Annotated in this window: 46 protein-coding genes, 4 pseudogenes and 2 riboswitches (1 of these 52 running past the window's edge); of the genes and pseudogenes, 15 read left to right on the top strand and 35 right to left on the bottom strand. The window is 44.6% G+C overall.

Annotated elements, in window-relative coordinates; genetic code table 11:
• Positions 1-775, top strand: a 775-nt coding sequence (locus HT574_RS05430; RefSeq protein WP_175243735.1) for an amino acid permease, incomplete at its 5' end; no start/stop codon positions are given.
• A 25-nt stretch (positions 776-800) separates the two neighbouring features.
• Here HT574_RS05430 and HT574_RS05425 read toward each other — a convergent pair.
• The 3 genes from HT574_RS05425 to HT574_RS05415 form a co-directional block, all read right to left on the bottom strand.
• Positions 801-968: a twin-arginine translocase TatA/TatE family subunit gene (locus HT574_RS05425; protein ID WP_017437465.1), complete on the bottom strand. Its 168-nt coding sequence runs from the start codon at positions 966-968 to the stop codon at positions 801-803.
• Positions 969-1,050: 82 nt separating this feature from the next.
• A complete protein-coding gene (locus tag HT574_RS05420) occupies positions 1,051-1,230 on the bottom strand; it encodes an H-type small acid-soluble spore protein (protein ID WP_175243734.1) in 180 nt (59 codons plus the stop codon).
• Positions 1,230-1,421: a hypothetical protein gene (locus HT574_RS05415; protein ID WP_175243733.1), complete on the bottom strand. Its 192-nt coding sequence runs from the start codon at positions 1,419-1,421 to the stop codon at positions 1,230-1,232. The genes HT574_RS05420 and HT574_RS05415 overlap by 1 nt, the downstream gene beginning before the upstream one ends.
• A gap of 100 nt (positions 1,422-1,521) precedes the next feature.
• On the opposite strand from HT574_RS05415, the gene HT574_RS05410 reads away from it, so the two are divergent.
• Positions 1,522-2,517: an acyltransferase family protein gene (locus tag HT574_RS05410; protein ID WP_017437468.1), complete on the top strand. Its 996-nt coding sequence runs from the start codon at positions 1,522-1,524 to the stop codon at positions 2,515-2,517.
• 18 nt (positions 2,518-2,535) lie between these two features.
• Here HT574_RS05410 and thiE read toward each other — a convergent pair whose 3' ends face one another.
• The 7 genes from thiE to HT574_RS05375 form a co-directional block, all read right to left on the bottom strand.
• Entirely contained in the window at positions 2,536-3,210 is a 675-nt protein-coding gene (thiE, locus tag HT574_RS05405; protein ID WP_175243732.1) for a thiamine phosphate synthase, read from the bottom strand.
• Between the two features lie 2 nt (positions 3,211-3,212).
• Positions 3,213-4,025 (bottom strand): bifunctional hydroxymethylpyrimidine kinase/phosphomethylpyrimidine kinase, encoded by an 813-nt coding sequence (gene thiD, locus HT574_RS05400; RefSeq protein WP_175243731.1) that lies wholly within the window; start codon positions 4,023-4,025, stop codon positions 3,213-3,215.
• Between the two features lie 15 nt (positions 4,026-4,040).
• On the bottom strand, positions 4,041-4,853 hold the full coding sequence (gene thiM / locus HT574_RS05395) for a hydroxyethylthiazole kinase (RefSeq protein WP_217499377.1): 813 nt from the start codon (positions 4,851-4,853) through the stop codon (positions 4,041-4,043).
• 61 nt (positions 4,854-4,914) lie between these two features.
• Positions 4,915-5,027: riboswitch (TPP riboswitch) on the bottom strand.
• Positions 5,028-5,079: 52 nt separating this feature from the next.
• Entirely contained in the window at positions 5,080-6,114 is a 1,035-nt protein-coding gene (locus tag HT574_RS05390; protein WP_175243730.1) for a glycosyltransferase family 2 protein, read from the bottom strand.
• A 13-nt stretch (positions 6,115-6,127) separates the two neighbouring features.
• Positions 6,128-7,795: a DUF6044 family protein gene (locus HT574_RS05385; RefSeq protein WP_175243729.1), complete on the bottom strand. Its 1,668-nt coding sequence runs from the start codon at positions 7,793-7,795 to the stop codon at positions 6,128-6,130.
• A gap of 150 nt (positions 7,796-7,945) precedes the next feature.
• Positions 7,946-8,926, bottom strand: coding sequence for a phosphotriesterase family protein (locus HT574_RS05380; RefSeq protein WP_175243728.1), 981 nt, complete (start codon positions 8,924-8,926; stop codon positions 7,946-7,948).
• Entirely contained in the window at positions 8,923-10,605 is a 1,683-nt protein-coding gene (locus tag HT574_RS05375; protein ID WP_175243727.1) for a long-chain fatty acid--CoA ligase, read from the bottom strand. The genes HT574_RS05380 and HT574_RS05375 overlap by 4 nt, the downstream gene beginning before the upstream one ends.
• Before the next feature lie 278 nt (positions 10,606-10,883).
• Between HT574_RS05375 and HT574_RS05370 the strand changes: the two genes are divergently transcribed.
• The gene (locus HT574_RS05370) at positions 10,884-11,636 is read left to right on the top strand and encodes a class I SAM-dependent methyltransferase (protein ID WP_254698574.1); all 753 of its coding nucleotides are present in this window, start codon (positions 10,884-10,886) and stop codon (positions 11,634-11,636) included.
• Positions 11,637-11,657: 21 nt separating this feature from the next.
• On the opposite strand, the gene HT574_RS05365 is transcribed toward HT574_RS05370, so the two are convergent.
• Both HT574_RS05365 and HT574_RS05360 read right to left on the bottom strand, forming a co-directional pair.
• Positions 11,658-12,494, bottom strand: a complete 837-nt coding sequence (locus tag HT574_RS05365) for an HAD family hydrolase (RefSeq protein WP_175243726.1) — start codon at positions 12,492-12,494, stop codon at positions 11,658-11,660.
• 189 nt (positions 12,495-12,683) lie between these two features.
• A complete protein-coding gene (locus HT574_RS05360; RefSeq protein WP_175243725.1) occupies positions 12,684-13,361 on the bottom strand; it encodes an HAD-IA family hydrolase in 678 nt (225 codons plus the stop codon).
• Between the two features lie 168 nt (positions 13,362-13,529).
• Here HT574_RS05360 and HT574_RS20445 point away from each other — a divergent pair.
• Positions 13,530-13,809, top strand: a pseudogene (locus HT574_RS20445) (LysE/ArgO family amino acid transporter); the annotation flags it as partial.
• A gap of 140 nt (positions 13,810-13,949) precedes the next feature.
• Here HT574_RS20445 and HT574_RS05355 read toward each other — a convergent pair.
• From HT574_RS05355 to HT574_RS05335, 5 genes are all read right to left on the bottom strand, one after another.
• Positions 13,950-14,705 (bottom strand): LamB/YcsF family protein, encoded by a 756-nt coding sequence (locus HT574_RS05355; RefSeq protein ID WP_175243724.1) that lies wholly within the window; start codon positions 14,703-14,705, stop codon positions 13,950-13,952.
• Positions 14,695-15,675, bottom strand: coding sequence for a 5-oxoprolinase subunit C family protein (locus tag HT574_RS05350; protein ID WP_175243723.1), 981 nt, complete (start codon positions 15,673-15,675; stop codon positions 14,695-14,697). The genes HT574_RS05355 and HT574_RS05350 overlap by 11 nt, the downstream gene beginning before the upstream one ends.
• Positions 15,668-16,357 carry a 5-oxoprolinase subunit PxpB gene (gene pxpB, locus HT574_RS05345; protein WP_305798063.1) on the bottom strand — a complete coding sequence of 230 codons (690 nt, stop codon included), beginning with the start codon at positions 16,355-16,357 and terminating at the stop codon, positions 15,668-15,670. The genes HT574_RS05350 and pxpB overlap by 8 nt, the downstream gene beginning before the upstream one ends.
• A gap of 2 nt (positions 16,358-16,359) precedes the next feature.
• Positions 16,360-17,109 (bottom strand): IclR family transcriptional regulator, encoded by a 750-nt coding sequence (locus HT574_RS05340; protein ID WP_175243721.1) that lies wholly within the window; start codon positions 17,107-17,109, stop codon positions 16,360-16,362.
• Positions 17,110-17,210: 101 nt separating this feature from the next.
• Positions 17,211-17,759 (bottom strand): pyridoxamine 5'-phosphate oxidase family protein, encoded by a 549-nt coding sequence (locus HT574_RS05335; protein ID WP_175243720.1) that lies wholly within the window; start codon positions 17,757-17,759, stop codon positions 17,211-17,213.
• Between the two features lie 106 nt (positions 17,760-17,865).
• Between HT574_RS05335 and pdxR the strand changes: the two genes are divergently transcribed.
• The gene (gene pdxR / locus HT574_RS05330) at positions 17,866-19,260 is read left to right on the top strand and encodes a MocR-like pyridoxine biosynthesis transcription factor PdxR (protein ID WP_175243719.1); all 1,395 of its coding nucleotides are present in this window, start codon (positions 17,866-17,868) and stop codon (positions 19,258-19,260) included.
• A 1-nt stretch (position 19,261) separates the two neighbouring features.
• Here pdxR and HT574_RS05325 read toward each other — a convergent pair whose 3' ends face one another.
• The gene (locus tag HT574_RS05325; RefSeq protein ID WP_175243718.1) at positions 19,262-19,498 is read right to left on the bottom strand and encodes a hypothetical protein; all 237 of its coding nucleotides are present in this window, start codon (positions 19,496-19,498) and stop codon (positions 19,262-19,264) included.
• A gap of 42 nt (positions 19,499-19,540) precedes the next feature.
• Positions 19,541-21,082 (bottom strand): NAD(P)H-hydrate dehydratase, encoded by a 1,542-nt coding sequence (locus tag HT574_RS05320; protein ID WP_175243717.1) that lies wholly within the window; start codon positions 21,080-21,082, stop codon positions 19,541-19,543.
• A 201-nt stretch (positions 21,083-21,283) separates the two neighbouring features.
• Positions 21,284-21,391, top strand: a riboswitch (SAM riboswitch).
• 150 nt (positions 21,392-21,541) lie between these two features.
• Between HT574_RS05320 and HT574_RS05315 the strand changes: the two are divergent.
• From HT574_RS05315 to HT574_RS05295, 5 genes and pseudogenes are all read left to right on the top strand, one after another.
• Positions 21,542-22,554: pseudogene (locus tag HT574_RS05315) on the top strand (methionine ABC transporter ATP-binding protein).
• A complete protein-coding gene (locus HT574_RS05310) occupies positions 22,544-23,209 on the top strand; it encodes a methionine ABC transporter permease (protein ID WP_175243716.1) in 666 nt (221 codons plus the stop codon). Before HT574_RS05315 ends, HT574_RS05310 begins: the two are co-directional and overlap by 11 nt.
• 37 nt (positions 23,210-23,246) lie before the next feature.
• Complete coding sequence (locus tag HT574_RS05305; protein ID WP_175243715.1) at positions 23,247-24,086, top strand: MetQ/NlpA family ABC transporter substrate-binding protein; 840 nt, start codon at positions 23,247-23,249, stop codon at positions 24,084-24,086.
• Positions 24,087-24,219: 133 nt separating this feature from the next.
• Complete coding sequence (locus HT574_RS05300) at positions 24,220-25,401, top strand: MFS transporter (protein ID WP_175243714.1); 1,182 nt, start codon at positions 24,220-24,222, stop codon at positions 25,399-25,401.
• A gap of 64 nt (positions 25,402-25,465) precedes the next feature.
• Entirely contained in the window at positions 25,466-25,618 is a 153-nt protein-coding gene (locus HT574_RS05295) for a hypothetical protein (RefSeq protein WP_175243713.1), read from the top strand.
• A 191-nt stretch (positions 25,619-25,809) separates the two neighbouring features.
• Here HT574_RS05295 and HT574_RS05290 read toward each other — a convergent pair whose 3' ends face one another.
• The 4 genes from HT574_RS05290 to HT574_RS05275 form a co-directional block, all read right to left on the bottom strand.
• Positions 25,810-26,199 carry a GrpB family protein gene (locus HT574_RS05290; RefSeq protein WP_256410204.1) on the bottom strand — a complete coding sequence of 130 codons (390 nt, stop codon included), beginning with the start codon at positions 26,197-26,199 and terminating at the stop codon, positions 25,810-25,812.
• A gap of 351 nt (positions 26,200-26,550) precedes the next feature.
• Positions 26,551-27,435 carry a diacylglycerol/lipid kinase family protein gene (locus tag HT574_RS05285; protein ID WP_175243712.1) on the bottom strand — a complete coding sequence of 295 codons (885 nt, stop codon included), beginning with the start codon at positions 27,433-27,435 and terminating at the stop codon, positions 26,551-26,553.
• Positions 27,436-27,875: 440 nt separating this feature from the next.
• Positions 27,876-28,580 carry a DUF421 domain-containing protein gene (locus tag HT574_RS05280; protein ID WP_175243711.1) on the bottom strand — a complete coding sequence of 235 codons (705 nt, stop codon included), beginning with the start codon at positions 28,578-28,580 and terminating at the stop codon, positions 27,876-27,878.
• A 399-nt stretch (positions 28,581-28,979) separates the two neighbouring features.
• Positions 28,980-29,549 carry a lysophospholipid acyltransferase family protein gene (locus tag HT574_RS05275; RefSeq protein WP_254698571.1) on the bottom strand — a complete coding sequence of 190 codons (570 nt, stop codon included), beginning with the start codon at positions 29,547-29,549 and terminating at the stop codon, positions 28,980-28,982.
• A 140-nt stretch (positions 29,550-29,689) separates the two neighbouring features.
• Here HT574_RS05275 and HT574_RS05270 point away from each other — a divergent pair, with 140 nt between their 5' ends.
• Both HT574_RS05270 and HT574_RS05265 read left to right on the top strand, forming a co-directional pair.
• Complete coding sequence (locus HT574_RS05270) at positions 29,690-30,916, top strand: zinc-dependent alcohol dehydrogenase (RefSeq protein WP_175243709.1); 1,227 nt, start codon at positions 29,690-29,692, stop codon at positions 30,914-30,916.
• Positions 30,917-30,958: 42 nt separating this feature from the next.
• Positions 30,959-32,050 (top strand): class II aldolase/adducin family protein, encoded by a 1,092-nt coding sequence (locus tag HT574_RS05265; protein ID WP_175243708.1) that lies wholly within the window; start codon positions 30,959-30,961, stop codon positions 32,048-32,050.
• A gap of 608 nt (positions 32,051-32,658) precedes the next feature.
• Here HT574_RS05265 and HT574_RS05255 read toward each other — a convergent pair.
• A complete protein-coding gene (locus HT574_RS05255) occupies positions 32,659-32,904 on the bottom strand; it encodes a hypothetical protein (RefSeq protein ID WP_175243707.1) in 246 nt (81 codons plus the stop codon).
• A gap of 161 nt (positions 32,905-33,065) precedes the next feature.
• Here HT574_RS05255 and HT574_RS05250 point away from each other — a divergent pair.
• Both HT574_RS05250 and HT574_RS05245 read left to right on the top strand, forming a co-directional pair.
• Positions 33,066-33,374 (top strand): annotated as a pseudogene (locus HT574_RS05250) (helix-turn-helix domain-containing protein); the annotation flags it as partial.
• A gap of 421 nt (positions 33,375-33,795) precedes the next feature.
• Positions 33,796-34,425, top strand: a complete 630-nt coding sequence (locus HT574_RS05245) for a DUF2238 domain-containing protein (RefSeq protein WP_175243706.1) — start codon at positions 33,796-33,798, stop codon at positions 34,423-34,425.
• Positions 34,426-34,550: 125 nt separating this feature from the next.
• On the opposite strand, the pseudogene HT574_RS19800 reads toward HT574_RS05245, so the two are convergent.
• A pseudogene (locus HT574_RS19800) lies at positions 34,551-34,688 on the bottom strand (DUF6044 family protein); the annotation flags it as partial.
• On the opposite strand from HT574_RS19800, the gene HT574_RS20440 reads away from it, so the two are divergent.
• Positions 34,665-34,847 carry a helix-turn-helix domain-containing protein gene (locus HT574_RS20440; protein ID WP_254698570.1) on the top strand — a complete coding sequence of 61 codons (183 nt, stop codon included), beginning with the start codon at positions 34,665-34,667 and terminating at the stop codon, positions 34,845-34,847. The pseudogene HT574_RS19800 and the gene HT574_RS20440 overlap by 24 nt on opposite strands.
• Before the next feature lie 243 nt (positions 34,848-35,090).
• Here the strand turns inward: HT574_RS20440 and HT574_RS05235 are convergent, their stop codons facing one another.
• From HT574_RS05235 to HT574_RS05190, 10 genes are all read right to left on the bottom strand, one after another.
• Positions 35,091-35,756 (bottom strand): DUF3862 domain-containing protein, encoded by a 666-nt coding sequence (locus HT574_RS05235; RefSeq protein WP_175243704.1) that lies wholly within the window; start codon positions 35,754-35,756, stop codon positions 35,091-35,093.
• 104 nt (positions 35,757-35,860) lie between these two features.
• A complete protein-coding gene (locus HT574_RS05230; protein ID WP_175243703.1) occupies positions 35,861-36,079 on the bottom strand; it encodes a hypothetical protein in 219 nt (72 codons plus the stop codon).
• Between the two features lie 67 nt (positions 36,080-36,146).
• Positions 36,147-36,323 (bottom strand): S-layer homology domain-containing protein, encoded by a 177-nt coding sequence (locus tag HT574_RS05225; protein ID WP_309138273.1) that lies wholly within the window; start codon positions 36,321-36,323, stop codon positions 36,147-36,149.
• Complete coding sequence (locus tag HT574_RS05220) at positions 36,305-36,880, bottom strand: N-acetylmuramoyl-L-alanine amidase family protein (protein WP_175243702.1); 576 nt, start codon at positions 36,878-36,880, stop codon at positions 36,305-36,307. The genes HT574_RS05225 and HT574_RS05220 overlap by 19 nt, the downstream gene beginning before the upstream one ends.
• Positions 36,880-37,140 carry a hypothetical protein gene (locus HT574_RS05215; protein WP_175243701.1) on the bottom strand — a complete coding sequence of 87 codons (261 nt, stop codon included), beginning with the start codon at positions 37,138-37,140 and terminating at the stop codon, positions 36,880-36,882. The genes HT574_RS05220 and HT574_RS05215 overlap by 1 nt, the downstream gene beginning before the upstream one ends.
• 5 nt (positions 37,141-37,145) lie before the next feature.
• Positions 37,146-37,412, bottom strand: coding sequence for a hypothetical protein (locus HT574_RS05210; protein ID WP_175243700.1), 267 nt, complete (start codon positions 37,410-37,412; stop codon positions 37,146-37,148).
• A gap of 42 nt (positions 37,413-37,454) precedes the next feature.
• Positions 37,455-38,495 carry a tail fiber domain-containing protein gene (locus HT574_RS05205; protein ID WP_175243699.1) on the bottom strand — a complete coding sequence of 347 codons (1,041 nt, stop codon included), beginning with the start codon at positions 38,493-38,495 and terminating at the stop codon, positions 37,455-37,457.
• Entirely contained in the window at positions 38,482-39,165 is a 684-nt protein-coding gene (locus HT574_RS05200) for a hypothetical protein (protein ID WP_175243698.1), read from the bottom strand. Before HT574_RS05200 ends, HT574_RS05205 begins: the two co-directional genes overlap by 14 nt.
• Positions 39,166-39,177: 12 nt before the next feature.
• Positions 39,178-40,101, bottom strand: a complete 924-nt coding sequence (locus tag HT574_RS05195; protein WP_175243697.1) for a hypothetical protein — start codon at positions 40,099-40,101, stop codon at positions 39,178-39,180.
• 23 nt (positions 40,102-40,124) lie between these two features.
• Positions 40,125-40,890: the final stretch of a phage tail spike protein gene (locus tag HT574_RS05190; protein WP_175243696.1), read on the bottom strand. 902 nt of this gene lie beyond the right edge of the window; only the last 766 of its 1,668 coding nucleotides appear in the window; the start codon falls outside the window, past its right edge; it ends in the stop codon at positions 40,125-40,127.

Below are 40,890 nucleotides of genomic sequence, written 5' to 3'. Positions count from 1 at the left end.
CGCCGCCGGAGAAACAGAAAATCCGAAAGAAAGCATTCCCCGTGCCATTCGCCGGGTGTTTTGGCGCATTTTGCTGTTTTACGTGCTGGCGATTTTGGCCATCGGTTTGTTAATCCCTTATACAGATGATAAGCTTGCTAATGACGACGTGTCGGTAAGTCCATTTACGCTTGTGTTTGACAAAGCAGGAATTGCCTTTGCCGCATCCGTCATGAATGCAGTCATTTTAACCGCCGTATTATCCGCAGGCAACTCCGGCATGTACGCATCGACCCGCATGCTTTGGGACTTGGCCCGCGAAGGAAAGGCGCCGAGATTTTTAGCGAAATTGGATAAGCGCGGCGTGCCCGTCAATGCACTTATCGTTACTTCTTCTTTAGGAACGCTTGCGTTTTTAGCTTCATTCTTTGGCGATGGAGTGGTATATACATGGTTGCTGAACGCTTCCGGCATGTCGGGATTTATCGCCTGGCTTGGCATCGCCATCAGCCATTACCGCTTCCGCAAAGCGTATGTGGCGCAAGGGAAAAGTCTTGATGATTTACCGTATAAAGCGAAATGGTTTCCGTTTGGTCCGATCTTTGCCTTTGTTCTTTGCTCCATCGTCATTTTAGGGCAAAACTACCCAGCGTTCATAGGCGGAACGATCGACTGGTACGGAGTGCTTGTTTCCTATATCGGGTTGCCTCTTTTCCTTATCATCTGGCTTGGCTATAAGTTCGTGAAAAAAACAAAAGTCATTCCATTGAATGAGTGCGATTTGGAACAAAAATAAGGACTTGGCATGCAGCACCAAGTCCTTATTTTTGTATTTTTTGTTCCTCGTCGTCAATGATTCCTTTTGTCGCGTTTTTAAATTCCCGCAACGTTTTTCCCGCCGCTTGTCCCAATTCCGGCAATTTTTTCGGTCCAAAAATCAACAACGCGAAGAAAACGATAAGGGCAATTTCGCCAAACCCGATGTTCATTTGATTCACTCCATATGTTGAGTTATTTTTTTTCATTATATCATACAAACAAGAAACGTGCCATCCGCATGTACGACTACGATTATCCTTCTTGCAAAAGGCGAACCGGTACTTCCATTTCTTCCTCCGGTTTGTTCTTGAGATAAATACGCGCCGTTTTCCGTTCTTCATCCACGTGTTGAATCATTACTTGCCGGCCTTCGTATGTGACTGGTACAATTTTTCCTGACTCCGCGATTTGTTTTGCACGCACCATTTCCATTACAAATGTTTCCTCCCTTCCTCATCTGTTTTGTCGCTATCTTCCGCTAACGCGCGCAAACTTTTCCAGAATAACTCGTCGTTGCATACGGGACGGACAATTTGTTCTATCTCCCCTTCGTCCCCTTTCGCGTTGATGACTTGTAAAAGCTGGGTCATATCAGTAGTTTCCCGTTCTTCCCTATCGATCATGCGCTTGCCACACCTTTCCAAATGAATAATCAACTATTGACCCCTTAAAAAAGAAGGAGTATGATTCGAATTGATGTAAATAAGAAGGGAGGAAGACACTATGAGTGAGCGGGATTATTATTTTGACAACGCAAAATGCATATTAATGCTCCTCGTTGTGTTCGGTCACTTTCTCCGCCCATATATCGACAATGTGCTATGGGTGCATAGCTTATACGTTTGGATTTTCTTTTTCCATATGCCAGCGTTCATCTTTATTTCCGGCTATTTCGCAAAGAAGTTTCATCAACAAGGATATTTTAAAAAAATTACGAAAAAGTTGCTTGTTCCCTATCTTATTTTTCAACTGCTCTACTCTATTTATTATTTCTTCTTATATGAAGAAGATTCGCTCGAATTTGATTTGTTAACTCCTCATTGGGGGTTATGGTTTTTGATCAGCTTGTTCAGCTGGAACGTGCTGTTATGGGTATTTGCCAAAATGCCAAAATCGATATCGCTGTCACTTGCCCTTCTTTTAGGGGTCGGAGCCGGAATGCTTGATGCGGAAAAATGGCTGAGCCTATCGCGTACATTTACGTTTTTCCCGTTCTTTTTGCTAGGATTTTTTCTGGAAAAAAGCGAGATTGAGCGCTTATTTACATGGCGCATTCGCTTATTTTCCATTGTTGCACTCATCACCATGTTCGTTCTGATTCATTTTGGTTTTCCGGATTTGCCACAGGAATGGCTGTACGGCTCTAAATCATATGATACACTTGGCGTTCCCGAAAAGGTTGGTGTTGCCGGACGTCTCATGATTTATGGAGCAAGCACACTAATGATGATCAGTTTTCTCGCTCTGATCCCAAACCAGCGTTATTCGTTTTCCGTGTTCGGGCAAAGAACGTTTTATATTTATATATTGCACGGGTTTATTTTAAAATATTTGCACGAGACAAAGTTTCCGAATTTTATCATGAGCGTTCACGGCTATCCGCTGCTGTTAGGATTGTCGTTTCTCGTCGTGTTCCTTCTTGGAAGCAAACCGATCGTACAAATCACACAACCGCTTTTAGAGCTGCGTTTGCCAAAAAGAAAACAAGCCGTTTCTTAGGCAGCAAAAAAAGTGCCCTTACTTTTGGGCACCCTTTTTGCTTAAATGCACTGCTTGGGCCAGCTGTCTGGCAGCCACCTCCGGAGATGGGGCAGAAGCGATGGCGCTGATCACAGAAACACCGTCCGCCCCTGCCGCAATGACCTCGCCGACATTGTCCGCCGTAATGCCCCCAATAGCAACCAGCGGAATGGCGATGCCATGGCGGCGCAGCAAACGGATGATCCCCGGTCCTTGCGCTTTTTTCGCATCTTCCTTCGATTTCGTCGGATAGATGGGACCGACGCCGATATAATCGGCGCCAGCGGCGACTGCCGCTAGCGCTTCTTGCAAATTATGCGCGGAAACGCCAAGAATTTTATCACCAATTTTTTCACGGACGATGCGCGCGTCTCCATCCTCCTGCCCGATATGCACTCCATCTGCGTCGAGAGCGAGGGCTAGTTCGACATCGTCATTGACGATAAACGGAATGCCATGCTCTTGGCAAATGTGCTGCAATTGCTTGGCGAGCTCATACTTTTGTTCGCCAACTAGCGCACCGCTTCCTTTTTCTCGGAATTGAAAAAGCGTAATGCCGCCTGCAATCGCTTCCGCTAATATTTCTGCCGGCGGTTTGGCACAGTTTACGCTTCCCATGATAAAATATACTTCCAATTGTTCCTTCATTGCCTCACTTGCTATTCGCGCCACCTTTACTCACCTACCGCACCGTTTTTTTCCCGGTACGCCCAATGGTTCGTCGGACCGTGACCATGGCCGATGCCTAACGTATGGCTAATAGCGGCTTGAATGAACGATTTCGCCGTCTGCACCGCTTCCTGCACCGTTTTTCCTTTGGCAAGCTCGGCCGTGATCGCCGCGGCAAACGTGCAGCCTGTTCCATGCGTATGCTTCGTCTCAATCCGTTTACCCGTAAAATAGGAAAACTCGCGGCCATTGTATAACAAATCGACCGTTTCCTCTCCATCATCGTCGTGGCCGCCTTTGATCACCACATATCGGGCTCCCATTTCATAAAGGCGGCGTGCCGCTTCCCTACGGTCATCCATCGTGCGGATCATAAGACCGGTTAATGCTTCTGCTTCCGGAATATTTGGCGTGACGACCATCGCAAGCGGCAACAAATAGGTTTTCAGCGCATTTACCGCCTCTTCTTGCAGCAGTGGTGCGCCGCCTTTGGCGATCATAACCGGGTCGACAACGAGGCGATCCCAGTCAAACTGTTTCACTTTCGCAGCGACCACTTCAATAATTTCAGCGCTAAAAAGCATTCCTGTTTTCACCGCGTCTGCTCCTAAATCCGTCGCGACCGATTCGATTTGCTTTGCGACCGCTTCCGGCGACAGCGGGTATACTCCCTGCACGCCAAGCGTATTTTGCGCCGTTACCGCAGTGAGGGCGGACATGCCAAATACGCCTAATTCTTGAAATGTTTTTAAATCGGCCTGAATCCCGGCGCCGCCGCCGCTGTCAGAACCAGCAATTGTCAATGCTTTATATACCATGATTTTCTCCCTTCTTTACCCTTTTTGTTCGATGCGGCCGTATCGGCCAATCTCCTCCGCTCCGATGCGGGAAAGCGCGTTTAAAAAGGCGATTTGGAAGCTTCCAAGCCCCTGTTCTCCCGCTTCGCCCGCCGCGATTTCGGCGGCGACACCATAGCTGACAAGCGCGGCCGCCGCTGCTTTCAGCACATCTTGTTCCACCGCGGCAAAAGCGCCGATCACAGAGGTCAATAAACAGCCCGTTCCTGTTACTTTCGTGAGCAGCGGATGTCCGTTATGGATAACGTACGTTGTCTTGCCGTCTGTGACAACATCGTCTTTTCCTGTGATCGCAACAACCGTTTGCAGCAGCGCCGCCGCTTTTTCCGCCAAAGCGACGACATCGCCGCTTCCTTCTCCGGCGTCGACCCCTTTAATCTTCCACGTTTCCCCAATGACATTGGCGATTTCCGCGGCATTGCCGCGAATAACGGACAGTTTGACCGCAGCGGCAATGTTGCGCGCCGTCTCCGTGCGGTATGGCGTCGCCCCAGCGCCGACCGGATCGAAAACAACCGGAACGCCGGCTTCATTCGCCGCTTTTCCGGCAATCAACATCGCTTCCACTTCTTCTGGATGCAGTGTTCCGATATTTAAGACAAGCGCCCCGGCTATTTTGGCCATATCGGCCACTTCCTCTTTGGCGTATGCCATCACCGGTGAGGCGCCAAGCGCCAGCAAGCCGTTGGCGGCAAAATTCGTGACGACAACATTGGTGATGTTATGTACAAGTGGATTAGCTTGTCTCACCTTTTGCAGCACGCTTGCCGCTTCCTGATTATTCACCATTCCCATCTCTCCTTGTTTTGTGAAAATAAAAAACACTTTGCGCGCAAGCAAAGTGTATAAGCGGCTCCATCCTCACTTTTCCTGCGCTGGCATTACCCAAACAGGTTCAAACGGTCAACGGCGGAATATAGCCGTACTCTCAGCCTGCTTCCGCAAGCTCCCGCATGCTATATCGTTGTTCATCAAACAGTCTACTCTTTCTTTTTTGATATTGCAAGCAAAAATGTTAGGATGGGCGATGAGGCGGAATTTCCTGCACTCCTGCCCCTTCAGGCAGGGAAGAAGACTGGTGCCAACGATGCGGTATTGGCAGATTAAATAAGTCTAAATCGACGATATAGCGGGGCCGCCGTTTTGTTTCTTTGTAAATTTTCCCAATATATTCGCCAATCAATCCAAAGGCGATGAGCTGCAGGCCGCCAAGCAGCCAAATCGAGGTGATCAGCGACGTCCATCCTGTTTGCGTGTGGCCGGTAAATTTTAAAATAAGAAAATAGACGCCGAATAGTAAGCTGACGAAAAAAGAAACAAAGCCGATAAGAGAAATCATGCGGATTGGCGTAATGCTGAACGATGTGATTCCGTCGAGGGCAAACGCGATCATTTTCTTCAGCGGATACTTTGTCGTTCCGGCAACCCGTTCCTTGCGGTCATAGTACACCGTTGTTGAACGGAAGCCAAGCAAAGGAACAATGCCGCGCAAAAACATGTTCACCTCTTCAAACCGCTCGAGCGCCTCGACCGCACGCCGGCTCATTAAACGATAATCAGCATGATTATAAACGAGGTCGACCCCCATCGCTTTCATTAATTTGTAAAAACCTTGCGCCGTATGTCGTTTAAAAAACGTATCGGTATCGCGTCGCTTGCGCACCCCATACACAATTTCATAGCCTTCTTGAAATTTTTGGACAAAATCGCGAATGACCGCAATATCATCCTGCAAGTCGGCATCAATCGAAACGATGCAGTCCGAACGCGTTTTTGCGGCAAACATTCCCGCCAGCAATGCATTTTGATGGCCGGCATTGCGCGCCAGTTTCAGCCCCTTTACTTCCGGATAGCGCAAACTTGCTTTGTAAATGATGTCCCATGTCGCATCACGGCTCCCATCATCAACGAAAAGGAGCGTGCTGTCAGCCGAAATCAGCTTTTCCGCAATGAGCGCCTCCCGCAGCGCGCGGAGCTGGCGGATCGTTTCCGGCAACACTTCCTCTTCATTATAACAAGGCACGACAATCGTAAGCATCGGCTCACCCATTGGATTTCCCTCCTTATGGCATCGCTTTGTACAAATAAATCTTCCATGCCGACTCTTTCGAATGAAACACTTTTTCGAGCGCCAACTTATTTTGTTTGGCGTTTTTAATCGGCAGTGCCGAAAAAATGTAGCGGCCGCCCATTTGATAGAACACATCGGTGTTGAGATCTAAATGTTTAATCGTTCGTTTCGAATTCTTTTTAAACATATAATGTTTTCCCAGTTCATCGACAAAAATATAGCAGCGTCCGCCCCACTCATCGAAGTACTCGCGCAACTTTTTGTTTTTCGCGAGTTCGTTGGCGATGATTTGGCGGAACTGATGCTTATAGGAAAGCGGATAAAAATTGTTATACGTATCGAGCGTATAAAACCCGTTATATTGCGCAATCGCCGGATGAATGCCAATGCTGGCGACGCGGTATGTATGAACAGGACGGCCAATATACTCTTTTATTTCTTGAAACTGCTTTTCCGCATAAAACTCACGAAACGACGGCTTATGGCGATGGGCAATTTCTTCATTAAATGCAGTGAGCACCACCAACTGAGCGGCGATGGCGGCAAAACATAGCCTTTTCCACGCTTGTCCTTGCTGCCACAAAATTTTTAATGAGACAGCAAACAACACGTAAATAACCATCGGCCGCAAAAAGTGATAGCGGGCGAAATTAAATTTATCCAACAAGTCGAAGCGTTCTGTCAGCGGAGCCCAGCCTTTGTAAAACCAAAACGCATACCAGGTGGACAGCGCGAAATTGAGCACGTGCAAAAAGATAAATAATTTTTCCCGCCGCCATATTTTTTTCTTCCAGACGATATATAACGCAACTAGCGTCACCGGCAGAATGACAAGACCATGCACCGTCATCACATGCGTGTGGCCGAGAATATAGTTTTTGAAAATTAAGCGGATCACCCGCCAAAGCGGCAAACGGGCATGGAAGTATTCATCACGGCTCGTCGGTTCATCGGAAAATAACAGCGAATGAACGAGACGGTAATCAATCGCCAAATAAAGCAGCGTCATATAGACGATTGCCAAGAAAAAGCGCCAGTTCCAACCTCTTCCGCGGAGGACATCGACAAGCCACCATATGCCTAGCGCGCTTAAGAAAAAGAAAAAGCCAAGCACAAAGCTCGAATAAAACGGCAATAACGTAAGCACGGCATAATTTATCCATGAGCGCTCGCCGTTGCGGATATTGAGAAACGCCCATAGCGCGAGCGGCATGCCAAGTGTACTCAGCATCCCCGACGGCCAAAACGGCGTCAGCGCAAACGCAAGCGATGCTCCAACGCGGACCCATCCCCACTTTTCTCCAGGCATCACATGCTTTCTCAGTAACAAATACATGCCGATAAACGCAAAGACGCGGGTAATCGCCTGGCTTAAGCCATAGGCGTAAATCGAGGGAAACAGCGCATGAAGCCAAACGATCCCGCTAAACTCTGTACCGAACGCGTTGCGCGGCAGACCGTTAATGATTTGCGGGATGACCGCATGGACCGAGCCAAACAGTTCCCCGCTTCTAGTGACAACTTTGTACCATGCAATGTTCGAATCTAAATTATCGTGGACTCGCATATGCGCATCCTCGCCGAGCAGAAAATACGGCGATACAAACAAAGCAATCGCAAGGAATGAGAAGAATAGGAGTCGCTTTTCTATTGTCGGCACCTCTTCCCCTCCTTTGTCTATCAGTATCTTCCTTTATTTTCTAACAAAAGTGGAAAAATATTCATCTCTTTTGTGCAACAAAAAAAGACCATCCCAAAAAGCAACGGATCGTTGCTTTCTGGAAACGGCCTTTTCCCTTTTCATCGGCGCTTACGCAAACAAAGCGGCAGGATTTTTCAAAAACATTTGCTCTAGCTGTTCCTCTGTCACTCCTTCTTTCGTTAAAATTGGAATAATATGTTCAAATACATGTTCGACATGCCAGTTTTTCGTCATCGTCGCAAATGGCTCTGGCAGCTGCAGCGGACGGCCGAGCCAAATATTGACGGTATCATGAGCGAGCATAATCTTATCAGCAAAGCCTTCGCGAAGCAGCACGAGCAACGTGCGGATCCGTTCTTCATCCGTCGGGGCACCGACCATACCTTGAAGGCCAAAGCGGTCAAAAGCGATGTACACTCCGTATTGCAGCGTCTTTTTATGGTATTCCGGATCGGTGTTTCCGCACATATGGCCGATGACAATCTTTTGCGGAACGGCACCGTGCTCGAGCAAGTATGCGGCCTGTTCCGGCCCCATCGTTCCTTCCTGCGTATGGGTGATAATCACGATTCCTGTTTCTTTTTGCACGCGGGCCGCGGCGCGGAAAAACATTTTTTCATATTCGGTGATCCGGTTTTTGCTTGATGCCAGTTTGATGACGCCTGGTTTAATGCCGGTGCCGGCAATGCCGTTTGTAATTTCCGCCATAAACATGTCATATATTTCTTCTTCCGCCGTACCGAGCAGCCGGCGAAACTTAAAATACGGCGTTGCCCCTTCGCCTTCGTAATAATATCCAGTTGCACAGATAATGTTCAGCCCGGTCGCTTCGGAAATGCGGCGGAGCAGCTCCGGATTGCGGCCGCAGTCATTCGGCGTCGGATCGACAACGGTTTGGATGCCATGGGCCATCATTTTTTGCGCGACGGCAATTCCCGTCTCGAGCGCTTCCTCAAAGCGGAGCGGTCCGAGCGTCACATCACCTTGAAACCCGGGATACCCAAAGACAAAATGCTCATGGATCAGCGTTTTGCCAAGCTCGCTCGCCGGCACAGGGCCGCAAACGGTCTCCACCATTCCTTTTTTCATGCTTTCGCCCCTTTTTCTAATTTTTGATACTCCTCCTCTTGCAATTTCCGCCACAGTAATTTTCCGCTTGATGTCATCGGCAAAGACGAACGAAACTCGACAAGGCGCGGATATTTATAGGCGGCCATTTGCGTTTTTGCCCATTTAATAATTTCCTCCTCTGTTATTTTGCCGACGTATTCGTCCTGAAGCACAATAAACGCCTTCACCGTCTCGCCGCGACGCGGATCAGGGACGCCGACAACGCACGCTTGCTGGACGGCCGGATGTTTATACAGAAGCGATTCAACCTCCGTCGGCCATACTTTATATCCGGACGCGTTGATCATCCGTTTGACACGGTCGACAATGAAGAAATATCCTTCCTCATCCATGCGGCCGATATCGCCAGTGCGGAAAAACCGCTTTCCGTCAAGTTCAATAAACGCTTCTTCCGTTTCTTTTTCGCGGCGGTAATAGCCTTTAAACACTTGCGGACCGTGCACGACGATTTCCCCGACTTCCCCGACGCCAAGCTCTTTTCCGGTCGCCGGGTCAATGATGCGCGCATCGACATCAAAGGACGGCACCCCTAAGCATTGCAGCTTTGGGCGGTCCGGCGGGTTGAAGTGCGTATGGGAAATCGTTTCCGAAAGCCCATATCCTTCGAAATATCGCACCCCTGTCACCTGAAATAATTTTTCGCCAACAGCTTCCGGAAGCGGCGCGCCCCCACCAGAGATGCTCGTCAAAGAAGAAATGTCATATTTTGATAAGGAAGGATTGGATAGAAAATCAATCAGCATCGTGCTGATATTGACCCAGTGGCTGCATCCGTACAATTCGATTAAGCGCGCGGCGCTGTCGCGATTCCAGCGCGTCATCACCACCATGGCCGATCCCGCAAAAATCGGAAGATGCATGCTGTGAACCATTCCCGTCACATGAAAGAGAGGTAAGGTGACAAGGCAAACGGCATCGCTTGTTACGTTCGCCCAATGATAGGCGCTAATAATGCTGGCGTTGACCGTCCGGTGCGGATGAATGCATCCTTTTGGCACTCCCGTTGTTCCCGATGTATATGGAAGCACGGCAATATCGTCAACATGCCCTTGATATGGGTTTGGTGCAAGATTTGCTTCTAAACAATCGGCCCAATAGTAAACATGTTCATGGTCATACGCTTGCCGCGGCAATGCGACTTCATCCGGAAGCGCGACCAGCGAAGATTCGGAAATATAATCCGAATAAGCGGCGACGATGATATGCTCGAGCGGGGTTGTAGATAATAGCGGCTCCGCTTTGGCAAACAGCTCCTGCCCGACAATGCCGACTTTCGTTTCGCAATCTTTGACGTAAAACGAAAGTTCTTCGGACGTGTTCATCGGGTTAATCGGAACAACAATCGCTTCGGCACGCAAAATCGCATAGTAGGAAATGATAAACTGCGGGGAATTTTGCATGTATAAAAGCACTCGGTCTCCTGGCTGAACGGAAAGCTTTTGCTGCAGATAGCCGGCGAGCGTGTTGACTTGCTCCCATAATTGCTTGTAAGAATAAGAGGCGCCGTAATAATAGATAGCGGTTTTCTGAGGATAGCGCTTCGCTGTCGTTTCTAAATGATCGACGATCGTCGTTTCCGGAATGGTCAGCGTTTTGCTCAACCGTTTCGGCCAATACGGAAAATGGCGTTTGTTCATTGAATCCCCTCTCCTCCATCTATAAAATTTCAATAGAAAGCGGTTACAATCTCGTGCATTAGTAAAACAATATGCGCTCGCCTTTTCATCTATTGTCTCTATCATTTGCACTACTTATTAACTAACCAGTCAGTATGTCACGTGTATATATTTTCTTTCATGATACCGTATCTTTTTATAAATTTCAATAATATTTTGAATATTCATTTTATAAAAACTAAAAACTTGATAGAATGAAGATGTCAAAGATGAAATCTACTTTTTTAGGAAGGAACGATATGACATTTCGGTACGGTATTGATGCCCCGTTTTGGGTCGGAGCTTTGATTGTCGCCGGTTTCGTTTTTTCGCTTATTAGCATCACGGGATTGCCGCAGAGCATAGGCGATCTTATCTTTGGTTTATTCCTATTATGTATGGGACTATGGATGTTTTTCTACTCGACCGTCATCAAAATCAAGCATCGCTATGTCATTTTACGGCTTGCAGAAGTTCAAGCAGGGGAAGAAGTGCTCGATGTCGGCACAGAACGGGGACTTCTCGCCATTGCGGCGACCAAACTGGGATGCAATGTCACCGCGATTGACCATTGGTCACAGTGGGATATAAGCAGCAACGGAAGAGAAGCGTTTTTCAAAAACGTCGAAATCGAAAAAGCCCCTCTGATGGAGTTAATCGACGGAGATGCCCGCGAATTGCCATTTGCAGATGAGCGTTTTGACGCGGTGGTTTCCAACTTTGTCATTCACAACATTAAAGGCGCGAAAGGCAGAGAACAAGCTGTAAGGGAGATGTGGCGCGTTTTTCGCCCGAACGGAAGGCTGGTGACCAATATGCAGCGAGTATCGGAATACACCAAGATACTCACGCCTTTAGCCAACCGCATCGAGACGAGAAAAGTGTTTTACACGTTTCCGTTTTCAGAAATCGTGGTTACTTATATAAAAAATAGCACGGCTAAAAAGGACCAAATCGATTTCCCCGTCTGTTCCCCGTGTAAAAGCCCATTCGCTAACCGGGCGACAAAATAAAAGGCCGGCGCAATGCCGGCGTTATAGGAGTCGGCGCAACACTGGGACGCATTCCGACATCGAAGCGACGATGACATCGGCGTCGCCTTGTTTAGCCAGTCCATACGTATCGATAAAAATAGTGCGGCAGCCAAGCCGGCGCGCCGGGAGGATGTCATTTCCCAAATTGTCGCCGATACTGATCATCTCTTCATACTGGATATGATAACGATCCCGGATCGTTTGCAGATGGCTTGCTGTTTTGATCGGCTTGCCCGCTTGAAAAATCTTATAATGAAAAACATCAGCCAGTTTTAGTTTGTGCAAAATCGCTTCGCTGTCCGGTTCCGGGCTGTTTGTCATTAAAATGAGCACGGTACGGTTTTTCAGTTGCTCTAGCGTTTCAGCCAACCCGGGAACTCCGTTCATCGTAAAATCCGGCCCCATCATCCATTCTCTCGTTTCTAAAAACGCCGCATATGTATCTTCATTCGTTAAACCATAATGACGGCCGATCGAGCTTGGCACCCACCAAAAATCGCCGATGCTAAACAAGCGGTCAAGATCAATCGTCACCCGCTCCGGATATATTTTTTTCACCTCCTCCTCGTCCAGCTTTTTCCCATCCCAGCGGTATGCCTCGTTAACGATGCCGTTTTGCAAAAACAGAATAAGATCTTCTCCCGCGTCGTACACACTGCCGATGCGAAGCGGATGGCGGCCGGAAAGAACCGCGCGGTAATCTTCCCAAAAACGGTGTTGGTCTTCTTCGCGCAGCCGCTTGGCGACCTGTTCCGCATAATATTCAAAGTGATGGGTTTCTTCATACAATGTTCCGTCCAAATCAAAGACAATTGCTTTTACGTTTGTCCCGTCCATCTTGTTTCCCCTTTCTTTATCGTTGCGATCGGTTTATCATTTTTTCGGTTGCAGGAGCAACAATGCAATGCCGACGTACATTTTTGGTGCGGCATTTACACAAGCAAAGCAGTCAGTTATTGCGGCATGTTTATGCTGCGCCTTTTTATATTACAGAACGGCATAAGGGGATGCAAATGATGGAAACTATCATTCTCCTGAAACAAGAGACGGCAAGTTGAGACGAGATAGCTCGCCAAACCGCTGAATCACAATATCCGCCTCACGCAGCTCTTCATCGTTGGCAAAGCCAAAGCAGCAGCCAATCGACCAAATCCCATTGTCCTTCGCCGCCTCGATATCGGAACGCCGGTCCCCTACCATCACCGCTCTTTCCATCTCGTAATCATCCAGCAACTGCTTGACTAACGCGGATTTCGACGGCAGGGAAAACCGATCGAGGCTGTAAAAGTCGATAAAATAGCGCCCAAGCTGGAAGGCGGCCCGAATCGCGTCGAGATAACGGGAACGCCCGTTGCTTGCGACAAAAAGCGGTATTCCTTGATCGGCAAGGGCCGCAAGCGTCGGGAGCACGTCTGGGTATAATCGCCCGTTTCCTTGCTTGATTTCAGCAATGATATCATCCAAAAACCATGCGGCTGCTCGGCCGCGCACTGCTTCGTCCGCTTGCGGCATCAATTGGCGCCATACTTCTAAAACCGGAACGCCAAGAATCCGCAAATATTCCTCAACTGGCGTATCCCCTTGCCACAGCCCTTCGCGGCGCAGACGGCCAAACGTTTTATGCAGGGCAGGAACAAGAACGGTTTCCGTTTGAAACAGCGTGCCGTCCATATCAAAAATGACGGCAAACGGAATTTTGCCCATTGGGTTCCCTCCTTTTGAAACAACCGCAAAATCGAATCCATGATTTTGACAAAATGAGCTGGCGCGGATGCGTTTGCAGAAGGACAAACGCCAGCTCGCCATCTTTGTTCACCGTTCCCATATACAACGGCTCCATATTCATGATTACATCTAGCGGCAAATGGTTTTCTCCTTCATGCTGTTATATACGGGATGGGCATGGGATTGGCGGTTTGGAAGAGCAAGCCGTCCTTTGTGAACGAGGAAGGATCGATGCCGCCGAAAAACAAATATGGTTTGCCCTTTCTGTTTCATTACTGACCCCCATGCGATATTGGACGCCATCGGAGTGATTGGTACCAATTCATTGAATAATGATGGATCCGAAAAAGTTACTTTTACCGGCGCCTGTATTTCCGTTTCTTGGCTGTGGTTTTTCTTTCTTGCCATTGCCGGAAAAATGATTGGCTAGATTGTATAGAAAAGGAAAGTGGATGACGCGCATTCATCAGGTTTTCCGCTCTCATTATACGGGCGGTGGCAGCGGATCTGATCGTAATTTTGAAAAATACATTTGGTTGAAGTGGGGGGCTCCTTTGCTTTCTTCCTCTAGTTTATCGAACAGACGCCCACACCTTCTTGTCGCAGCGCTTCATATAACCGCTTCGCAAACAGCACCGCTTTCTTGCCGTCGCCGTGAATGCATACCGTTTCCGCTTCGATTGGAACGTCGATGCCTTGCAAAGAGCGGACGCGTTTTTCTTTCACCATCGTCAGCACTTGCTGGACCGCTTCCTGTTCATCGACAATCAACGCGCGCGGATCGCTGCGCGGTGTAAGCGATCCATCGTTCTGATACGTTCGGTCGGCGAACACCTCGTTTGCCGTGCGCAAGCCAAATTTCTTTCCAGCGCGAATCAGTTCGCTTCCGGCAAGTCCGTATAAGATTAAGGCCGGATCGACATCGTACACCGCTTTGGCGATCGCCTCAGCCAACGCCGCGTCCTTAGCCGCCATGTTGTAAAGCGCGCCGTGCGGCTTAACGTGCGACATCGTTCCTCCTTCCGCTTTTACAAATGCGGCGAGCGCCCCGATTTGATAAACGACATACGCATACGCTTCCCCTGGAGTGACTGCTATATTGCGCCGGCCAAATCCGAGCAAGTCCGGAAACCCCGGGTGAGCGCCGATCGCCACTTTCCGTTCCAACGCCATCTGCACCGTTTTTCGCATCACAAGCGGATCGCCGGCATGAAAGCCGCAAGCGACATTGACCGAAGTGACATATTGCAAAATCTCTTTTTCTTCGCCAAGACGATAAATGCCAAAACTTTCGCCGAAATCGCAATTTAAATCAATGCGCATAACCCATTTCCCTCCATTTTTGCTGAATGATGATTTTCCATCTTTTTAGTTGCCGCTCCCGTTCAACATATAACCGCTGTGCTTCTTGCCACGATACTTTTTGAAATTGAATGAGATCACCTGGCCGCGCCTGCGCTAAGACCGGCAAATCCGCCGCAATGACTTGGGCAATCCGTGGATACCCGCCTGTCGTTTGGCAATCGGCCATCAATACAATCGGCTGGCCGGATGCGGGCACTTGCACTGTTCCAAACGCAACCGCTTCCGAAATCATCTCGGTATTATCTTTTCGCTTAAGCACTTGTCCTTGCAGACGGTAGCCCATGCGGTCCGACTGGGGCGTTACTTCATAAGCGTGAGAAAAAAATTGTGCGCGGCTTTCGGCAGTAAACATGCTGTACTCCGGTCCTGCTGCGGCACGAATTACTTTTTTCTTTCCATCTATGTAATTTCTGGCGGAAAAGGCGGTGCCCCAGCGGATTGGAATGTTTGGCACAGCCATCGCCCGCGAACGCAGCGATAATATATCGCCTTTTTGCAACGGTTTTCCATGTAAGCCGCCAATTGCTGCTTGCACATATGTCGAACGGCTGTTCATCACGAGCGGAAGGTCCAATCCGCCGGCAAACGCGATATAGCCGCGATATCCCTTTTGACACGCTCCGATAGCCAGCACATCGCCGCGCCGCACGGTGAGCGGCCTCCACATCGATACAGGCCGTTCGTTTAACGTACAGACAAATTCCCCTCCGCAAATGGCGATGACGGCGTCTGTTGCAAAACGCAGCGTTGGGCCGTTCATCGTTATTTCCAACACCGCTTCGTTCTCATCATTGCCAACGAGAAGATTGGCAAGGCGGCTGGCCAGCGAATCCATCGCTCCGCCGGCCGGCACCCCGGCTTTGCGGTAGCCGACGCGTCCTTGATCTTGCACGGTTGTAAAAAATCCGCTATGGATGATTTCAATCATGCTGATCGCTCCACATTCGATATTCGTCTTCGGTAATCGGACGGAATTGCACTATATCCCCCGCTCTAAGCAGACTCGGCTCGTCATGCTCCGGGCGGAATAAAGCAAGCGGCGTTCTTCCGATGATTTGCCATCCGCCCGGCGTCGCCAACGGATACACCCCGGTCTGGCTGCCAGCAATCCCGACAGACCCGGCAGGAACGCGTGTCCTTGGTGTGGCGCGGCGCGGTGTCGCAATTTTAGGCGACAGTCCGCCTAAATAGGCAAAACCGGGAGAAAAGCCAATCATATAAACGCGATAGCGACCTTGCGCATGAATGGCAATGACTTCTTCTTCCGTCATCCCGTGAAAACGAGCTACTTCTTCTAAATCAGGACCAAACTCTCCACCGTAACAAACGGGAATGACAACGATTCGTGATGGCGGCGCTTCCACCTGTTCGACACGCTCGAGCTCTGTTCGAAGCCACTCGCACATTTCCTCGTAGTTTCCAACGACAGGCGGATCGTAATACACCGTCACCGAGGAAAATGTTGGGACAATATCAAAAATCCCATCCTTTTTCTGTTGTTCTAAAAAAACGGCGACACGATGAACGTAGTCATTCACTGCTTCATCTACTTTCGTGGAAAAACGAATCGTCACCGCATATTCACTTAACGGAAACATTGTATAATCCATTGTCATCCCTTCCTTGAAAAACCGAGCTGGGTGGAAATTTGCTGGGCAGCCTGCTTTAGCATTGGAACCATTCGTTCGATCGCTTCCGGTGAAAACCGATGTTCCGGGCCAGCGACACTTAATCCTGCCACCACTTTTCCTTCATGATTAAAAATCGGCACCGCAATCGCGGCTGAATAATCTTCTAATTCCGAATAACTGACCGTATATTGCCGCTTTCGGTCTTGTTCAAGCCTATCCCGCAATGTGTCCCGCTGGACAATCGTATTTTTTGCAATCTTCACCAACTGAACACGGTCGATGTAGCGCTGTTGTTCATCTCGTTCCATAAACGTAAGCAAGATGCGAGGACACGCCCCGGCGTATAACGGAGCACGCCGTCCCACTTTCGTATACACGCGCACCGGTTCCGATGTATCGACTTTCTCAATATAAATTGCTTCATCGCCGTCACGAATGACTAAATTGACTGCTTCCTTCGTGTCTTCTTTCAGCTGCTGCATAATCGGAAGCGCGATTTGCCGGAGATCTAGCCGCTCCGCAACAAGCATGCCAAACGACAAAAATGCTAAACCGAGCTGATAATAATCATTAGTTTTGTGTAAAAAACCGAGTTCTACTAACGATTGCGCCATCCTATAGACTGACGTTTTTGGCATTTGCAATAATTCGACCATTTCCTGCAGCGTAAGCCGCTCATGGTCAATGAACAGTTTTAATATTTCCATCGTTTTAACGACTGTTTTATTCATCTTGCTCTCCCTTTGTTCCATATAATGAAACATATATTCCATAAAATGAATCGTATATTCATTATAATAAAAATAAACAAAATTTTCTATCTATCATTTCATCAAAAAATCCTGCCGATATCATCCCGTACGGTTCTTCCTTTATAAAACCGGCGATCTTCCTCTAACGGTTTTTCTTTCGCTGTAATAAGGTCAGGAATGATTTTGATGACAACGGCGACGCTGCCCATGGATGAACGGTATGACGCCACATGTTGCTGTGACAATGGACGGTGAAAATAGCCGGGCACATATTTGCCAAGCAGCTGCCTAAGTGCATCGGTCGCTTCGTCTAAATCGGAAACAATCTCGGCTTTGCCAAACAACATAACGCTCATATAAGCGGTGCTTGTTTTGGCTGGCACTGGATGCACCATTGTCCCTATATGTTCACTAACGGTAAAGCAAACGCGCGGATTGCGCTGGATGATATCGATTTTTCTCCCTTCTTCTGCTCCATGGACATATACACAACCGTTCCACCATACGAAATTCAGCGGCACGACATACGGCTCACCACCATCTGCCAGACCTAAAAAGCCGGTCAACGCTTCCTGTAAAAACCGGTTGATTTTTTGCTCGTCTTGGCACTCCAACATGTCTCTTCTCATCCATTTCTCCTCCTTCATGGTGATATAATTGAATCATAGAGAAAAACTGACCTGATGAACAGGGACAGAATGCAAGAAAAAAGAAGGGTCAGAGGAGGAAAATGTAGTGGAATTGCAGCCCATTCTCGATCCAACAAACCGTACACCGCTTTACATGCAGGTGTATACGTATATAAAAGAGGAAATTGCAAACGGTCATCTCCAAAAAGGAAGCAAACTTCCATCGATTCGCGCGCTTTCCCAACATTTAGCCATCAGCAAAAATACCGTCGAAGCCGCATACCAGCAGCTTCTTGCCGAAGGATATATCGAAAGCAAACCGCGCGTAGGGTTTATTGTCAAAGAACTGGAAGAGCCTCTCCAATCATTTGTTTTCCAACCAGATGTACTCGTGAAGGCTCCGAAAAGCAAGCAAATTCGCTATAACTTTCGCTACGGTCATATTGACCTTGCCCATTTTCCAATGAAAACATGGCGGAAATGTCTTCTTGCAGCGATGGATTCGGAGCAAAGTGAATTACTATGGTATGGCGATCGTCAAGGAGATATCGGCTTGCGCAAGGAAATTCAACACTATTTGTACTACGCACGTGGTATTCGCTGTTCGGCTGAGCAAATCGTTATTGGCTCTGGCACGCCACAACTGATTGGCGTCTTATGCCAGCTGTTCGATTTTCGTCACGATGCGGTCGCTTTAGAAAATCCTTGTTATGATGTCATTCGCACCGTGTTTCAAAATCACCATTTTTCTATTCTCCCAATTGAATTAGAAGAAGATGGGCTGAACATCGACCAGCTGCAAGCAACAAATGCCAAACTTGTCTATGTCACCCCCTCCCACCAATTGCCGCTTGGGATGGTGCTGCCGATCGGCAAGCGGCAAAAGCTGCTGAAATGGACGCAACAGTCTAACGGATTGATAATTGAAGACGATTACGATAGCGAATTCCGCTACGGGAGCAAACCAGTCCCTGCGTTAAAAGCGCTCGATACGGAAGATCGCGTCATTTACGTCGGCACGTTTTCGAAAGTATTTACTCCTGCCATCCGCACAAGCTTTGTGGTGTTGCCGCAACGTTTGCTGGCGCGGTTTCATGAACGCTGTGCCAACTATCATCAAACCGTCCCTATTGTCATTCAAAAAGCGCTCGCCCGATTTATGCGTGAAGGCCATTTTGAACGCCATATCCGCCGCATGCGCACCATCTACGCAAAAAAACGGCAAGCGCTCATCGAAGCGATCCGCGAATACTTCGGTGATCAAGCAACGATCATCGGTGACAAAGCGGGACTCCATCTTCTTGTAAAAATAAAAGACAAAAACGCCAACGAACTAGTGCAAAAAGCAGAAAAAGCGGGCATTTTCGTCTATTCGGCAGCGAAATATTGGTTTGGAAACGTTGGAACGCCGCCTTCTTATATTTTGCTAGGCTTTGGAGGGATGAGCGAGGAGGGCATCCGCGCCGGAATTCGCGAACTAAAACGGGTATGGGAGATTTGAGCTACTCCCTACGATAAAAAGAAAAGCGATGCGCTAGAGTATAGAAGCGCATCGCTTCTTTACGCAGAAACCATATCCCAATGGCGAATAAAATTGTCCCTGCCGAGCGATACATACGAATCTCTTCAGATAAGATAATATGATAAGTATCCGCATCTGCATGTCCCCCGCTTTCGCGAAGCCAATGATTGGCGTATGCTTCGCCAAGGTCAACACTCCCCCCAAAGCAAAAAAGCACCGATTCCCATCATTACCATGTCCCACCACCATCTCCCATTTTTCACCCCATATCCCCCCTTTGTTTTTCCTGCACATACGAAAGCACCGCCGGAATTGCTTCGATCAAATCGCCAGCGAGCACGTCCCATTGCGAATGGCCGCGTTCTACAAGCATATCGGCGGTTTTTCCATGAGCCCAGACAGCATTGCTAATGGCTTCTTGTACAGAATAATGCTGCATAAGAAACGCGGAAACCATACCCGTCAGCACATCGCCGCTTCCGCCTTTCGCCAAGGCTGGATTTCCGGTCGTGTTAACGTATTGCGAACCGTCTGGTGTTGTCACAATCGTATAAGGTCCTTTCAGCACGACGTAGATACCGTACTCCATCGCTAGACGCTTCGATGTGCCAAACCGATCACCTTCGATGTCACGGATCGATAGATTGAGCATGCGCGCCATTTCTCCGGGATGCGGGGTGACCACCGTTGCTGCTTTTCGTTCATGGATCAGCGCGGCGTACTCGTTCCAGAAAAACAGCGCATCCGCGTCAATAACAAGCGGCACTGGCTGCTGCACGATGTTGGAAACAAGTTCGCGGACACCATCCGTACGGCCAAGCCCCGGACCGATGGCGATCGCATCGATATCAAGCGCCGATACATCCATGGCGCCGGAAAACGCCCCGTCCCGCGCCGAGCAAGGATAGTACATCGCTTCCGGAACACGGTTGGCGACAACGGAATAAACGTCATCCGGCACCGCCATCGTCAATAATCCCGCTCCGCTTCGCAGCGCCGCTTTGGCTGTTAACGTAATCGCTCCTGTCATCGCGCGAGAACCGCCAACAACCAACAATTTTCCATGTGTTCCTTTATGAGACGATCGTTTTCGTTTTGGCAGCGTCCGCACAACATCGTCCTCTTTCCATACAAAGCGGGGCGCGGCATTCCGCTTGACGGCAAGCGGCGGAATGCCAATGTCAACAACAAGAAGCTCCCCGTAATAATCGGCCGTCGGGAACGTGTACGCCCCAAGTTTCGGACATTGAATGGTGATGGTCACATCGGCACGAATCGCGGTTTCTGCCTCTCCCCCATCCGCTTGGGTTCCGCTTGGGATATCGATCGCATAGACAATAGCGCGGGAGCGGTTGACAAGCCCAATGATCTCTTTATACGGCGGACGCACCTCCCCTTTGATGCCAATGCCAAGCAAGGCGTCAATAATGACATCGTATTGTAAAATGTGCGTGGCAAACGCTTGTTCATTTCCCGCATATGGTTTCCAGTCATATCCGGAACGCTCATACACCTCAAGCGCCGTTTTCGCCGCCCCTTTTATCTTTTCTTTCGGCGGAATAAGCCATAAATCAGCATCATATCCGTAGCTTTTCAACATTCTTGCGACGACAAATCCGTCACCACCGTTATTCCCTGTTCCCGCTAGCACCGCTACCTGGGCCGAACGAGGAATGCGTTCGCGCAGCACATGAAACAGCGACTGCCCAGCGTTTTCCATTAAGGAATCGGCGCTAATGCCGATTTGTTCAATTGTATCGCGGTCGATTTCATACATTTCTGCGGCTGTAACGATATGCATTCTGCTCACCTCATCTATTAAATATGTATTTTGTCTCGTTTCATTAATTTGTTCTCCATGAAAGAGGAAAACACCTGCGAAAAAATTTTTTTGCGGTATAACAATGATGTAAGCGTTGTCTTATCCCCTCATCGCCAAAACCAATATTGACAACCGGCTTTCTTGGAATTATGATGAATGTAAAAATTGCATACAACAAACCGCTTATCAAGAGTGACCGAGGGAACAGGCCCAATGACGTCCGGCAACCTCCCTTTTAGGGAACGGTGCCAATTCCTGCAGAATGACTTTCATTCTGAAAGATAAGTCGGGTAATTTACATACCGATGCCTCTTTCTGAATGAAAGGGGCGTTTTTGTTTTTTCAGCTCCAGGAAAAACAAAGAAGCAACACTTCTTAATATACAATATTTTTTCAGAATTACTAAAACTCCGCAAATAGATCGGGAGGGAAGAAGTGATGATCGAAATAAAAAATGTAACAAAAATCTATTCCACGAAAAAAAGCAAGTTGTCGGCGTCGACAACGTATCCTTAACCATTCAAGACGGGGAGATCTTTGGAATTATCGGCTATAGCGGCGCCGGCAAAAGCTCGTTGCTGCGCTGCTTAAATCTTTTGGAACGCCCAACATCTGGCCAAGTCATCATCGATGGTGTCGATTTAACGACATTGAACAACAAACAGCTGCGGCAAGCCCGTTTAAAAATCGGCATGATTTTTCAGCACTTTTATCTTGTCAGCTCCAAAACAGTGTTTGACAATGTCGCCTTTGCCTTAAAAGCGGCACAAAAGCCAAAAGAAGAAATTGAAAAAAGAGTCAATGAATTGCTTGAAATGGTCGGGCTTTCCGATAAACGGGACGCGTATCCTTCCCAGCTAAGCGGCGGGCAAAAGCAGCGGGTTGGCATCGCGCGGGCGCTTGCCAACGACCCGACCGTCCTCTTGTGCGACGAAGCAACATCGGCACTCGACCCAAGTACAACGAAATCGATTTTGGCGCTGTTGAAAAAAATCAACCGTGAACTTGGCATTACGATTGTGCTGATTACGCATGAAATGGAAGTGGTCAAGGATATATGCGACCGCGTCGCCGTCATGCAAAACGGGAAAATCATCGAATTAGGAACCGTATACGACATTTTTACAAATCCGAAAGAAGAACTAACGAAGTCCTTTATCAACAGTGTATTGCGGTTTGAACTCCCTGATCATCTGCTGCAGAAGCGGACAGGAACGATTGTCAAGATCCAATTCAAAGGGAAGACCGCCGAGGAAGCGATTGTTTCTGATATGCTGCAATCCTTTAAAGTAAAAGGCAATATTTTGCATGGAAAAATCGAGTATATCCAAGAGATGCCGCTCGGAATTTTTGTCATGGAGCTGACCGGCGAACCGGAAGAAATCAAGCGGGCCATTCACTACATTTCGCAAAGAACGAACGGATTGGAAGTGATTGCACATGCTGCTTGATGCGCTGATCGACTTAATTCCCGAACTGAACAAAGCGTTTTTAGAGACGATTTATATGGTGGCGATTTCCCTTTTCGTCGCAGTCCTTGCCGGTTTGCCGCTGGGAATTCTCCTATTCGTCACCGACCGCGGTCTGTTTTTGGAGAACACAGTGGTCAAATCCGTCCTTGGCTTTATCGTCAATATGATTCGCTCGATACCGTTTGTCATCTTGCTCGTCGGGCTGCTGCCGCTTACGAAACTGATTACCGGAACAACGATCGGACCTACCGCCGCGTCCGTATCCTTGTCGGTCGCTGCCGTTCCGTTTTTTGCAAGAATTGTAGAAACATCGTTGCGGGAAATCGAAAAAGGGGTGATTGAAGCGGCGGTTGCCGTCGGGGCGACACCGTGGATGATTATCAAAGATGTGCTGCTGCCTGAGGCACGCCCTGGCATTATGCATGGAATTACCATTACAACGATTAGTTTAGTGGGATATTCAGCCATGGCTGGCATTGTCGGTGGCGGCGGCATCGGCGACCTTGCCATTCGCTTCGGATATTACCGCTACGACAATACCGTTATGATTACAACGATCGTCATTTTAATTTGTCTTGTCCAAATCATTCAGTTTGTCGGCGACCGCATTGCCCGCTTGGTCGATAAGCGGTGAGGTCGTTAAAATATAAACTACTAAGGGGGACTTTATCATGAAAAAACTATCGATCTTTCTCGCTTTCTTGCTTTCCATTGGGCTTCTTGCCGCATGCGCGGGCAAGGAAACAGCTTCCGGCACTCCAAAGAAAAAAGAGCTAACGATCGGAGCGACTTCCGGCCCTTACAGCGACATGGTCAATAAAGCGATTAAACCGATATTGGAAAAGAAAGGATACAAAGTAAAAGTAGTCGAATTCAGCGACTATATTCAACCAAACTTGGCGCTGGCCAACGGTGATCTAGACGCTAATTTATTCCAGCATAAAATTTACATGGAAAACTTCGCAAAAGAGCATCACCTCGATCTTTCCGAAGTGATTATCGTTCCAACGGCACCAATGGGAATTTACTCGAAGAAATTTAAATCGCTCGATGAAATTAAAGATGGAAGTGAAATTGCGATTCCAAACGATCCAACCAACTTGGCAAGAGCGCTTTTAATCTTACAAGACAAAAAATTAATTAAACTCAATCCATCAGTCAATCCGCTCACCGTTTCGGAAAAAGATATAAAAGAAAATGTAAAACACCTTAAATTTAAGCCGATTGAAGCTGGCCAATTGCCGCGTACCGTGGAAAGCGTCGATTTGGCCGCTGTTCCGGGCAACTTTGCCTTAGCCGCAAAAATGAATTTAATGGATGCCCTTGCACTAGAAAACATGCCTGATGACTATCGCAACCGCATCGTTGTCAACACAAAAGATTTAAATAAACCATTTGTCAAAGATATGAAAGAAGCTGTCGAATCGAAAGAGTTCGAAGAAGTGATTGACAAAGAATTTAAAGGATTCGGAAAACCAAAATGGATGCTGGAACGAAAACAGCAACAATAATGCAAACACGCCGTCTGATTGCGGCGTGTTTGTTTTCATGATTTTCGATGGCATTTCAGGACATGGACGTCTTCCGTCTAAAAGAGTTATAGTAAGAATATAACCATAAACGAAATAAAAGAGGCGAGAAACATTGACGTACATCGAAAAAGGCAGCACCGAATACATAAAAGCAAGCTTGGCGCTATTTTTCGGCGGGTTTGTCACCTTTGCGATTTTATACACGACACAGCCGCTGTTGCCAATTTTCGCGAAAGAATTTCACGTTTCCGCCGCGTCCGCCAGTTTAACGGTGTCCGTGTCTACCGGAACGTTAGCGGTAATGATGCTCATAGCGGCTAGTTTATCCGACCGCATCGGCAAAAAGAATGTGATGATGATGTCTATGCTGCTGACATCGATATTGGCGATGGCCATGGCGTTTAGCCCGAACTTTATTTCCCTTGTCCTTGCACGCACGTTCCTTGGCATGACAGCCGCGGGCATCCCGTCCCTGGCGATGGCCTACGTCGCCGAGGAATTTCATCCGGCCGGAATCGGAAAAGTAATGGGCCTCTATATTAGCGGAACGAGCATCGGCGGCATGGCTGGACGGATTTTAACAGGCCTGTTAACCGACTTGTTTTCGTGGCGGACAGCGTTATTTGTCATTGGGGCCATTTCCCTTCTATTAAGCATGATTTTTGCACTTACTCTTCCGGCGCCGCGCCATTCGATGAAAAAACCGCTCAATGGCAAAACCGTGCTGCGGGCGTATGCTGTTCATTTACGAAACAAATCGTTAATGGCTCTCATTGTGCTTGGCTTTTTATTTATGGGCGGATTTGTGACGCTGTATAACTATATCGGCTTTTTATTAAGCGAACCGCCGTATTCATTCAGCCAGTCCGTTCTCGGGTTCCTTTTTATCGTATACATATTCGGCAGCTTTAGCTCGGTTTATATGGGAAAAAAAGCCGATTTACACGGTCATGCGCTGGTATTAAGCATTTCCGTGTCATTGACCGTGCTTGGTGCGGGGGTTACGCTCGTTCCATCTGTCGTTGTCAAAATCATCGGGCTTTCATTATTTACCTTTGGCTTTTTCGGCTGCCATTCCATCGCAAGCGCCTGGATTGGCGAACGTACAAAGATGAATAAAGCGCAAGCGTCTTCTCTTTACCTCTTATTCTATTATTTAGGTTCCAGCCTTGCCGGCACAGCCGGTGGCTATTTTTGGACCCACTTTCATTGGCTTGGCGTCATCGCATTTATCGTGACTTTATTGCTATTAAGCTATCCGCTGATCAGCTATGCTCATAAGCGGCTTGAGTAGTTTCCACGGTTCCCGCAATATTAGATGGAAAAGCTGTGGTAAGTTATCGAAAATCGGTGAGGATATGAATGATGTTAAAGAGCCTCACATTTCTTATAGACAAGAAAACGCAGCAGAACTTCAAACATTTGTTGATGCTATTCAGAAAGCAAAAAAGGTAAATGGTATTGTCGATATAGTAAAACCAGATTTTCTTCTTAATATTAACAACTGCTAATTATTACTTATGGTTACGTTCAGATAGTGGATCAATTATGAACGAAAAAGACACACATACAATCTACAATTTACCGTCTAACATTATTGAAGACTAATAAATATAAAACACTCGGCAGATAGTCTTTTATTTATATCTTTGATGCAAAAACTTTCTCTGTAATGCCAAGTCGCTAGGCAGAAGTTCCAGTTTTATTGGTTCTGTTTGTACCAGACTAACGCTTTCTTCTCGATTTCTCTTACAAATTCGTCTTTCCCTTTTATATATGCTTCGATATCGTCAGGAAACTGTTTGGCAAGCGTTTCTTTCAGGCGGCTGTATGCCCTAGACTCCTCGGGATGGGTGATCATATATTCCTTAAATGCTATATGTCTCGCAATATGCTTGCTTCCCGTCGGAAACACATGGACATGGTGGGTGCGCTCATCCCCGCCTTTTTGGAAAAAGCGGCGCTTCGGAATGCCGTTTTCCCCCATCGCCTGATAGCCAAGCACTGCCATCGCATCGTTATAACTATCGACATGGTCAATATCATGGACTTCTATCATGATATCAGTGATCTTCTTATGTTTATTAATCATTGATTTTAAGCCAAATTCGAAGCTTATCCAATCTATAAAATCCAACAAAAATCATCGATTGCTATTAAAAATGTGGTCAAAATGTGGTCACGTGGTCAAGAAGCCGGAGTCTTACTCCGGCTTCTTTTTTATCGCTTTCATTCGGAAAAGATTTCAGCAATACTTCAAAGTGTTTTAAGTGTAGATGAAATAAGTAAATTCATGTATGCTCATATACTATTTTTTATGCTGAAGGAACCCCTAAACAGAAATATCAATCAAAAAATGAAATATACTTTGCACCTAGTGCCAACTTCGGTGGTGTTCTCACTATAAGTAGATCAAAAATCTTTTACGGTTGTCGTCCCCTATTTAAATGATAAGCAATGCATCCCTCTGAATTGTCACATTCACCGGAGTTTTAGTGAGAATCTCGCCATCGCCCTGTACAATAACCGGCCATTCAGAGATAACTTCTACTTGTTTTCCTTTTATCATGGTTACACCAGAATGAAAAACGTGTTTGCCTTTATACGCCTTTGGAAAAGTGCGTAACAGATCCCATTTTGTTATGCTGTGTACGATGCAAATGTCGAAAAGGCCATCATTATAACAAGCATCCGGACATATTTTAATGCCTCCGCCGTAATTTGGGATATTGGCAATGGCAATTAACCATACATTAAAAAAAGCTAGGTTCTTCCCATCAACCTTTAATTGAATGTTGACAGGACGATATTTGAATAAAACATGCAAGAAACTAAGCCCATACGAAAGATCACCTAATCTAATGAAATTCAACCATCTCTTATATTTAGAGGCATTATTTACCTCGGCAACTTTACCGTCAAAACCAATCCCCGTTACAGTGATGTAGTATTCTTTACCAATTCTTCCAACATCAATTTTTCTTTGCTTTCCCATTAAAATACGTTCTAACGCCTTTTTATAGTCCATTGGTATATCAAGAGCCCTTGCAAAATCATTTCCCGATCCTGCAGGAATAACACCCAAAGGTATATTCGAATCGATTAATCCGTTAGCAACATCATGGACTGTACCGTCCCCGCCTACGGCAACAACAGCATAACATTTTTCAGAAGACAACTCCCTAGCGATTTCTACTGCATGTTTTGGACGTTCGGTAAAACGCACTTGATAATTTACCTGTTTCTCTTGCAGCAACTTCTCAACCTTTTTCCAAACTTTTAGTCCTTTTCCGTTACCCGAGATTTTATTGACGATAAAATAATACATACTATAGATCTTTCCTTTTTATTAGAGATGGTGAAAGTTTTGCACGATATGCGAAAGTCGGTTTATTGTGCATGGTTAAAAAGATCATCCCATAACTAGGGTTTATTTTTGTAAATTTTACCTTCTATTTTAATCACAATTTTTCCCTCTTGATAAGGAAAATATTCAAACAGCCCTATTTATGTTATCTAACAGGACAAATATGATCGGGAATCACTTGAAAATACAAAGGAATGATTTTACTTTTTTCTCCGCCTAAGTTTACTGGCATATCCTTTGAAAAAATTTTTGATGAAGAAATGGTGTAGTGTAGTGAGTGACAAGAGAAAAAACATCCTTTTACTCTAGTTTTGCAACACCATCAACTGTATTGTTAAAGTTAAAATTTCCTAAATTTTATAAATAAAGAGACATAGAATACGCTTTACAGTCATTCCAGTTTATTTGTACAAAAAGATTTTGATGTTATCGTTATCATCAATAGTTGCTAACAAAATGTCGTTTACCTCCACATTGTATGTTGTTTTGATTTTGTTTTTCAGCCATATTTCGTCTTTACCGATTTGATTTAATTCATTAAAATCAATCTTCCCTTCTTTAATAATCGTTCTGGGAAAAGCAAATGGTTTTGTCACCAATTGCATATCCGCTCGGGTTAGCGCTTGATGCTGGGGATTTAAAAAAAACGAAATGGTACCATCTGGCTCCCACAATGCAAGAGAAACTTTTTGAACATCTTCGATTTTTTCTTTTCTTAATTCTGATAATAGGAAATCAATGGATATTCTTGCTTTGGCTAAGTTTTTATACATGATTTGCCCATTTTTTATAATGGGAAAGGGAGAAGGCTCAAGCCAACTTCTAAATTTGTACCATTTCAGACTCAAAAATACACCAACGGTATATAAAATAACCAATACAGTCATCGTTATCATAGATCCCTTTAGTCCTAATTGTTCGTCAGATAGAGGATGGGCAATAATGTTTCCAAGTAATAAAGCCATTATAAAATCAAGCAGTCTTAGCTGAGAAATGGATCGTTGCCCCATTATTTTAGTGGCAAAGAGTAAAAAGAAAAAAGAAACAATTGCCCTTAAGACCCATTGAATTGCAGTAAGTGATTCCTGGCCATTAAAAAAGTCCATCTAAATCACGTCCTCCGTTTTGATTTATAGTTATTATTTCTGTAAATCCATGATTATGAGAATGAAACTACATAGGTGAAGAACCATTACAATTAAGCTGAATGATAATCCATAAGCAGCAAAAATCAGAAGTCCAACATTATAAGAAGCTTCTTCAACTGCCTGCTCCGTTAGCCAACCATGCAGCGAAGCTGCACTACAGATTATGAAAATGGATTATACTGCCTATACTGATTCTATGGCTGGCGAAGAAGGTCGATATACTATGGTGCCTTAGAGCCCAACCGTTAGTCTGATTCCAGCGATCACGGTGCATCACAGATTGTCGCACCCTTTACAGGTAGCACGTATGGGAGATTAACCCTTTTTTGGTTGTTGCAACACCATCATAATGTCAACTTACGCATGTATTTCTCTAAGTTCTCTTGAGTGATTCATAACAGCCTCTGCAAGTACGGTATAATCTAAACTTTTAAGTTCGTTTAAATACATCATTGGCCCAATAACAACTTTTACTGGCTTTCGAATCCACTTTTTCGTATCCAGATAAATAATCGCAACCGGAAGAACAGGTGCCCCTGTTTTTAACCCTAAAAAAGCTACCCCTTTTTTCGGTTTGACACTTTCCCCATTTTTACATCTTTTACCTTCAGGGAAAATTCCAAGCACTTCCCCGTTTTCAATCACCTTTAAGGCACGGCGGACAGGACGAATGACAATTCCGCTTTGCCGGTCAACAGGAATAGCATGAAGTTTTTGAAAAAACCAATTGGTAATACATCGCTGAAACAGTTCCTTTTTCGCCAAAAAATGAATTTTTCGGTTAAAGATACTGGAAAGAATAATGGGGTCATAATTGCTTGTATGGTTTGCTGCCACAATGACTGAACCAGTTTTAGGAAAATTTTTTATGCCAATTACTTCAATTCGGAAAATGAAACATAAGATTATTTTTGAAATCCATTTCATGCTTGTATAGAACATACTTCTTCCCCCATTACCTTATAAGAAAAACGTTGTTTAAATTAGCTATTATGTATATTTCCTACTCTAGAGGACAAATTATACTTGTTAACCAAAATATTCTATACCAGGGGGGTGATGTAAAAATGAATTCCATTCAATTTGAATACAGTGTGCCTCGGTATGTCTTAAGTAAAATAATGGGCAAAGTTTCAAAATCTTTTTATTGGAACTCCAGATTATCCTGCGTTCGATTACGCCGTGTAGAAGTTCCCAAACTTCCAAACGATGAATGGGTAAAAGTAAAGGTAAAGTACGGAGGAATCTGTGGAAGTGACTTAAATCTCATCCTTTTAAAGGATAGTCCAACCACTTCTCCGTTTGCGTCTTTTCCATTTACGATTGGACATGAAGTGGTAGGAACGATTGAAGAAGTTGGTTCAAAGGTGGAAAACATAAATGTGGGAGACCGGGTAGTCATTGACCCAATATTATCATGTATAACAAGAGGAATTGCAGACCCTTGTCCTAATTGCCGGCGGGGTGATTATAACCTTTGTCATTTTATGGCCGAAGGGGGAATTTCACCAGGGTTGTTAATAGGCACCTGCCGTGACACCGGCGGAAGCTGGGGATCTTATCTTGTTGCACATAAAAGTCAAGTATTAAAACTTCCTGATAATGTAAATGATTTAAACGGTGTGTTAGTAGAGCCTTTTAGCTGTGCCCTGCATGCTGTTTTGCGAAATCCTCCGAAAAAGGATGATACGGTATTTGTCATTGGAGCCGGTACAATAGGGATTTGTGTTGTCGCTGCGATTAGAGCACTTGAATTTCCCTGCCGAATTGTGGTTTTGGCAAAACATGACTTTCAAGCACAGCTTGCTTCCCGCTATGGTGCAGATGAAATCATTTATTTTACAAAAAATAAAAATTATATTTACCAAACGGCCAAATCTCTTCATGCAAGCGTGTTAGAGCCGATCTTTGGTGATCCAGTTGTACAAGGTGGAGCCGATCTTATTTTTGAATGCGTTGGTAATAAGCAAAGCATAAACGATGCACTCCGTTTTGCTAAAAATGGAGGAAAAGTCGTTCTATTGGGATTAGCAGGGATCATGGACGGTGTCGACTGGACGACCGTTTGGCTTAATGAGTTAGATGTTAAAGGAAGCTTTGCATACAGTACGGAAGAATATCAAGGAAAGAAGATGCGAACGTTACAAATTGCAATTGAATTAATGCGCAATGAAAAGGTGGATTTATCCCTATTGGTAACACATCGTTTTCCTCTGGAAAATTATCGTGATGCCTTACAAACGTTGATTAACAAAGGAAAAGGTTCAACCATGAAGGTTGTATTCGAACCTTAAATCATTTTTTAATACGAAAACACTAGTTTGGAGGGAAACAGCGTGAGAACTTTCACCATTAGTGGAAACAAGCAAACTCCTTTTTTAAATTGGCTTGCAGAAGGAATAAAAGGGGAGTTTTTATCAAGAGGTTATACGTTTTATTACGTTCCTGAAGAAAATATTAAACTTGTGTTTCATTTTATTGATCCTGAAAAACCGCGGCCTTACCGGAGGAAGGCTCAAGCAACGTTTGTCGTTTCTGTGATGGAAGCATCAGAAAAATCCCAAAACATTCATAAATCAGCCTATCCATATTTAATCAGGTCTTTAGCCAATCATTTAATGTATATCTTACATAATGATGATGAAACAACGGATATTTACTTTCTTACACCTGAACAAGGGTTTTACAAATTGACGTATCGGGAAGAAGAAGAAGAAACATTTTTCAAACGTATTTATGAAAGATTGGAACCGCTTGCAGCTTCGCAGTTAGTGATTGACAATGATTTTTATGATGATCTTCCAGAAGAATTGTGGAACGGCGATGAGATTACGAAATTACTAAGCGAATCTGGAAAAAGGCTGGACCGTATGAATTTGCTCCCTGCTCCATTTCCATTGGAGGAATATCTTACACCTCGGGATATGCGTCATCTAAAAAAACTTTACGGAATAGGAGGACTAAGCTATGGAAACCTCAGCGCCAGACGGGATAGTGAAAGCTTTTGGATGAGTGCAAGCGGAATTAACAAAGCAGATATGAAAACGGTTGGCGAAGATTTTCTGTTAATAAGGGGGTATGATCCTGATAAAAATGCCATGAAAGTAAGCGTTCCCCCGAATATAACACCAAGAAGGGCATCTGTTGATGCGATTGAACACTGGATGATTTATAAAGAACACCCGGAGGTAGGAGCGATTATACATGTTCATGCTTGGATGGACGGCATAAAGGCTACAGAGATTAATTATCCATGTGGAACGATTGAACTTGCAAAAACAGTGGCTGAACTTGTCAGAAATTCGGAGGAGCCTTCTAGAGCTATTATTGGTCTTAAAAACCATGGCTTAACCATAACTGGTACGGATTTAGATGACATCTTTGAACGTATCGAAGGTAAAATTATTCCTCAAGTGCCGATGTCTTAACATATTTACATGTATAAAGATTTTTGATACCGTTAAGAATTGTGTAATGATTAAGATAGATAGGGTATCTCTTAAATAAATTTGGATAGATGGGAGGATTTGTCCTCTCTTATTTTGTTTGTTTACATGTTTTTGTTAATTGTAACGTTCTTCAAACATTCGTTGGAGAGCTTCATAAGCTTCGGCAAATCCCCGTAACTTTCGCCCTGTACATTTCTCATTAAAGTCTTGATCTGTAATTATAATAGGACAGTACATAAGAAGGTCGGAGTCTTACTCCGCCTTCTTTTTTACCCACTTACTTGCATAGCACCTTATATTTAGCACCATACTCTCTGCACCAAGCCTCCAGCTTTTCTTTTCGTTCCAGTGAAACATAAGGTTTAAATTACGTGAAATACTGAAAGAAAGAGGCATCGAGCAAAAACAACTACACGAAATGTTCGGTGTGTCGGAGCGAGAGCAATTAGCGAGCTATGTAACGATTTAATGAAACGCTATGCGAAAGAAGCGATCGAACGTATTGCCGACGCACTGGAAATAGATGACGCAAGCGAATTATTTGAAATCGTGCATGAAAAAAGTGAGGTTGATTAGACCTCACTTTGCTAATCGATGTCACCCATCGACTTGAACATACGGCTATCGAATAGCACTTCATTTTCCAACACGACAATACTATTCACTATTTCTCGAACACTCTTACATAAATCAATCTCATCAAGTATTCGTTTTTCGTATAGCTCCACTAATCCTTTAATATTTTCGATCACTTCGGTGTCATTTGAATTGTTTCCGTCCTTTTCCTTGAGTTCCTCTATGTATTTATCTACATCTTTCTGCCCATTATTCATAAAATCAAACCTCCTTTTATTAATATCTTTTCGAGTTATCCCCGAAAAATGCATGCGCGTCCGAAAACCCAAAAAATTTTCGAAAACACGAAAGCGACCCGTAACGTAACGAGCCGCCTTTTTTATTTTTCGCCTGACCTCGTCCGTACCAAGAGGTAGCTGATAGAGTAGGTGTTACCAGAAGTACTTATTTAGGATACGAAAGTAACTATCGACAACCACCAATAGAGATATTAGTAAAATTAGCCGAAGTTCTAAAAACTAGCGCTGATTATTTGATCGGACTAACTGACAATCCGTATCCAAAGGAACCAACTCGAAACGCAAAAGAGTTATTAAAGGAAAAGGATCTTCACTGGGATGGAGTGCCACTAACGGACGAGGAATTAAAATCTCTGCGAGATATATTAGAATTAGTTGTTCGATATCGGCCCCCGAAAGCGATACAGGAAGAAAAAGAAAAAAGCTAGCATGCCTGGTGGGAACAAAAATCCCTGCCAAATGGCAGGGTTATAGCTTGTCGACAAAATCGACAAACTGAAAAGAACCTATAGGCTCTTTAAAGATGATGTTAATTAAAACATCATACTTGTCACCAGTGATAGGTTGAATATCTGATTTGATAGTTCGTTTCGAAGTGCATTCCAATAATTTGGAAATTGCTCCAAAATTATAATAATTACATTAGGCAAATTTAATTAATATCCACCTTTCCTGTTGCTTCTCGATGATTTGTCATTCAAATTGTATCCCGCTTATATTTTTGCTTGTTTAACTAAATCAATTTGTACAAGCCAAAGTCGTTCATTCTTCGCGTAACCATAACACGGTATGAAAATGGTTGTTTGTGAAATACTGTAAGTAAAACATCTCCCTAAAGGAGTGAATAACGTGAGAAACGGTGGAAGTAGAAAAATTCATCTATTTTTACTATTGGTGGTTACTGCCGTTTTTATTTGGTCAGCGATCAAGCCAGCAAGTTACCTGTCATGGCTGTTGGAGGTTAGTCCTGCCGTTGTTGGCTTGATCATCGTCATCGCAGCATACAATAAATTCCGCTTTACTACTCTCTCTTATGTCATTATTACTATTCTAGCCATTATTATGTTTGTCGGTGGGCATTATATCTATTCCAAAGTCCCGCTTTTTAATTGGATCAAAGACGCTTATGACTTAAAGCGAAATCATTACGACCGATTTGGGCATTTGCTTAAAGGCTTATTTGCAATTGTGTTGAGAGAAATTTTATTGCGAAAAACTCCATTAACAAAAGGTCCTTGGTTAGTTACCATTGTCCTAAGCATGTCGCTGGCCATCGCGGCTTTATACGAAATTATTGAATGGCTAGTTTCTAAAATATCCAATGGAGGAGAAGCGGCTAAAAACTTTTTAGGAATCCAAGGCGATATTTGGGATACACAATGGGATATGTTATGTAGCTTGATCGGTTCGATTGTTGCATTACTCATCTTTTCTAAACTACATAACAGGCTGTTAAAAAAAGAAGTAATAAAAGAATAAAAAAGATGGGACTCCCCCTTATTTTAATCGTTTAGGTGAAAATAACGGGGAGTCGTCTAAATAAAACAAAACCTATGTAAAGACAAAGGAGTTCTCCTAAGTTTACCTTGTTTTGTACAAATAAAATATGTATCGAGAGTGTAGAAACCGTTATATTGAGCGATCGCAGGATGGATGTCAATGCTTACAACACAGTAATCTTCCTCAGGCAATCCTATATATTCTTTTATCTCCTGAAATTGTTTTTCGGCGAAAAAATTCCTTTCGAAACGGCCCAACTTTTGAATCGCCATCGGAAAACCGTTTCGATTTATGTTCAACGACTTAACCAAGGCGGGATGGAGGCGTTGCGACAACTTCGCTATGTTCCCGGAAGAAAAACTTATCTATCTCCAGAAGAAGAACAAGAAATGATCTGCTAAGAACAATATAGAAATATCAAATCAAGACAGCTAAAAAACATTGATATATCAGCATTCTTTAAAAACTAAAAATCAAAATATGCCATGTTAGATGAGTTTTATGTGGGTAAAAGGTGGGTAAAATAAAATCTCGGGAAATAATTCGTTAGACAAAACTTCTTCAGAAGGCCGGAGTCTTACTCCGCCTTCTTTTTTACGATGAACAAAAAAGAGCCTACTCAAAGCGAGTAGGCTGTATGTGCTTTATTTTAATCCGAATTGAGATTTATTAATCAATTTTCCTCCTTGGAACATTAAAGAGGCGTTAGCACCAATATCTCCTTCTCCATTATATTCATACATAACTGTATGGTCAGCTGCACCAGGTTTTCCGGTTTCGGAAATTTTCTGACCTTCCCCACCAACAATTTGTTTTACTTGCTCATATGTCATGCCGTTCTGGATTTTATCGAATTCCTCTTTAGTGATCGTCACTTTAGAAGCCGCTTCATCTTCGATACCGAACTGTGCTTTGCTTATTAACTTACCGTCTTGGAAAGTAAAGTTAGCATTAGCTCCGAAGCTACCGTCGCCTTCGAATTCGTAAATAGCTGTATGGTATGGAGTTCCTTTTTCGCCTGATTCGGAAACGAGATTACCTTCTGCACCGATAATCTTAACGACTTCTTCATATGTCATACCGTCTTTAATTTGCTCGAATTTTTCTTTCGTTACTACGCCTTTTTTCTCTTCCTGTTTAGGTTCTTCTTTAGGAGTCGATGCGGTTTCTGTCGCTTCCTTTTCATCACTCTTTTTCGCTTGATCGTCACTTCCTCCACCGCCATCACTTGCCGCAGCGGCAACAATGATGATGGCTATGACCCAAAACCACCATTTTTTGTAGAATGGTTTCTTTTTCTTTTCGCTCATACTTTGTATTCCCCCTTTTTGTACTATTACGTTTACACCATATCACACTTGACACAAAAATATTGTCGAATTATGTCAAAAATTACCACATATTGACGCAATTTTCACATGGAATCATCTTCATCGTCCTCATGGAAAAATGGATATTTCAGGAGCATTTTCTGGAATAAACCTTCATCTTTGATCGGGAGTTTACTCTTCGGGGACTTGTAGTAGCATTTCTGGTGGATGACGGTGTTGATGATGTCGAGGAATACTTTTTCGTCCGGCTGAACTGGCTCCGAACAAATGGGACAACGTAGTCGGCCAACGATTTCAAACATGAAATCACCTCCGTAATGAATATTTCAACAAAAACAAAAAAAGCTCTGCCGTTTGGTAGGGAAGCAATTATTTCAATAATCCAAGCCTATCTAAAATTACGGCCAATTGTGCTCTTGTAACTGGTTCATCTGGACCGAATCGACCATCACTATGACCTTTGATGATTCCTGCTTTCATCGCTTTTCTAATGCTTTGTTCTGCCCAATGTCCAGCAACATCATCTTTCACAGAAACTTTTTGCACGGTAGCTTTTCCCCTTTTTTCTTGAGTCCGAACGCCTTCCCAAGACCGATGATGTGACCGTAGGCGATTTGTTGTAAGAATTGGTCCGATTTGAGTTTTGCCGCGTCGTTGGCGTTGTCAATGAATAAGTTCTCGGTCAAGATGGCCGGCATATGCGTTTCACGCAGCACGGCATAGTCTGCACGTTTTTTGCCACGATCTTTGACATTGCCTATTGCTTTCACGATCTCGGCGTGAATCACATTTTGATATGCGATTGTTGCCGAGCTAACATAGCCGTTGTAAATGTACGACTCGAATCCCGTGCCGCCACCGGCGTTGATATGGACGGAAATAAAGAAATCCGCTTTCAATTTGTTCGCGATCTCCGCACGTCCGCATAATTCTATGAATCGGTCATCGGTACGGGTGTAATGCACTTCTACACCTTCATAATCATCTAACATACAGCCAATTTGTTTAACAATCTTAAGTGTAAGGTCTTTCTCCCTCAAGCCGTTACCGACTGCTCCGCTATCTTGTCCGCCGTGTCCGGCATCAAGAACGATACGCACCATTATTTATCCTCTCCTTCTGCTTTTTCCAAAGCATATTTGGCCGTCGCTACTGAACCAACGCCATAAAGCGCATATTTTAAACCATTCACTAACACATCAAAAGAAAAAGCGTTCTTCTCAAAGATAGAGAAAGCAACGCCTAATACCACAGCAACAATCGGGATATAACGATTAGGAATGTTTGTTGCCCCACGAATCGCATAAAGCAAAACTGCTAACGCTACATATGCCGTGAATTCAATTGAAAGAATCGCTTCCATTTACCTCATCCTTTCAAATAATTGAGTAATGAAAAAATAAAAGTGACCGCCAATGCGCTGACGCTCACCCAAAAAGCTCTGTTTGCCCGCTTATCATCTTTTACTTCCTTTAGTTCCTTTTCGATATTTTTGAATCTTATATCCGCTTCTGCCCTTGTAATAAAATTTGCTGTATATGCATCAAGTTTGTTTTCAATTCTTTTCAACCCTTCAGTTAGTGATTCTAGTTGGGTCTCTAATTTTGCAATTCTTTCGTAGTCTTTTTGCTCCAATATGAAAACCTCCTTAAAAGCAAAATAAAAAAGCCCTATTTTTCAGGCTTCAGTTGCTGATGTTGTAACCATTTCTTCTAATTTTTCAACCCGTCCAATCAACTCTTGAACACATCGCCACAGATATGAAATCATTGCATATAGGTCAATCGCTTCACCAGCGACGATAGGCTCTGGTGCTTCATCGGCCATCAAGCCAAGGTGTTTTTTTGTCCCATCTTCTTCATACTGAAAATTGAATGTATAGATTTGCGTGTTTTTCACTTTCTCAATGACGCTATCGTTAAATTGTTCAATATTTTTCTTTATATCGCGTTTGGATTGAGTATTAAAAGTCGACGCCAAAATCGGTATATAGTCCCCTGTTGTATATGGTTTGACAGCTCGAATCTCAATTGGTGATTGCAAATAAATCCTGTCGTTTACAGATCGCAACGCTAAAAACCCGTTCGCCTGCGATATAGTTTTGTCGTCCAGTGCCAAATACTTTACTGCGACGGAGTTAAAAACAGGGGAGTACACAGAATAAAACTTTTCCCTGAAACCGGTTCGCATTTGCCATAACTTGTCTTCCGGATCATATGTCACCGGTTTGTCGCCTTCTACTAATTGTACGCCGTCCGCTTCAATCCATGAACCATTTACAGTTGAAAGAGGCAAAATACGCAAATACCTAGTCGCGCTTGTAGTCGTAAATGTTTTTGCATGCCGGACAACAGTAGGGTCATTGGCCGGCGTCGCTGGGAAGTCTTGTGAAGCGCCGCCAAGGGAATTCAAGTTAGCATCTAAAAATTCAATGTGCAAACGCGGGCCGGCGCCCGATGGATTATATTTTATCGATGTTCTAAAAAAAGCTGATAAAGTATAGATTGTATTCGGTTTGACAGGAATCCACTGCTCAAAACTCGCTCCACGGTGTACGACCGCAGTGTTTGCTCCAAAGATAGGATGATAACTATTTGCTGTTTCTGTATATTTGTCCGACAATAATTTTGGACTACCGAATAATTTCCATTTATAAAAAGCATCATCTGGATAACGGCTGATGTCAACTGGATTATCGTTCTCATCAGCATCGAACATTTCGAATGAATGGTCTTGAACTAGATTTGTTTTTGATGCTTGTTTTCACACTTGTAATCGGGTCTTCAACAAGGAAATCCGCTTGTTTTACAGTTACACCGTGCGTATCCAGGGCCACTTTATCATTCGAAACGCTGACGTTACCATTCTCATCAACAACAAACTGATTATTCACATTCAATCCGTTTAGCGATTTGATATGTTTAGCTTCAATAGTATCGGCGGCAATAACACTCGCAGTAACCGAGCCTGCAGCAAGATGCTCGGCTAATATAGCACCTGTTGCAATTGCCTGCGCTCCTACTGCATCGGCGACAATTTTAGATGCGGTTATTGCGCCTGCTGCTATTTTTTCAGCAGTAACAGCGTTTGCCGCAAGCGCATTCGTTAGAATGGATTCCGGGACAATTAAAGAGCCATCAATAATTGTTGTGTTTGGAACCGTTAGATGAATACCGTTTTTGTTTAGAAATACAAGTAAATCGTCATCTGTTAACCATGTAGGATAGGAGCTTGACGCATAAAAGTAATTTGGATCACTGTATTTCCAATAGACAAACGGAAGATTTGTGTTTCCATCAGCGATATTATAGACTTGTCCTTTATATGAAATTTTCACATCAGACCAGGAGATATAGCCAGGACTTGGTGTATTATCTTGTACAATCATGATGATCACCTACTAAAAAATAAAGTGAGTAGCAAGATTTAACTTATCCTCTGCGATAGCGCCTGCCGCTATTTTAGTGCCAATAACGGCTCCATTAGCCAATTGGGAACTTCCAACCGCACCGGCTGCAATATTAGTGGATGTAACGGCATTGCTTCCTAATTTTCCAGCAACAACCGCACCATTGGCAATCTTCACTGATGTAACTGCATTATCTGCAAGTTTCGTCGAGTTAACAGCTCCATCTGCTAATTTACCAGCACTTACGGCCAAATCAGCCAATTGTGCATTTCCAACAGCTCCTGTTTGAATATGATTAGATCCAATGGCATTTGTCGCAATTTTTGCTGATGTAACGGCACTGCTAGCTATTTTCGTTTCTGTGATAGCAGAATCGCTTATTTTTGATGAAGTAATAGCTAGATCAGCTAGTTTAGCCGTAGTGACTGCCCCTGCCGCTAGTTCATTACTTCCTACTGAGCCATCCAATAATGCGCCTCCTGGTGTCATTTTCCCTGGAGCCATCGTTAAATGAAATGTTCCGCCTTCGTTAATACCGATTAATACATCGTCAACGGTCAATGTAGGTTTTGTATCCGATGCTTGTAATTTTGTATTGTCTGTAGCATCAAAATCCCACCATATATATTTTTTATTGGTGTTCCCGTTGGTGATTGTATAAGTAACTCCTTTATATACAATGTTCACGTCTGTCCATGCCACATAGCCTGCTTGCGGGCTGTTGTTGGTAAATACATATCCATCCAGCAAATGAGTGGCAAGATTCAAATCATGCGAATGCACTCTATTCATTCCTTTTTGCGTTTCTAAAAGAACACCGATTCTGTAGGAAATGTCATGTAAAATGGAAACAAATTTATCTTGTAACACCTTGTCAACTATTTTTTCGATTCTTCTTTCAAGTTTTTTCGCCATATGGAAAACCTCCCCAAAAAGTTTTAGAAAATTAAATGAGTTTGCCATTTCATCTTTTCTTCGGTGATAGCTCCTGCGGCGATTTTGACATCTGTAATCGCAAAGTCAGCAATATGTTCGTTGCGTATTGCATCGAGGGCGATTTTTGCAGCTGTAATCGCGCCGTCTTCGATTTGATGGGACTTCAAAACGCCTTTCAAGTCCTCAAAACTTTCACGCGTAATTTTGACCCAGTTTTGACCGTCCCACTTTCGCCAAATCGGCGGATTTGTATTCTCATCCAGCCAAAAATCACCTTCAACTGGATTGAGTGGCGGATCTGTTCCTCTGCTAATTTTTCGTTCTGCGTATGCTTCGGTGTATTGTTTAGCGTTTTGTTCGGCTTGTTGCGCTTTGTTTGTTGAGACTTGATCCGCGTAATATGTGGCGTCTTCATAGACGGTCACGTCTTGAACGTCTGCGTATTGTTTTGCATTGGATTCGGCCGTGTTCGCTTTATTAGTCGCGTCTTGGGCAGCTTCGTTTTTGACGTTCGTGTCTTTCGTGTCGATTTCTTCCTTGGTGTACGTGACTTCCATCACTTTCGATAAAGAGACTTTCTTCGCAATCTCCGCCTGCAGACGTTTGTAAATAGAAAAAACATCTTCTTCCGTGTACTCGATATAGTCTCCAAGCGTTACTGTTTTTTGCCCATTCCGCTTGATTGATCGTTCGACTGTATGGATACGTGCTTCAAGATATAACGGCGGTGTGAAAGCTGTGTCCTTAATTCGGATAGTGTCGCCGAAA

The organism is Parageobacillus sp. VR-IP, assembly GCF_013357975.1.
In the GTDB taxonomy this organism is placed as follows: Bacteria; Bacillota; Bacilli; order Bacillales; family Anoxybacillaceae; genus Saccharococcus; species Saccharococcus caldoxylosilyticus.
The sequence above is the reverse complement of the archived record's forward strand: the minus strand, read 5'-3'. Positions and strand labels throughout refer to the sequence as shown.

Bases quoted from the DNA above. Each gene is read 5' to 3' on its own strand.
- HT574_RS05425 (WP_017437465.1), bottom strand. From the start codon at position 968: ATGAACATCGGGTTTGGCGAAATTGCCCTTATCGTTTTCTTCGCGTTG.
- HT574_RS05420 (WP_175243734.1), bottom strand. From the start codon at position 1,230: ATGGAAATGGTGCGTGCAAAACAAATCGCGGAGTCAGGAAAAATTGTA.
- HT574_RS05415 (WP_175243733.1), bottom strand. From the start codon at position 1,421: ATGATCGATAGGGAAGAACGGGAAACTACTGATATGACCCAGCTTTTA.
- HT574_RS05410 (WP_017437468.1), top strand. From the start codon at position 1,522: ATGAGTGAGCGGGATTATTATTTTGACAACGCAAAATGCATATTAATG.
- thiD (WP_175243731.1), bottom strand. From the start codon at position 4,025: ATGGTATATAAAGCATTGACAATTGCTGGTTCTGACAGCGGCGGCGGC.
- thiM (WP_217499377.1), bottom strand. From the start codon at position 4,853: ATGGTGAATAATCAGGAAGCGGCAAGCGTGCTGCAAAAGGTGAGACAA.
- HT574_RS05390 (WP_175243730.1), bottom strand. From the start codon at position 6,114: ATGGGTGAGCCGATGCTTACGATTGTCGTGCCTTGTTATAATGAAGAG.
- HT574_RS05380 (WP_175243728.1), bottom strand. From the start codon at position 8,926: ATGAAAAAAGGAATGGTGGAGACCGTTTGCGGCCCTGTGCCGGCGAGC.
- HT574_RS05375 (WP_175243727.1), bottom strand. From the start codon at position 10,605: ATGAACAAACGCCATTTTCCGTATTGGCCGAAACGGTTGAGCAAAACG.
- HT574_RS05370 (WP_254698574.1), top strand. From the start codon at position 10,884: ATGACATTTCGGTACGGTATTGATGCCCCGTTTTGGGTCGGAGCTTTG.
- HT574_RS05365 (WP_175243726.1), bottom strand. From the start codon at position 12,494: ATGGACGGGACAAACGTAAAAGCAATTGTCTTTGATTTGGACGGAACA.
- HT574_RS05360 (WP_175243725.1), bottom strand. From the start codon at position 13,361: ATGGGCAAAATTCCGTTTGCCGTCATTTTTGATATGGACGGCACGCTG.
- HT574_RS05355 (WP_175243724.1), bottom strand. From the start codon at position 14,705: ATGCGCATTGATTTAAATTGCGATTTCGGCGAAAGTTTTGGCATTTAT.
- HT574_RS05350 (WP_175243723.1), bottom strand. From the start codon at position 15,675: ATGATTGAAATCATCCATAGCGGATTTTTTACAACCGTGCAAGATCAA.
- pxpB (WP_305798063.1), bottom strand. From the start codon at position 16,357: ATGGATTATACAATGTTTCCGTTAAGTGAATATGCGGTGACGATTCGT.
- HT574_RS05340 (WP_175243721.1), bottom strand. From the start codon at position 17,109: ATGAATAAAACAGTCGTTAAAACGATGGAAATATTAAAACTGTTCATT.
- HT574_RS05335 (WP_175243720.1), bottom strand. From the start codon at position 17,759: ATGAGAAGAGACATGTTGGAGTGCCAAGACGAGCAAAAAATCAACCGG.
- HT574_RS05320 (WP_175243717.1), bottom strand. From the start codon at position 21,082: ATGCATATCGTTACAGCCGCAGAAATGTATGAAATCGACCGCGATACA.
- HT574_RS05310 (WP_175243716.1), top strand. From the start codon at position 22,544: ATGCTGCTTGATGCGCTGATCGACTTAATTCCCGAACTGAACAAAGCG.
- HT574_RS05305 (WP_175243715.1), top strand. From the start codon at position 23,247: ATGAAAAAACTATCGATCTTTCTCGCTTTCTTGCTTTCCATTGGGCTT.
- HT574_RS05295 (WP_175243713.1), top strand. From the start codon at position 25,466: ATGAATGATGTTAAAGAGCCTCACATTTCTTATAGACAAGAAAACGCA.
- HT574_RS05290 (WP_256410204.1), bottom strand. From the start codon at position 26,199: ATGATTAATAAACATAAGAAGATCACTGATATCATGATAGAAGTCCAT.
- HT574_RS05285 (WP_175243712.1), bottom strand. From the start codon at position 27,435: ATGTATTATTTTATCGTCAATAAAATCTCGGGTAACGGAAAAGGACTA.
- HT574_RS05280 (WP_175243711.1), bottom strand. From the start codon at position 28,580: ATGGACTTTTTTAATGGCCAGGAATCACTTACTGCAATTCAATGGGTC.
- HT574_RS05275 (WP_254698571.1), bottom strand. From the start codon at position 29,549: ATGAAATGGATTTCAAAAATAATCTTATGTTTCATTTTCCGAATTGAA.
- HT574_RS05270 (WP_175243709.1), top strand. From the start codon at position 29,690: ATGAATTCCATTCAATTTGAATACAGTGTGCCTCGGTATGTCTTAAGT.
- HT574_RS05255 (WP_175243707.1), bottom strand. From the start codon at position 32,904: ATGAATAATGGGCAGAAAGATGTAGATAAATACATAGAGGAACTCAAG.
- HT574_RS05235 (WP_175243704.1), bottom strand. From the start codon at position 35,756: ATGAGCGAAAAGAAAAAGAAACCATTCTACAAAAAATGGTGGTTTTGG.
- HT574_RS05230 (WP_175243703.1), bottom strand. From the start codon at position 36,079: ATGTTTGAAATCGTTGGCCGACTACGTTGTCCCATTTGTTCGGAGCCA.
- HT574_RS05220 (WP_175243702.1), bottom strand. From the start codon at position 36,880: ATGGTGCGTATCGTTCTTGATGCCGGACACGGCGGACAAGATAGCGGA.
- HT574_RS05215 (WP_175243701.1), bottom strand. From the start codon at position 37,140: ATGGAAGCGATTCTTTCAATTGAATTCACGGCATATGTAGCGTTAGCA.
- HT574_RS05205 (WP_175243699.1), bottom strand. From the start codon at position 38,495: ATGTTCGATGCTGATGAGAACGATAATCCAGTTGACATCAGCCGTTAT.
- HT574_RS05200 (WP_175243698.1), bottom strand. From the start codon at position 39,165: ATGATTGTACAAGATAATACACCAAGTCCTGGCTATATCTCCTGGTCT.
- HT574_RS05195 (WP_175243697.1), bottom strand. From the start codon at position 40,101: ATGGCGAAAAAACTTGAAAGAAGAATCGAAAAAATAGTTGACAAGGTG.